This window comes from Phenylobacterium sp. (genome assembly GCF_030679875.1).
Classification (GTDB): Bacteria; Pseudomonadota; Alphaproteobacteria; order Caulobacterales; family Caulobacteraceae; genus Phenylobacterium.
Window position 1 is genome coordinate 1 of the sequence record NZ_JAUXSP010000021.1, and the last position, 55,405, is coordinate 55,405.

Consider the following 55,405-nt stretch of genomic DNA (forward strand, 5'->3'; position numbering starts at 1 on the left):
ACGACGACGGCGCTCGGGCCCCGTCATCAACGTCATATGGGCCATGCTGCACAGCTATGAGCGCTCATAAGGTCTCCTTACGAGCGCAGCATCACGTCCAGGCTACCCCTCAGCAAGGCGGCCGACGGCGGAGGGGTACGCATCTCCCGCCGTGCGCGGTGTTTTCAGTTGGGGCTGCGTTCGACTACGAGGCCGGCGTGCAAAAGGCAGCACCGCGCTGGATGGGCCGAGCTGGCTTCGAGTGGTTGTACCGGTTGGCGCATGATCCCGTCAGACTCTGGCGCAGGTACTGCGTCGAGCCATGGTTTATGGTTGCCCCCGCGTTGCGGGACATCATGCTGGCATACGCCTCAGGGAGACTCCTGAAGAAGCCGGTAGGCCGCCAATCAGGCCGCGGCGACCGCGCACATTCTGTCAGCGAGCCGGCCCCAATTCAGGGTCGACTGAATCTGGCTGAAAATGGCGCTCAACCAGCCCCGCCGGCGGAGTTCGAGAAAACTGTCGTCGCTGAGCCCCCGCAATCGTGCTTCATCGATCGTTAGGAAGCCGGACAAGGATACCTTCCCCCCGTCCGGCATGGCGATCGTGGCCGTTCGACCGTCCAGTAAACCCAGCGCCCTTAGCCCCTCAACAAAGGGGATGGTCGCCCGCTCAGCAGCCTGAGCGGAGCGACAAAACTGCATAGCCGACTGTAGCAATTCCGCGGGTTCTCCCTCGGCGAAGAGCGGCGCGCCGCCGCTAGGGAGCAGCACATCATCGGCTTCCTCAATACAGAGAGCGACCAGGTCGTCTTCCTGGCGGAGGATAAAGGGATAGCGGCGCACATAGATCGGGACATAGGCCCCTTCGCGCCAACCGCCTTCGTCATCGACGAACAGATTCTCACCTTCGCGCAGCCCAAGTATCGCTACAGGTCGGGCCGCCTCGCCCGCGGAAAAGGCGATGGGGTACCATTGGGCGGCAAGCGGGATTTCAGCCAGAGTCAGGGGCACGGCGTTTGTTGCCCTGGCGAAACCGAAATCCATCGGCGCACGAAGCTGAAGCGCGCCGTGGCGCTGCAGACTGATCGTGACCGGCTTGTCGTAGAACAGCGGCTTCATGACGGTGATGGCTCCCTCCCCCAAGGAAACTGCTCCGAACCTTGACCAAGGACGAGCCCCTCCGTCGCATCCTGACGCGAAGCCGTCTATGTGCGAAGCGTCTGCGCCGCACCCTAATCTGGAAGCTTAACCATGGCTGACCTGCCCCTGCCACTGCCCTTGGATGTCGATCAGATCAAAGGGTTCCTCGATCTAGAGGAAGGCGCAGCCCTGCAGCGTGCGGCGATCGAAGGGGCCAAGCGCGGCGCTTGCCTGGAAATCGGCGCCTATTGCGGCAAGTCGGCTATCTATATCGGCGTCGCCTGCCAGAGCGTCGGCGCCGTCCTGTTCTCCATCGATCATCACAGGGGATCGGAGGAGAACCAGCCCGGCTGGGAGTATCATGACTCCGACCTCTGGGACGTGGCTGAAGGCGCCATGGACACCTTGCCCCATTTGCGCCGAAACCTGCGGGCTGCCGGCCTGGAAGAGACGGTGATCCCAATCGTTGGGCGCTCAGCTGCCGTTGCTGCGCGCTGGGGCGGAAACCTGGGCTTCCTGTTCATCGACGGCGGGCACACCATGGAGGCGGCGCTCGCTGACTACCGCGGATGGACACCACACCTCGCGCCGGGCGGCTTGTTGGCCATCCATGACGTCTTCCCTGATCCGGCTGACGGCGGCAGGCCGCCATTCGAAATCTACCAGCGGGCCCTGGCTTCGGATCTCTTCGCCGAGGTCGAGGCGGTAAAGAGTCTGCGCGTCTTGCGTCGGATGTGATCCTACGCCAGCGATGCGCCGCCGCGACGGGGCGTGGAGGTCGGCGCCCCTGACCAGTTCTGAGCGACCATCTTGGGCGCGTCACTGGTCGAATTCTCGTCAGACGGGGGTAATAGGGCTCTGTTGGACGCCTTGGCGGAGAACCCAGGATTGTTGTTCACAAGCAGGGTGCTAAGGCGGCTCATGCTTCAGCTTGCGTCGCGCGCCGCACTCATCATGTTTTTGGCTTGGGCGATCTCGATTGTCTTCGAGCCAAACCACCACGCCGCGCGCCTTCAAATTGCAGGCGACACCCTCGAGCACGGGCTCATTGCGCTTGGTCTTGTCATGCTGGCCAGCGCGGCTCTGCCGAGAGTACAACTCTTGCTCATAGGCCTCATTGTCCTCGGCCTCGGGCTTGGCCTGGAGTTGCTTCAACTCGCTCAGCTCGTGCCGGGACGCTTCGAGGTCCGCGATATCTTGGCCAATCTTACGGGCGTGATCCTCGGCTTGCTCGCGGTGGGCATCGGGGAGGTGCGCGCAGATGAGGGCTACGAGCAGAGTAAACAGGCCCACGCGAAGACGAGCGCCCTGGAGGACTAGCCCGTCCGACGTCCTCAGCCGTGGCGCACGAGGACCTGGGAGGCCGGCGTCAGGTCATAGACCGCGTCGTGGGCGAGGATCGCGGCGGCTTGCGTCCAGGTTGGCCGCTCCTCGGGCCAGATGATCGCCTCCTGGAATTGCCAGCCCATCCAGTAGACACCGTCGGCGTCCCGGTGGGCGTCCTGCCAGGTCAGAAGCTCGACGGCCCGGACGGGCCGGTCCAGCGCAACCAGGGCCATCACCAGTTCGCAGGTTTCGGCCACCGTCACCCAGGGCTGGTCGGCGACGCAGCGGGAGCCGACGCCGGGCTCGACGAACCGGGTCCAGCCGGCGTCAAGTCGCTCCAGGGCGGCCGGACCGGCAAGCGCCCCGCCCAACATCGGATAGTACCAGTCCATGGCGAAGCCGGAGCGATCAGTCGTGCGGTCGAAGCGCTCTGGCCGGGTCCGCAGCGCATCGCCCAGGCGTGAGCGCCCCTCGACCCAGTGGGGTTGAGGCTCGCCCATGAGATCGGCGAGGCTCAAAGCGCACTCCAGGCTCTTGTAGATGGACCCACAACCGGCCCGCACGGCGTCATCGGCGCTGGTCATGTGCGCCTCGGCGGACCAGGAGACATCGCCCGGCGGATGCTGCAGCGACAGGACGAAATCAATCGCGCCTCGCACCATCGGCCAGTAGGGCCGCACCATGGCCGCGTCCCCGGTCAGGATATAGCGGTGCCAGACAACGACCGCGCAGTAGGCCGCGAAATTGGTGTCGCGAAAGGCGGGCGGACGGACCCTGGCCATATGCAGACGGTCAGCCATGGGCAACATGTTGCCATACTCGCCCAGCCATCCGCCGTCAGCGCCCTGGCGCGCAGCCAGACAGTCGAGGCCGTCGCGGGCGGCGTCCCATTCCCCGGCGACGGCCAGAGCCATCACACATTCCCCGTGGTTCCACGGGTCCCAAGGTCCGGCCTCGAACCATGGGATCGCCCCATCGCCCTGCTGGGCCTCCAGCATGCACAGCACAGCGCCGGTTAGGGGGTCGCGCCGCCGCATCGGGGCTTTGCGTGTGGCCCGCGGAGCGCTCATGAGGGGCCCGTCGCCTGAGGGGCGGCCTTGCGGAAGTAGAAGGCGACGCTCTTGCCCATCAGTGGGGCGGCGATCGCCTCAAGGCCACGGGTCAAGGGGGGCTTCTCCATCAAATCCCACACCAGGAAACGGTGATAGGCCTTGATCAGCGGATGGTCGTCCTGTCGGTTCCAGAAGGCGCACTTCAGCCACCAGTAGGGGCTGTGCAGGCCGTGCGCGTAGTGCTGACCGAGGAACCGGTAGCCCAGGCGCTCGATCTCTCGGCGCAGGCTGTCCTCCTGGAAGATACGGACATGTCCGCCCGGCTGGTCGGCGTAGCCACCCTCGCCTGGGGCAAGCTTCCAGCAAAGGGTTTCAGGCCAGGCTCGCGGGACCGTGGGCGCAAAAACGGCGCCCGGCTTCAGCACCCGACGGATTTCCGCCAGCGCCGCGGGATAATCGTCCAGATGCTCCAGCACCTCTGAGCAGATCACCGCATCGAAGGTTCCGTCCGCGAAAGGCAGCCGATAGGCGTCCCCCTTCAGAAAGGCGCAAGCTCCTGGGTTTTCCGGGGGCGGCAGCTGGAACACGCCAGCCATGGCCTTGCGCAGAGAGGCCTCGTCCATGTCGAGGCCGACGACGTTCACGCCATCCTCCAGATGGACCCCGTGGCAGTGGCGGCCCTCGCCGCATCCCAGATCAAGCACCCAGTCACCCGGACGCAGGCCCAGGCGGTTCATCTCAACAGTCAGCACGCCGCGATCACCGCATCTTCGAGCACTGCCTCATAGGCCGCACCTGCCCGGTCCCAGGAGAAGACCTCCCGGGCCCGTCGTCGGCTGGCTTCGCTTAGCGAGAGCCGCTTGGCCGGATTGTCCAGAAGCTGGGCGATCGCGGTCGCCAGGGCGCCGGAATCACCGCGGCGAACCACGATCCCCGCCTCGCCCACCACCTCGGGCAGGGCCCCGCCGTCAGTGACGATCACCGGCGCGGCGCAGCTCATCGCTTCGGCGGCGGGCAGGCCAAAGCCTTCATAGAGGGACGGGGTCACACAGATGGTCGCCCGGGCGTACTGCTCGGCCATCTCTTCTCCGCTCAGGTCGCTGATGAAGCTGATGCGATCAGCAATCCCGAGGCTGTTGATCAGCTTGCCCGTCGGACCGTCCGGCTTCAGCTTGCCGATCACCACGAGCTCCAGGTCCGAATAGGCGGCCAGCAGATCGGCATAGGCCTGGATCAGAATGCCCAGGCCCTTGAGCGGCACATCGGCGCTGGCGGTGGTCAGGATGCGCCGCTCCCGCCGGCGCAGATCCGGCTGCGGGCGAAACACCGTTTGGTCAACACCCAGGGGTATTGCGGTCATCCGTTCGGGGGAGACCTTCAGATAGGCGGCCACATCGGCGCCCGCGCTCTTCGACACCACGATGACCCGGTCGAGCCGCGGCGCCACATGCTCCTGCATAGACAAGAAGCTGTACCAGCGGCGAATCAGCCAGCGCACCTTGGCCTCGGGCTCGGCGTCCAGCGCCAGTTCCAGGTCGCGGCGGATGGGGTGATGGATGACGCCGACCACCGGCAGGCCCGCCCGCTTGATGTCCAGCAGACCATAGCCGAGGGACTGGTTGTCGATGACCACATCATAGTCGGCCGCATGGGCGCGCAGATAGCGGGCTGCGCGACGGCCGAAGGTGTAGGGCTCCATGAACTTGCCCGTCAGATGCCCGAAATACTCGGCCAGGTCCGTCCAGCTGATCAGATGCCGTAGGCGAAGCGAGAGATGTCCGTTGTGGGGCTGCGCATAGAGGTCAAGCGAAGGGATCTTCACCAGACCGATTCCCGTCGCCAGGTCGGGGTAGGGCGGCCCCGACAGCACATCGACCTTGTGACCGCGGGCGGCCAGGGCCCGGGCGGCCTGGGCCAGATAGACGCCTTGACCGCCGACCCGGGGATCGGAGCGATAGGAGAGAAAGGCGATCCGCAGGGGGCCGCCGACGCGCCGACGGTCGGCAAGGTGGGCGCGGTCGGTATCTTTAACCAGGGGTGTCTCGAGCATGGCCTCGGGGTCTACAACTTGAATGCGCGAGAACCTAGACGAACCTCGCCTTTCCCTTCGGTCAGGGGGCGACAGGCGTCAAAGTCGGGCGCCGTTCAGCCTCATGCAGGCTCTACGCGCCCTGTTTCAGGCATGTGTCCGAATGTGTCCACGGATCGACCGACACCATCAGAGATTGCAGCCCACGCTTGGGTGTTGAGCGCAGAACGTTCGCCTATTAGGCGAATTTCTTGTCGCCAGCCTCTTGCCTGACGGCGGCCTTGTTCCCAGTGCTCGGGACCCATTTCAGAATGGCGCATTCCGGACGACTTACGTGGGTTAATACTGTCTGCTCGACACCTTCGCCACGATCGCGCTGAAGTTCCGGGCCGAATGGACCCTGGGCTGGACCTCAACTCGCAGTCGGTGGCAGCCCGGGTCGGAGGCTCTAGCCGGCCTCTGATGCTCCACCTCGCCATTTCGCGCCAGACTGTGGTCATCACCAGCCGGGAGGCCGACGAATCCCGCCTGCCTGTCGGCGCCCTGGAAGAGGCCCGCCGGGTGATGGAGGGCCAGGAATTCTATGACGGCGGTCAGATCCGTCGCCATGCGTCAGGCGCCTGCGCCCGCAGCCTCTATGGACTGTCGGCCGAGGAGATCGCTGGCTGGCTGGCCCTCTTTGAACGTCACGGTCTGGACGGCCTGGAGACCACCCGGGCCCAGACCTACCGCCAAGGCCGGGCACGGCCGGCTCTCCCCCCGAACCAAGGCCGCGCCCAGCCCGTGGAGATCTCCGCCGGATAGAGGCCGGGGAGCAGGACGACCCATACGGCCTGCGCGCATGTCCGCCCTAGGCGGGGATCTCCACGACCTGCACCTGGGTGATGCCAGCCTCCGCCAGGACAGCGATCAGTTCGGTGAGGGTGGCCTCGACCTCATTGGGGTCACGCCCCCGGATGACCAGGTTTGAACCGAACCCGTCAGCCCCATAGAAGGGGTAGCTGCCGAGCGACAGGGCCGGATGGGCCTTGGCGAGGATCTCCAGCGGGGCGGCTATGGCGCCTTCGCCAGACCCGTCGACCCGCAAGGTGCGCGAGACAACCACCGCTCCGCCCTTCAGTTTCGGCCCCACATCCTGCAGCATCCCGCGCATGATCTGCGGCACCCCGGCCAGCACGAAAACATTGCCGATGGAGAAGCCCGGCGGGCCCTGGACGGGGTTGTTGACCAGTTCGCCGCCCACCGGCACCCGGGCCATACGCCGGCGCGCCGCATTGATCTCCACGCCCCAGCGAGCGGTCATCATGGCCAGGATGTCGGGGTGCTCATAGAGCTCGACGCCAAAGGCGGCGGCTACGGCGTCGGCGGTGATGTCGTCGTGGGTCGGGCCGATGCCGCCAGTGGTGATCACGTAGTCATATCGGGTGCGCAGCGCATTCAGCGCCGCAATGATCTCACCCTGCACATCAGAGACGGTGCGCGCCTCGGCCAGCTCAACCCCGAAGGCGCCAAGGTACTTGGCGATATCACCGAGGTTGGTGTCCCGGGTGCGCCCCGACAGGATCTCGTCGCCAATGATCAGCACAGCAGCCGTGACACGGCCGTGGGTGAAAGGGTCGGTCTGCGCGTCGAGTTCGGTTGTCATGTTCTGCTCACCATGGGCTGCCCGATGAGTACCTTAGCGCCATAGCCACGCAAGGGGCGCTCGCCAGCCGTCGCGTTGGCTCGGCGGCTAAACTGAACTTTTGCGGACATCGCAGGACAGGGCAGCTGCGGCGCGGCAACCCGTAGGATTACGGATCTGCGCGCCCGAGAAGCGCTGGCAGGCTGCAGATCATGGAGGCCCCCATGATCAGATCTGCACCAAAGCCCCGCCGTACCCATCGCCCCCTTGCCGCCGTCAAGCCCGCGCCGGGGTTGGGTCGTAGGGCGACCCGGCGCGTGGCGACCGTCGTGCTGCTGGCCAGCCTCATCGCAGCGGGGCCGGCCCTGGCGCAGAGCTCAGGGGTTGGGGGGCAGATCGGCGGGTTTATCCAGAACATCGTCGATCTCCTTAACAGCAGCGTCATTCGGGGTCTGGCGACCATCGCGGTGATCCTCACGGGGATTGTTTGGATGTTCGGGCACATCGACATGCGCCGAGCCGGCACGGTTGTGGTCGGAATCATTGTGATTTTCAGCGCCGCTGCGATCGTCGATCTCATCGTTGGAGCCGGCTGACGATGCCGCCGCATGGTCGCTTGCGGGATGAGCCGCTCTTTTTGGCCTGCACCCGGCCAGCCATGGTTGCGGGCGCGCCGATGGAAGCGATCGGCGCAAACCTCATCCTTACCTGCGCAGTCTTCCTCATAGCGAACTCGCCCGGCTGGCTGCTGATCGCCCCAGCAATTCATGCGGTCGCACGCGAGGTTTGCCGCCATGACCCCTTCGCCTTTCGCCTGCTCTGGCTATTCCTGCAAAGCCAAGCGCGGCTTTGTGAGCACGCAGGTTGGGGCGGCGCGAGCGTAGGGCCAGCCCCCGTCTTTAGCCGCCGCAGTCTCGAGCAGGCCCTCCGTGGCTAGCCGCCCCACCACACTACGTTCCGCCCAAAGGCGGGCGCCGAGTGCGCGCGCCAGGATAGGGGGCCTCGCCCAGGCCCTGCCCTATGTGCGGCACATCACCGATGAGGTCGTAGGCCTTGAGACCCAGGCCTTGATGGTCTGCCTTCAGCTGGAGGGCGCGAGCTTCGAGACCGCCGACCTCGAAACCCTGAACGATGAGATCGGCCAGCTTAACAATGTCTGGCGCAACATCGCCGATGACCGGCTGGCGCTTTGGCATCACATCGTGCGGCGTCCCTACGCCCCGCCGCCTCCACGCCCCGTCGTAACCGGGTTCTCCCGCGCGCTCGATGACGGTTACCGAGCCCGGCTGGGGGCGGAGAAGATGTTCCTCAATGAACTCTTCCTGACACTGGTTTGGAAGCCCCCTGCCGAGACCCGACTGAACACGCCGTCGCGGAGCCAGGGACAAGGGAAACAGGACGAAGCCCGCTCGCTGCTAGAGCGCGCAGCCCAAGATCTCTCAAAGCTCCTCGCTCGGTATAGCCCGCGCACCCTGAGCCTCTATGAGGCCGATGGCCTGACCTGGTCTGAGCCGCTCGAATTGATCAACCTGATCCTGACGGGGGAGCCTGCGCGCATTCCTCTGATCCGCGGGCGCGCCAGCGGTGCGCTCACCGGAGCCCGCCTCATCTTTGGTCGTGAGGCGCTGGAAGTCAGACAGGTCGCCGACGCGTCCTTCGCCGGCGTCTTCAGTATCAAGGAATACCCCGCGCGCACCCGGCCAGGCATGTGGGATGGCTTGCTGCGGGCGCCCTACCCGCTGGTGATCAGCCACAGCTTCACCTTCCTCTCCAAGGCCAGCGCCACGGCCTTGATGGAGCGTAAGCAAAGACAGTTTCGCTCCACCCGCGACCGCGCCGGCTCTCAGGTCGAAGCCTTGGGCGAAGCGCTTGACGATCTTGTCTCCAACCGTTTCGTCATGGGCGAGCACCACGCCTCTGTCTTGGTGCGAAGCCGCGGTCCTGCCGATCTGGCGCAGAACCTGGCTGACATGCGCGCCCGGCTGGCAGACACGGGCATGGTCGCTGTCCGCGAGGATCTGGGGCTGCAGCCGGCCTTCTGGGCTCAATTCCCTGGCCAGTTCAGCTGGCGTCCTCGACCCGCGCCCATCACATCCCGGAATTTCGCAGCCTTTGCGCCCTTCCACACCTACCCCACGGGCCAAGGCCGCAAGCTGCACTGGGGCGCTCCGGTCACGACCTTTCGGAGCTCGGCCGGCTCTCCGTTCGAGTTCAGTTTCCATGTGGCCGATGTGGGCCACACCTTCATCTGCGGGCCCACGGGCTCTGGCAAGACGGTCGTCCAGAACTTCCTGCTCGGCCAGCTGGAGCGCCTGGGTCCCCGCCAGATCCTGATCGACAAGGACCGTGGGGGCGAGCTGTTCATTCGCGCCCGCGGCGGCGCCTATCTCGACTTTGCTCCAGACCGTCCGAGCGGCCTGGCCCCCCTCAAGACTCTATCGCTCACCCCGAGCAACCGCGCCTTCCTGGGACGGCTGGTGGCAGAACTCGTGGGCGGCGCGCCGGTTCTCACGCCGCGCATGCAGCGAGAGATCGACAGCGCCATTGCTGGACTGGAGCCGCTGGCGCCTCAGGCGCGCTCTTTCGCCGCCCTGCGCAGCCTCATGGTTCAAGGCCAGGCCGACGGCATCAGCCAGAACCTCGCGCCCTGGTGCGCGGGCCAACGTTTGGGGTGGGTCTTGGATGGGGATGGCGAGAGCGACGTCCTGCAGGCCGATATCGTGGGCTTCGACATCACCAGGGTCCTGGATGAGCCGCAGGTGCGGACCCCGCTCCTGATGTGTCTGCTTCACCGGCTCCACAGCTCAATGGATGGACGCCGGCTGGTCATCGATATCGACGAGTTTTGGAAGGCGCTGGGAGACGAGGCCTTTCGTGGCCTCGCCCAGGACGGGCTGAAGACCTATCGCAAGCAGAACGCCTTCCTGATCTTGGCCACCCAGTCTCCAGCTGATGTGCTCAGGTCACCGATCGCCCACACCCTGCTGGAGCAATGCCCCACCAAGATCTATCTGCCCAACCCGCTCGCCAGTGAGTCCGACTACATCGAGGGGTTTGGTCTGACTGAGAAAGAGTTCCGTCTGGTGCGCGAGGAGATGGCGCCCGGGGGCGGGCAGTTTCTGATCAAGCAGGGTAGAGATTCCGTCGTTGTCAGCCTCGACCTCGCTGGGATGGACGATGAGATCGCCATCCTCTCCGGGCGCGCCGAGACCGTCGCCCTGGCCGAACGCCTTCGAGCTGAGCTTGGGGAGCCTCCGCAGGCCTGGCTGACAGAGTTCCATAAGCTGAGGAGGAGCCTCCCATGAGGAAGGTTCGACTAGGCGCGAGCATTCTCGCCCTCACAGGGCTGGCCGCCGCCACCGCCCCAGCCGCGATGATAGTCCATGACCCGACCAGCTACGTTCAGCTGGTGCAGCAAGCCAAAACGGCCCTTGATCAGTTGGAGAGCCTTCGGACGCAGGTCGAGCAGGGGCGCCGGTTGGTCGAGACCCTGGACGAGGCCTCGAGCATCGACGACATCGCAGCCCTCCTCGACCAGGGTCCCTGGCGCTCAGCCCTGCCGAACAGCGACGTATTTGGGGCGAGCCAAACGGCTCTCGAAGACCTTGGCGACCTCGCAGAACGAACCCGCCAGCTGCGGCAAGATCAACGGCTGCTCGAGCCCGATCCTGAGAATGAGCGCGATCAGCGCCTGGAGGCGTCTGGTCTAAGAGTCGCCAGGGACATGGCCTTGTCCGAGCGTCTCGCAGCGGCTCTGGCTGAACGCGACGGCGCCCTGGCCTCGATGGACCGCGCTCTGGCGTCTGCGCCCTCGGCGCGCGCCGTTCTTGACCTGCAGGCGCAAACTGCTCTGGAGCAGACCAGGCTCGCCAATGATCACCTTCGGCTTCAGACGTTGCAGCTCGCCCAGGCCGCCGAGGCTCGCGCTCTCGCCCAAGCCGAAGAGGAACGCACCGCCCTGGCCCGCCGCCGGCGCATGGCGGCCTATGCCGCGACCTTCCAGCCATGATGATGATCGCGCGTCGTCAGGGTCTTCCCCATGGATGAGCCCTTCGAGGTCTTCGGCCCGGTCTACCTCTTCGTCGAGGACCGGCTTGAACTCTTCCTCACTGAGCGCCTCAGCGTCATGACCGCTGAAGTCGCGCCGGCCTTGCGCTCGGCCTTGGTGCTCTATGTCACCCTCTATGGGATCGCCATCGTGCGCGGCGCGATCACTGAACCCGTGCTCGACTTCGCCATCCGCAGCATCAAGCTCGCCATTATCTCCCTGCTCTCCACCACGGTCGCCTACCAGGCCTATGTGACTGAGCCGCTCTTTCGTGGACTGCCCAATGCGTTGGCAGCCGCCGTGGGCGGCGGCGGTGTGGCTGACATTGGCGGGGCTTTCGACCAGTTCTACGCCCGGGCGGCCTTTCTCGCCGACAACGTCGCCCAGGAGGCCAGTTGGACGCACTTTGGACCTTGGATCTTGTCGGCGGTCATCTATGTGGCCGCTGCGCTGACCGCGGCATTGGGGTTTGGGGTGACCCTGCTGGCCAAACTTGCGCTGGCCCTACTGATCGCGCTTGGCCCCATCTTTATCGCCTGCGCGCTCTTTGACGCGACCCGGCGCTTCTTCTTCGGGTGGCTCGCCCAAGCGATCAACTACCTGATCCTTTTTGCCCTGATCCTAGCAGTGCTGCAGCTCGTGCCGGCGATGGTGGCTGGCCAATGGGACCGAATCGAGGGCGGCGACCCCGTGGCGGGCGGCCTGGTCTTCGTGGCGCTGTGCCTGCTGGCGATGATCTTTTTCCTACAGACGCCAGCGATCGCCTCAGGGATCGCCGGGGGCGCAAGCGCCGGCATCGCTGACTTCGCCAACGCCGCCGCCACCTCGCGAAACTACCTGCTCAACGCAAACCGAGGTCGTCGATGAAAGAGATACGGCACGTCCCGGCCCTCATCGCCCCAGGTCTGATCCTAATGCTGCTCGCCGGATGCGCCGCCTTGGCTGGCGAGCCGGGCTGCGGCGAGGGCGCGCGTCGGCCCGTCAACCTACACGGCTCAGTCCTAGGCCATGGTCGGCAGACCACCGTGCCGGCGACGGCGCCGCCCGCACCCAACATGCAGACGGCCACGGGGGACGTCGTCCCATGATCGGCGTTCCATCCTCAGATCTGGAGACCTATTTCGCTGAAGCGGCCAGTTGGAGCGCCGACCAGGTCCAGGCCGCGGAGCGATCTCGTAGGTTCGCCTGGGTGATGGCGGCCGTCGCCGCCGTCGTGGCGGGCCTCGCCGTGAGCGCTGTGGCCGCCCTGGCGCCCCTAAAGACCGTTGAGCCGTTTGTCGTGCGCGTCGACCGCGCCACCGGCGCGGTGGACGTCATGACAGCCCTGACGTCTGAACGACCGCTGACCTATGACGAGGCGGTCTCCAAACACTTCCTGGCCCAGTATGTCCGCGCGCGGGAGGGCTGGTTGGCGCCGGCAGCCACAGCCGATTTCAGCCAGGTGGCGATCATGTCCACCCCAGCAGAACAACAGCGCTGGGCGGCCCTGACCGAAGCGGCCAACCCCAGCAGCCCGCAAAATCGCTATGGCCCCGCCGCCGAAGCCGAGATCGAAATTCGCGCGATCAGCTTCGTCAGCGCCAATGTCGCTAGCGTCAGATTCAACCGGCTGGAACGATTTGGCGCCACGGCCACATCGTCGGACTGGATCGCCACGGTGGCGTTTCACTACACCGACGCGCCCATGGCCGAAGCCGACCGTTTTCGAAATCCCCTCGGTTTTCAAGTCTCCAGCTACCGGGCCGACCCGGAGGTCATCCCATGACCCGACTGGTACTCGGCATGCTCATTCCTTGTTGCATACTCGTCGCGCTCCCGGCCGCTACGGCGCCCTTAGACGCAACCGATCCCCGCATCGCGGTTGTCGATGTCAGCAAGGCTGATGTGATCCCCGTTAGGGCTCGGCCCGGTTACGCCACCCAGATTCTGCTGCCCAGTGAGGAGCAGGTTGTACACGTGGTGATGGGGGAAGCGCGAGGTTGGGAGGTGGCTGTCCATGGGAACAACCTCTTTCTCAAGCCGCTGAACGACGCCCAACCCACCAACCTCCTGGTCACCGCCGAAGCCGGCGGGGGCGCCCAGCACTACCGGTTCGATTTGACGCTCGCCACGACCAGTCAGTCGACCCCCTTCGAGCTGCGCCTGACCAAACCCCGTCAGGCGCAAGATGCGGACTTCACCGCAGCGCTAGCCGCCGCTGAGGCCCGCGACCGCGCCCTCGTTGAGCAGACCCTGCAGGCAGCCCCGTTCGAGGGCCCGCGCAATTTCGCCTACTCAGCCCAGGGGGCCTTGGAGCTGCAGCCCTTCGAGGTCTCTGACAATGGCCGCTTCACGCTGCTGCGGTTTCCCGCTCAGCAGCCTGTCCCGAGCATTTATGAGATCAGCGCCGAGGGGGTCGAGCGGCTGGTCCCGTTTCATATTCAAGACGAGTTCCTCGTTGTGCACCTCGTGGCCAAGCGGCTGCGGTTGCGTAGGGGCGAGCGGCGTCTGTGCCTCTTCAACGAGGCCTTCAGTCCCTACGGCGGCGCTGAACGGACCGGAACGGCCTCGCAGTCCCTCACGCGAGATCTGAAATCCGCAGAGGTCAGACCATGAGTCACATTCCAGACCCCCCAGGTGAGCCTGAAGCCCCGCCCCTGAACCGCACCATTTCACCGATAGCGAAGCAGCTAACCTATCACCCCTCCCGTAGCCTCATCTTTGTCGGCTTGGGGGTGCTCGGCGGAGGCGCAGTCCTACTGGCCAACCTCCCCGACGGCGCACCGCCCTCACCACTAAAGTCGGCGGGACCCGCCAAGCAGGTGGTTCGATTTGAGGCTGGCCCCAGCCGACCTACCCTTGCCGAACCTGGGCCAGACGCGCCCCATCTCTCAGAAGTGGAGGTCAGCGCACCGGACCCCGATTTCTCAGATCACGCCGAGCAACCCACCTCGAGTGCGCCCCAGCCTCACGCTGAGACGCCTGAGTCCCCGCCCTCGGGCCCGCTCGTGGTCTACAGCCGCGCCCCAACGCTCAAGACTGAGGCGCGTGGTTCGCCAGCGGCATCCTCCGCCGACGCGCCCGCCGTGGCGCGAGCGAGGGTGCAGAGTGGGGCAGACACGATCACCACGGTTCGGGCAGATCAGGTTGGGGATCGCAATTTCAGACTGCTTGCCGGCGCGATCATCCCTTGCCTGCTGCAGACGGCGTTGGATTCCAGCCGGCCAGGTCATGCGACCTGCCTGCTTCCCAGCGACGTCTATTCCGACAATGGCGCAACGGTCCTTCTGGAGAAAGGCACACGGGTCCTGGGCCGCTATGACGCCGGCCTCGCCCGCGGCGACCAACGACTGCTCGTGCAGTGGCTTCGCGCGGTCACACCAGCGGGCGTCAGCATCGTCCTCGACGCCCCAGCGGCCGACGCCCTGGGGCGATCTGGCCTAGCCGGCAAGCTCGATACGCGCTTCTGGTCAAGGTTCGGCGGGGCGGTGCTGCTGTCGCTCGTTGATCAGGCGCACGCGACCAGCCGACCCCAGGAAGGGCAGGTGTGGGTTACGCCTTCACAGGCCCCTACGCTGGCCTTGGAAACCTCGATCGATCTGCCTCCCCGACTGGTGGTGCCGCAAGGTCTGGAGGTCTCCATCTTCGTCACCCAGGACCTCGACTTTTCCGGGGTCTATGACCTGCGGCGGCGGTGATCATGGTGGCTCAAGACATTGTGCTGCGCCGCTACATGGAGCCCCTCCAAGATTGGCTCAACCGACCGGGCGTCACAGACCTAGTGGTCAATCGGCCAGGAGAACTGGCCATTGAGGAAGGCGGCCGCTGGCGTTGGCGCCTGGAGCCGCAGTTGTCGGCGACTTGGTTGTCGACCCTGGCGCACCTGGCTGCGGCGAACTCCGGTCAGAATGTGGATGAGGCCAATCCCATTTGTTCGACCACACTGCCAGGCGGCGTCCGATGCCAAGTGGTTCTGCCCCCTGCGGCAAGCCAGGTCTCCCTGACGCTGCGCAGGCCCTCTCGCCGGCGGATGACGCTGAAGTCCCTGGAGCGTCGCGGGTTGTTCGAGCTGGTCGACGCCCCCCGACTTACGCGGCCTGATATCGGCCACCGCCTATCGTCGCTGAGGGACGCTCGCGACTGGCCCGCGTTTCTGGCGATGGCGGTCCAAACTCGCAGAAACGTCCTGATCTCAGGCGCCACCGGCTCTGGAAAGACTACCCTGGCCAAGGCATTGATTGAGCAGGTTCCCCCGCACGAGCGGCTCGTCACCATCGAAGATACGCGCGAGCTCACGCCGCCGCATCGCAACGTCGTCCATCTTCTCTATGCGAAGGATGGGCAAAGCTTGGCCCAGATCGGACCCAAGGACCTCCTGGAGAGCGCCTTGCGGATGCGGCCCGACCGCATCCTGATGCAGGAGCTGCGTGACGAGGCGGCGTTCCTCTACCTGCGCAACGTCAATACCGGCCATCCAGGCTCGATCACCACCATTCACGCCGACAGCGCCGAACTGGCGTTCGAACAGCTTGGCCTGCTTGTGCGCGAATCTGCCGCCGGTCGTCATATGACCAGTGGCGATGTGAGCCGGCTGCTACGGCGGCTGATTGATGTGGTGGTGCAGCTGCGTCGGGTTGATGGGACGTTTCGGATGACTGAGGTCTGGTATGAGCCCGATCACACACCTCCCCTTCCCGGCTAAGGCCGCACTGATCGTCCTTAGTCTCATCACAGCCGCGCTGCTGATGATTGGGTGCGCGCTCATTATCGCCTTGGCGGGTTTAAGGCGGCTGACCCCCTCCCTCGACCCCTCCGATGTCGTGGTCTGGGCGTGGCACTTCAGGGCCGACCCGCAGCTGCGCCAATGGTTTGGCATCGGCCTGCTGGCCGCCTTCGCCGTGTTCAGCCTCTTCACCTTCGCGATGCTGCGGAAGTCCACGCCGCTGCATGGCGCCGCGAGATGGGCCAGCGAAGCTGAAGTCGCCGCCGCAGGCCTGCGCCACCCAACAGGGATCATCCTTGGGCGTCGCGCAGGTCGGCTGTTGGTGTTTGGCGGCGAAGAACACGTCCTTCTGGCCGCGCCGACCCGATCGGGAAAGGGCGTCGGCGTGGTGATCCCCAATCTGCTCAATTGGCCAGACTCGACTGTGGTGCTGGACGTCAAGCGAGAGAACTGGCGCGCGAGCGCGGGTTTTCGCGCCGCAGCCGCTCAACAGGTCATCCTGTTTGATCCGTTTGACCCCGAAGGTCGCACCGCCAGGTTCAACCCCTTGGGACATGTGCCGCGCCACGATCCCTTCCGGGTGATCGATGAACTGCAAAAGATCGCAGGCATGCTCTTTCCGACCCCCGACAATGCCGACCCCTTCTGGGCCGAGGCCGCGCGAACGGGGTTCATCGGCGTAGGCGCCCTTGTGGCGCAACTGCAGGAGCAGACTTTCAGCCTTGGCAGCATCTATGCGGAGTTGACCCGGGGCGATCCTCGCCGGCGATTGCCCGCGACCGTGCAAGCCCGCGCCGACAGCGGAAACCCGGTTTGGCCGAGCTGCGCCCAAGCCCTGGCGGACTTCTGCTCGGCCTCAGACAATACCTTCGCCTCAATCAAGCAAACCATCACCGCCAAGATGGGACTCTGGATCCACCCGCAGGTTTGCGCTGCGACGGAGGTCAGCGATTTTCAGCTGGAGGACCTGCGGCGCCGCCGAATGTCCATCTATCTGGGGGCCTCGCCAGACAACCTTTCGCGCCTCGCCCCGCTCTACAATCTGTTCTTTCAACAGCTCGTAGACCTGAACACCCGCCAGCCGCCGCAGGGTGATGAGCCCTATCAGGTCCTTGTCATTCTCGATGAATTCGCAAGGCTAGGGCCCGCCAAGGTTCTGGCGCACGCCTTTTCCTATGCCGCGGGGTACGGCCTGCGGCTCATGCCCGTTCTGCAGAGCACCGCCCAGCTTCGCGGCCTCTATGGTTCCGACCTAGCCGAGGAGATCATCGCCAACTGCGGCGCGGAGGTCATCTTCACGCCCAAGGACATCCAGGTGGCGCGGAACTTAAGTGAGCGTCTCGGCCAATACGGCCTCACCACCAGAACCCGGAGCCGCCCGGCAGGCCTATCAAGCGGCCGTCGGAGCCTGAGCGAGTCCTCACAGCGCCGTCCGTTGATGCTGCCGCAGGAACTGCTTCTCATGTCTCAGGCCGACATGCTGGTGCTGCGGGGCGGGGTCGCGCCCATTCGGGCCAAGAAGGTGGTTTACTGGCGCGAGCAGGCTTTTCTCAGCCGCGTGCTACCCCCGCCCATCGTTCCGCCAATTGCAAAGGGCCAGGCCTCAGCTGCAATTGAGGAGCCTGATGAAACCCTCGGAGACTCAGGACGCGATGAGATTGAAGACATTTGCGATGCGCTGAGCGAAGGCGGCTACGATCCGCCGCCGCCGAGCCACGCCGATGAGGAGACGTGGCGTCGTTGGAGCCTCAAATATCTCGATCAAGCCTATGGCCGTACCCCGCGCCGGGCCCATGGCCGCGACTAAGGCGCCTAATATTGTGGTCGCGATCAGCCGCGCCCTCGAGGCGGTTCGCGCCGATGTGCCGCCCGACCTGTTGAGCCGGTACTATGTTGATGGCCGAGGTGGACCTGGCGTCGGGTTTTATCCGAACCGCACAACCTATCACCCAGTCATCCGAGATTATGGCCGCGTCTTGCGAACAGACCGAGGAGATCAGCAGACCAGCGCCGACATCGTTGCGATCGCCCATAGGCGGCGCTGGACGACAATTGAGGTCCATGGAGATCTAACCTTCCGACGGGAAGTCTGGATGGCGGCGAGCGCCTTGGGTCTTCAGGTCCGCGGTTACACCCCGAGCATCAGAGACCAGAAGCTGCTCGAAGAGCACCTGGCTAAGCGGACTAGGCTGGCGACTCATCCCCAAGAGGTCGCGCCAGCTCGCCCTGCGCCTGGTCGCCCGGTCCATGAGGAGGGGCAGCGAGCCTGGGCGCCCTTGCGGGTCATCGAGACCCTCGCCGCGGCGCGAGTGGCCAGCCCTGAAATCCGGGACCGGCTCTTGAGCCAGGCGCAGGCTCGGCTCGAGCAATTGCGCACTCCAGGACGCCAAGTCGATCCGCTTCACGCCCCGCTATCTATCGAACGGCTTCGAAAGCCGCAGGACCGGCAGAGATGAGCCTGGTCGTCACCTCGCCGCGCATGTCCGCTAGCGACGCCGCTCGTGGGCGGGAGAAGTCGGCGCAACCGCTCTATCGCTGCGCTCAGCGCCCCTATGCGTAGTCCGCATCTGACGGCTGAGCTGCATCCGCTCGGTTTCGGGCGGTGGCAGGGCGCGCACATGGTCCACGATCGCGAGCCCCAGCTGGCGATCGGCATCCTCAGGCGATTTAGCCAACCGTGAGGCGAGGTCTAGAAAGCTCCGCCGAAGCCGGCCCTGACTGGCCAGGACTTTGAGCTCCCGATCATCGGCCGGCAGATCAGCTCTGAATGCGAACTGCGCGGCATACAGATACTGGGCTTCCATCCACCGTGGCGCATTGCCGCCGTGCTCAACAAAGTGGGCCCTTGATCGCCAGTGGCCAGCAGTTGGTCCCCTGCCCGGTCGACCGCGCATCCATCGGGGGGAGGCGTCCGCGTCGACGCCCACGTCACGCAAGGCCCTCGCATAGCTCTCGCGATAGATCGCCAAGTCTTGGTGATAGAGGGTCAGTCTGCGGCGATCCCGGCCCAGGACGCGGACAACTGCATGAACATGTGGGTGGTTGGTGTCCGTGTGTGTCACCCGAACAAAGGGGTGGCCAGGCCCGTGTAGGCGGCCAAGGTGAAGAGCGGCCGCAGCCTCGACAGACTGCGGCGACGCTCCCGGTGGGCCACCGAGTACAAATTGGCGCGCAATCGGCGAGTTGATCCGTCGACGGCTGTCGAGGCGGTCGGCGCAGCGCCAATCTTCAATCATCTCATCGATCTGTTTGGCGCCCTTGAGGGGCAGGTCCGACTCATCGCGGAGAGTGAGGGCCCCAGCACGGGTGATGTAGTTCAGATGGTCACGCAGGTGCGGGGGCGTTTTCAAGGCTGGCGGAACAACAACGACAGCCTGTGGAGCGTTGGCGAGCAATCGCCACAAGGCGGCGCGCTGGTCGGGTCGCAGCGGGGCCCGAGCGCTCAAGATTTCGGCGGGCGTACGCCGGTTTTCAAGCCGTTCGACTAGGCCGTCCTGAAAGCCCTTCGGAGGATGGAATTCAAGAGTCGTCATGGCGAAGCTCTTCGAGATTGCCGTTGAGAACGCGGCGCAGACTTCGAACTGCGGCGCGGACTTCGATCGCGAACACCTCGATCCGCCCGTACATGTCCCCCTCGGCCGGTTGCGGATGCTGCGCTATGTGTGTGAGTGCGATGGCGATGCGACGCAGTTCGGTCAGAGCATCGGCAAGAACGATGTCGTTTGGGGCGCCAAGAGTTGGCCTAGCCCATACTTTAGCTCTCACAACAGCCCCGACCCACATGCTGATCGAAAGGCCCGCCCGACGGGCCATGGGCTGTATCTTCTGGTATTCACTCCGCGAGAACGCCACCGTGACTTTTGCGCGGGTCTTTGATGCTGACACTTGTTGCCCTCACAGAAGGGTGACGGTGCAAAACGCCACGTCGTCGGTATGGGTCGTTCGTCGCAGGCCGCCTAAAGGCGCTCCCACAGCCCCACCTTTCTCGCCAGTCCTCATCACGGGTATCGGTAAGGTTACGGCTTGCACGGAATGGCGTTCGTCGTGGAGCTGGTCCCTCGCCAGGTGACGCGGACATTGATTATTCCCAACCTCGGGGACAGCTAAACCACCATGGACTTCGTCTCCCCACTTCAGCGCGGAAACCTGGTGGCGCGGTACAAGCGCTTCTTGGCCGATATCGAGCTGGATGACGGCCGCACCATCACAGCTCACTGCCCCAACCCCGGCGCCATGCTCGGGCTGAACACCCCTGGTTTGCCGGTCTGGGTCTCAGTCTCACCAGACCCAAAGCGCAAGTTGGCCCACACGCTGGAACTTGTAGAGATCGACGGCGGTCTGGTGGGTGTGAACACCATGCACCCCAACAGGATCGTCGCCGAGGCCTTGGCCTCCGGCGCCATCACAGAGCTGAAGGACTACGGCCTTTGTCGTCGCGAAGTGAAGTACGGCGCAGCAAGCCGGATCGACTTCTTGCTGGAAGGCCGCGCGCCTTCCAGCCTGGATGATGGGCCCGCCGAGATCCAGCCAGCAGCTCCTCAGCGGACCTGGTTGGAGGTGAAGAACTGTCACCTGATGAGGCGACCGGGATTGGCGGAATTCCCCGACTGTGTGGCAGCGCGTTCAACCAAACACTTGCAAGAACTCGAAACCATGGTGACGGCTGGTGACCGTGCGGTCGTTCTCTTCGTTGTGCAGCGGACCGACTGCACGGCGTTCAGCGCCTGCCATGATCTGGATCCCAAGTTCGCCCAGGGTCTGGAGCGGGCGGCCGACTTTGGCGTGGAGGTGATGGTCTTCACATGCCAGATGGATGTGACGGGCGTGACGCTCGCCGCGCGCATTCCCTGGGTGCGGTGATGGAAACCGCTCTCCCGAATACGCGCAGTGAGGCGCCGCGGCGGCCTATGGGGCAGCGCCGGAAGATACTGCCATGACATCCACCCGGTTTGGCGGCTTGGCGATCTTCATCCTGGTCATCGTCGCTGTCTTCCTGGAGGTGGTGGCCGCCAAGCCTTCTGGCTTGGCCGACCCTGAAGGGCTCGGGCCCGGTCAGGCCCCCTATGTCATCGACGGCGACACCCTGCGAACGCCGTCTGGCGATCGTGTCAGGCTAGTGGGAATTGACGCCCCTGAAATGCCCCCGCGGGCAGGATGCGACCGGGAGATTGAATTGGCGTTCGCCGCCAAGGCCCGGCTCACTGAGCTCATCAAAGGCGCTGAGCGCATCGAGTATTTGGCCCGTCCTGGAGAGCGCGATCGCGACCGCTACGACCGCCTGCTCCGAGATGTCAGAATAGATGGTGTCGATGCAGGCCACCTCCTGGTGTCAGAGGGGTTGGCGAAGGTCTGGAGGGGGCAGAAGAGCCAGTCGTGCTGAGCAGGCTCAGATGCCTCGGCGCCGGGGCCCATCTCGCCGGCCAGCCCCAGAGTTGCGCACGGCCGCGGCTGTGCGCGAACGCGGCGCCAAGCGGGTAGACGAAGCGCCTATCAGGTGTAAGCTTGACCATGAGAGGTCTTGCCATACGGCCGCTTGCAACAGGGAGATGGGTGTGAAGATCGCCGCGCTTTTGCTTCCCGCCACCATGGTCGCCGCGGCGATATCAGGCTCAGCCAATGCGCAGTCTAGCTACCTTTGGGAGGAGCTGGGATCTGGCGACGGCCTGACGGCCTGCTTCAACCCGCTCTCGGTGAAACACGAGAACGGTATGGTCACCTTCTTGGAGAAGATCAGCTACGCCATGCCGACAGCGATCTCAGGCGGCAGGTCGATGAGCTATTACACAGTGAAAATGACGATCGACTGCGCGGCCAGCACTTACCAGCATGCCGATTTTATCGCCTACAGCGCCGATGGCGCCGCACTGACCGGGGTGCAGGACCCCACCCCCTCCGGGATGCACCCCATCTCCCCGGGCGGAGTTCCAGCCGCCTTCCAGGGAAAATTCTGCAAGTAGCCCAGAGGGTTTTGCGGGCGCGATCCATCGCAGTCTGGCGGCGCCCGTCCGTCCATGTGCTCCCCGCGCGCCGTAGCGCTGAGTGGGCCCATCCGTCTGGTCGCCTAGCGCTCCTCAAGCCTCGCCATGCAAAGGGCGATGGCCCGCGACATGCGCCATTCGACGGTTTTCACAGAGATGCCAAGCCGCTGGGCGATCTCGCCATAGGTTAGCCCGGCGAAACGGCTGAGGATGAAAACCTCGCGCAGGATTAGGGGGAGCCCCAGCACCACCTCCTTGAGGATCAGGAGCTCATCCTGGCCAGCCCCCTCCTGGGGGTCGGTAGACGCCATGGCGAGACCACCGCTCGACCGCCGCTGGGAATAGCGCAGTTGATCAACGCCGGTGTTCACAGCGATCCGGTAAAGCAGGGCCTTGGGGTGCTCGATGCGCTCGGCCTGACGAGACTGCGCGAGCTTCAGATAGGTGTCCTGCACCAGGTCATCGGCGGCTTCTGATCCGAAACGGCGCCTCAACGCCCGGCGCAGCCAGCTTGCATAGCGGCGGTAAAGCGCCTCGAGCGCCTTGCCCTCCCCTTGCCGAACCTCATCACGATCGTCGCCCATGGCGCACCTCCCTGTGGAAGGGCGTCAATCACCGCGGCCATGCATGGGAGGCGCCGCCGCGGCACAGGCAAGCCTGCGCCGGCGTCGTACTGTCCTTGCACAGGGGTTTCCACGCCCCTGCCGACGCTATCGCGCCAGCAGGGAATCTTCGATCATCGTGAGTCGCGGCGCAAGCAGAACGTGCGCGCAAATGGGGGCCGGGCGTTGGAAACCTCTGTGCCAGAGGCCCGCTATCTGGTGGCGATCCGTCGCCGACAGGACGCGTGCGTCCTGTCCCCCGGCTCAAGGACCGCTTCCTGCGTCACGGCGCCCGACATCTCAGGTTGTAGGGTTCGCGATCCGCGCGCTCAAGCGAACAATGGCGGACCTCGGCCCTAGCCAGTGACTTCCGCCACCCGTGCGCGCATCGCCGTCAGACGGGTCTCGCAAACCTGTTTTACAAGGCTCTCAAGCACCCCGATCCGCTCAGAGAGCCAAGCCAGTTCCTCGGGGCTGATCTTGTAATGCGGGGAGTAGCGAGCATCCACATAGGCGCGGCGCAACAGCTCAAAGCACCGCTGCTGAACCTTTGTGTCCCTCGGCCAAGCCTCAATCAGCTCCGGCGCCAGACGTTCGGCCTGCGAGCGCAGGAAGTTCAACTTGTGAGACTTGGGGCTATAGAGGGTCTGGACCAGCAGGACGCAGTGGTAGAGGCGTTCCGTCGTCTGATGCAGATCGAACGCTGCCTTGTTGTTCCAGCCTTGCTCGATCGCGTACCTCGCGGTCCCGAAGAACTCGCTCACGCTGCCAACCCAGTGCGCGAAATGTTCGTCTGCTTCCTTCAACGCCTCGGCGGGCGATAGGGCCTGCGGATGCTCAAACGGCTGGTCTGGCGCCTCATAGAGGGCGATCCCATCGCGGACGATGTCGACGAAGAAGGGGCGGCCCTTCTTCAGGCGCTTGTTCACGTCGCAGAGGGAATGGACGATGAAATTGGCCGGCGCGGTCAACTGATGGGTGAGGTTGTAGTCCCGCACCAGGTGGTCCTCGGCCCTGGCCCAGTACTCCAGGGTCTCGGTGAGCTCCTCATGGTTCACCACCACCAGGAGATCGTAGTCCGACGTGTAGCCGCCGACCGGATCGTCCACCCAGTCGCCCCGGGCATAGGAGCCAAACAGGATCACCTTTAGGATCCGGCCCTGCTTGCGGTGCGGGGCGTTCTTGCCCTTCAGGGCGTCCTCGAACTCGGCGAAAAGGATCTCCACGACACGAGAAAGCTCGCGCCGCTTGGCGTCCGGCAGATGATCGAGGCCTGTTTTCACCCGCTGAATGTCCCGTGTTCCCGGACGCCTTGCAAGGCCGGTGAATGTCACTCCGTAAGGTTACGGAGACCAGTCAACGACGCCGACCGGGACGCGATTCAGCGCAACGCCTATGCATTGAGCCGGCCCCAGACCTGACATCAGACACCGATCAGGATCACAGCCAACAGCAGGAGGATGACAGGGATCGCCAGGACCCCGAGCCCCGTCGCATGGGCCCTAAACCAGCCGCCGACTTCTACCTGAAGGGAGTCGCGCCCCGGGCGGCGCTCTGAGGGCTCTCGCGTTTCCATAAAACCCATATGACACGTAAAATACAGAGCTATCAATTGTTGATGTATTTTTTATACACTTTCTTCGGGCCGTGGGTGGGCGCGGCCCTCGCCTCGCGACCCGCTGCGGGCTATAAGTGGCGCCCGTGCTGCGGGTGATCGCACAGGTTGGGCCTGATGCGTCGGCCACAGGGCGTAAAGGTGAACCGTCCCAAAGCGCCCGTTGGCGCAGGGCCAGTGAGTGACCCATGTCTGACACAGCCCAGGATGAGAAGCGCATCCGTGACGAGGCGGCGGGCTGGTATGCGCGTCTGAACAACACCACCATCACCACCGACACCCTGCGCGCCTTTCGAGAATGGCGCCGCGACGAGCGTCATGCGGGCGCCTATGCCGATATTGAGGCGTTCTGGGTCCGAGCCGGTAAGCTCAAGCACGACGAGGACATCGCCCAGGCCGCAAAGGACGCGCTCGACCGCAAGTCCCGCGCGCCATCAGGGCCACTACCCAAGCCGGGCGGTCGGAGCCTAGCGGCTGTCGCCCTTGTGATCGCCCTCTCTGCTGGACTGGCTGCGGCGTGGCCCTTCCTCGTGGGCCGGGTCTACGACACAGGGATTGGCGAGCAGCGGGTCGTCCGCCTAGCCGACGGTTCACGGGTCAACATCGACACCCAAAGCCGCATCCGGGTGCGGTACCGCAACAGCGTCCGGCAGGTGAGGCTTGAAGAGGGCCGCGCCTACTTCGACGTCGCCCGAGACCCCAGCCGCCCATTCCGCGTACAGGCCGGCTCAACCGAGATCCAAGCCCTGGGGACGGCGTTCGACATCCGCCGAACCCACGATCTGTCCATCGTGACCTTGGCTGAAGGTCGTGTGCGCGTCAGCAAGGCCGACCAGAGCTGGGACCTAAATCCAGGCCAGCAAATTCAAGTGAGTGACCAGGGCGCGGTCTCCAGAGTTCAGGAGGCTGATCTCAACGTGGTCACCTCGTGGACCATTGGACGCCTTGTGTTTCGCAGTCAGCCCCTCGAGGCGGCGCTGGCCGAGGTCAATCGGTACAATCCAGCGCAGATCCAGCTGGCCGATCCCGCCCTGGGGCAAGCCCCGGTGAGCGGCGTCTTCGATACCGGCGACTCCGAGGCCTTCGTCGCCGCCATATCCGATCTTTTTGACTTGGAGGTCGCCGCACGGGACGACAAACACATCCTCCTGCGCGCCGGCCGCTGAGTGAGCGCGCACCCTGTTCCAACTTTTTTTCTATAGCCCGTTAGGGCGCCCAGGCCTCCACGCCGTCTCTCCCCATAGGCCCAAAGCCGACGACAGCCGCCTTGATGGCCGGCGCCGAGCTTTGGGGTTCTGGAGGGGTAACTAAGTGTCGAACCTAAAGTCCCGTTTCTTCGCCGTAGCCGCACTTTGTGCGCTTTCAGCTGGCCTGACGCCGAGCGTGGCGGCCGCCTTCCAAGTCCCCTCTGGGGCGCTGGCGTCGGCCCTCGAGGCCTATGCTGAGCAATCCGGACAACAAATCCTCTACGAGCCCGCCGCTGTGGCCGGCCAGACCAGCCCGGGCCTGAACCGCCCTCTGGAGCCCCGCGCAGCGCTGCAGCATCTCTTAGCCGGCTCAGGCCTGACGGCCCGGGAGAGCGCGCCTGGAGTCTATGTGATTAAGCGCCCGGACCGCGCCCGGACCGAACCGGCGGCAATGGTCGTCGCGACCTCGCCAGCCATCGCGCGCGTCGCGACGACTCCGGGGCCTGAACGGGCGGCCCCGCCGATGATCGAGGAATTGATCATCACCGGCAGCCTCATCCGCGGGGGCGAGCCGCCGACCTCGCCGCTCCTTCAGTTCGACCGCGGCGACATCGACAAGGCTGGTCACGGGACGCTTGGCGACGCCCTGGCCGCCTTGCCGCAGAACTTCAGCGGCTCCGGGTCGCCAACGAGCGCCCTCATCGGCTCTGATGGACGCAGCACCAACGACCTTGCCGCAACCGGCATCAATCTGCGGGGCCTGGGCGCTTCGGCGACCCTCGTATTGGTCAATGGACGCCGCATGGGCGGTGTTGGCACCAAGGGTGACTTCGCCGACGTTTCGGCCCTGCCGACCGCCGTAGTCGACAGAGTCGATGTGCTCCTAGACGGCGCCTCGGCCCTCTACGGCTCCGACGCTATTGGCGGCGTCGTCAACGTCCATCTGAAACGCCGCCTGGACGCCCCGGAAAGCCGGATGCGTCTTGGCCTCGCCACCGAGGGCGGCGGCGAAGAGCTGCAGGCCAGCCACGCCCACGGCCTCTCCTGGGACAGCGGTGATCTGGTGGCGGCCTATGAGTATGGCCGACGCTGGGGCCTACGGGCTGAGGAGCGCGATGTCACCGCCACGAGTGATCTCCGCAGCCTCGGCGGCACGGATCGGCGGACCTTCTACAGCCACCCGGCCAACCTCCTGGTGTTTGACGCTTCAGCTGGCGCCTACCGGGTGGGATGGTCTGTTCCGCCCGGTCAAAGCGGGGCGGCCCTGCGGCCTCAGGACTTCATCGTCGGCGCGCCCAACCTGCAAAATCAGCGCCAGGGCGGCGACACCCTGCCCGAAGAAACCCGCCACAATCTCTATGTCTCTCTGACCCAGGAGCTGGACTCGAGCATCCGGGTCCTGGCCGAAGCGCGTTACAATCGGCGCGACAATCTTATCGCCCGACCCGCGCCGGTTTCAGTCTTCACCGTCAACCAGCGAAACCCCTTCTTCGTCTCCCCCAATGGGTCGAGCTCCCACACGGTGGGCTATGCCTTCTCCGACGAATTCGGCCCATCCCTGAGCGATGGCCGCGCCGAGAGCATTGGTCTGTCGGCGGGTCTGGAGATCGACCTTCCCGAAGGCTGGCGGGCTGACATCTATGGCGCTAGCGCTCTGGAGATTGGTCGCCGAAACACCGAGCGGCTGATCAACAGCCACTTCGTCAACGAAGCCGTCGGCGCCATTGTCGATGACCCACGGACCGCCTATTCGCCAACGGTTGACGGATATTTCAACCCGTTTGGCGACGGCGGGGCCAATGGCCCTGCTGTGCTTGGCTACATCGGCTCAGGCTACACCCGCGGCAAGACCATGAGCGCGGTGATGACCTTCGACGCCAAGGCCGACGGTCCCCTCTGGGAGCTGCCTGCCGGGCCCTTGAAGGCCGCCATCGGCGTTCAGGCGCGCAAGGAGCGTTTCAAGCCGCAGACGACCAGCCTGGTGTCTGGCCCGATCCCAGTGCGCAGCGGCGGGACCACCTTCAGCCGCGCCATCGAGGCGGCCTTCCTTGAATTGCGCGCGCCGCTCCTGAGCGCCGATCAGCAAGTTCCGCTGGTGGATCGCCTCGAACTCTCATTGGCGGCCCGGGCGGAACGCTACGGCGATTTCGGACAGACCACCAATCCCAAGGTCGGCCTGCTTTGGGCGCCCATCCCGGGACTTCAGTTGCGCGGCAGCTACGGGACCTCATTCCGGGCGCCGAACATGCCTGAACTCTACCAACTGCAGAACGCTTCGCCCGTATTGGTGGGGTCGGGCGCCAGCCAGACCCTCGCGCTCGTGCAGACCGGCGGCAATCTGGACCTTGAGCCTGAGAGCGCGGTGACCTGGAGCTTCGGCTTCGATTACCGGCCGCAGACCCTGTCGGGGCTCACCCTCTCGGCCACCTGGTTCGATGTCGCCTTCCAAGACCAGATCGGCCAGCCTGTCTTGGCCGACATTCCCAACGCGCTGACCAACAACGCCTACGCCCCGTTCGTCGACCGAATTGATCCCTCGCGATCAGAAGACGTCGAGCGGGTTAAGGCGGTGATGGCGATCTCCACATCATCCAACATCGGCCTGTTTCCCCCAGAGGCCTACCGCGCCCTGATTGATGCCCGGTTCGTCAATACAGGCGAGGTCGTGGTCCGGGGCCTTGATGTGCAAGCCACCTACAGCTGGGCGGTCCAGGCGCATCAATTCACCCTCGACGCCTCGCTCAGCTACCTCGCCGACTATGTCCGTCGCTTCACCCCGACCGCCCAGCCTGTGCAGCTGGTCGATACCGCCAACCAGCCGGTTGACCTGCGTGGCCGGCTCACCGGCGCCTGGACGAAGGGCCCCTTAGCGCTCAGCGCCACCGTCAACTATGTGGACAGCTATCGCAGTGAGACGGGCGCCGAGATCGCGGCCTGGACCCCTGTCGACGCCCAGGCGCGGTGGACGCCGGTCGCATCTGGCGCGCTTGACGGGGTCGAATTGGCCCTTTCGGTGCAGAACCTCTTCAACGAGGACCCGCCCTTCTACGACTCCCCCTTGGGCGTCGGGTATGACCCTGCCAACGCCAGTCCGCTCGGGCGCACCATCGCCCTGCAGATCACCCGTCGCTGGTGACGGGCCAGTCTCATGCGTCTGGCCCGCCTGGGCTTGGCCCTTGTCTGCGCGGCGATCGCTGCGCAGGCCTGGGGCCGGCCATTCACCATTGATGATCTTTTGTCCGCCGAAGAGTTTGGCCAGATGGGGTTCAGCCCCAATGGCCGCCACTTCGTATTCGAGCGCCTCGGTCCGCAGGCGCAGTCAGGCCCCTTCGATCAGGACGTCTATTCCGGCTATCGACGCAGCCAGATCTTCAGCCTCGACCGGCTAAATCCTGGCCCGGCTGAACGGTTGGGGGCGCCCGCGCCAGGCGATGGCCTCGTGGCGGGCCCCTTCTCCCCCAGCGGTGATCAACTGGCCGTCCTGCGCCTGCGTGGCCCCTCCTGGGAGGTCGGGGTCGCTCACCTCGCGGATGGCGCGGTGACCTGGCTCGGGCTGAGCCCAGAACTGGGTCTACTGGGTCAGACCCTGGTGTGGCGCTCTGAGACGCAGCTTCTGGTGGCGGCCCGCAGTGAAGACGCCGCGCCGCTGCGTCTACGGATCGGCGGGGAGATGCGCCGAACGCTCACCACCCTTTGGACCCGGGCCGAGGCTGGCTGGACCCCGTCCACCAATATCATTGGTAGCGGTCGCTATCTCTCCACGCGCCTTAAGCCGCCGGTCGGGCGGCTGGTGCAAGTCGACCTCGCGACAGGAGAGCAGGCCGACCTTCTGGCGGCGGACATCTATGATCTAGAGCTCTCCCCTGACGGCCAGTCCCTGGCTGTGATGATCTGGGCTGAGGATCTGCAGGCGCCCCCAGACCAGCCCCTCTGGGTCGCCAGCGCTGCGCGCCGACGCAACCTGATCCTGATCGATCTCAAGACCCGCGACGCCGCCACCCCCTGCTCTGACTGCCATCTGGAGACCCACCTCATCGCCTGGGCGCCGCAGGGGCGCGAGGTGCTCGTCTACGGTCAACGTCGCAGGAACGAGACCGCGACCCCAGCCTATCTGCGCTTATCCTGGGAGGGCGTGCGTCCTGTTCCGCTGCCGGGCCTGCGTCCGATCATTGATCGCACGAGTGAGGGCTACGCCATCCCGCGGGGGGCATGGCTTGGGGGTACGCCCATGATCCTCGCCGAACCGCCCGCGGGCGGACGGGCCGACTGGTGGATGGTGGCCAGGTCCGGCCCCCAGAATTTGACCGCAGACCTGCCCAAGGCGCCCGACCCTGTGGTGTGGCCCAGTGCGGGGGGCAGGATTTCCGTAAGGGCAGGTAGCGCGCTCTACCAGGTCTCGCCTGCGGCTCAGCCCCGTCGCCTGTTCAAGGCGGACGGCCTCGTGACCTCCTCAGGCCTTGGTCTCTCCCATCGGCACAAGGTCAACCAGCCTCGCCAGGAACCCTGGTTTCGTGTCCATGACCTAGAAGAAGCCCAGTGGCGGAGCCTGGGAGGCCAAGCCCTCGCCCTCAGCGGCACGCCGCTTGATGTCTTGGCCCGGTCGGTGAGCGCTGTGGGTCTGGCGGAGCTTCGACGCACGCCGAGCCAGGCCCTGACCCTGCAAGTCCAGTGGTCTGACGGCACGGAGACCAATCTGGTAAGCCTCAACGAGGACTTTGCGCACATCGCGTTCGCTGAGGCCAAACCGCTCCAAGGCCGAGACCCGGCTGGGGAGGCCATCACCCATTGGCTGCTCCTTCCCCCACAGCTGAACGATCGCCGCTCCGCCTGCGGCGAGGAGGCGCCCCCGATGGTGGTGATCCCCTATCCCGGAGCGAGCTACCCTACCGCTCCAGATCCGATCGGCCGCGGCGTTGGCCGCTACAGCGTTAACCCGGAGCTGTTGGCTGCGGGAGGCTTTGCTGTGCTCATCCCCAGCCTCCCGCGAGCGCCAGGCCAAGAGCCCGCAGAGGGTTTGGCCGCTCAGATCCTTGCGGCCGTTGACCTGGCGCAGGCGACTGGCGAGGTAGACGCCTCGCGACTGGGGATCATGGGTCAGAGTTTCGGGGGTTACAGCGCCTTGATGGCGGCCACCCAAAGCTCACGATTTCGCGCCGTAGTCGCGTCGGCCGCCCCCTCCAATCTCACCTCGATGCGCGGCGCCTTTGACCCGCATCATGAGGTCCTGCCACGTGATGGCCTTGAGCTGAATCCCAACTATGGCTGGTCAGAGCTCGGACAAGGGCAGCTGGGCGTCTCCCCCTGGGATGACCCCGCCAAATATGTCCGCAACAGCCCGGTCTTCTTTGCCGACCAGATCACCGCGCCTGTGCTTCTGATCCATGGGGACGGTGACTTTGTACGCCTGTCCCAGGCCCAGGAGATGTTCTCAGCCCTGTATCGGCTAGGAAAGGACGCCCAGCTTCTGACGGCCTACGGCGAGGGACACATCATCTCCAGTCCCGCCAATCGGCGGGCTGTGAGCGCACACACCCTGCCATGGCTGCAAGCCGTCCTCTGCCAAGGGGCTGAGGCCCGTCCGGTGGCTGGGGTGGCGCCGTCACCAGGAAGATCACCTAGGGAGCTGCAATCGCCGCTCCCAAGCCGTGACCCAGAGCTCCGTCATGATGAGGTTGACCAAGACGCCATACCCCCCGCGCCAGATGAGATGATCGACACTCAGCCACTCCTCAAGACGATCAGCCTGTACAAGACCTTCAGCGACCAGGCGGCCTTCAAGCAGCATGGGCCGCAGGACCGGCAGGCTCTGAGCGATGATCTGACCGTAGTGCGCCGACAGCCGTCCCTTGGTTCGTCTCTGGGCGACCTCTTTGGGGATACGGTGGGCAAAGGTACGCCGCGCTAGCCCCCGATCAATGCCACCGGCCGTCAGGTCTAAGGCCGGGATCGCCAGGCAAAGCTCCAGAAGCGGTTGGGCCAGCAGCGGGTGCTGCAGCCGCGCCGCCGCACCGCGCCGGCTTGAACCATGAACGATCAGGGCGTTGGCCAGGCTTTCGATCTGTAGCCGCTTTGCCGGTCCCACTTGATCGAGGTCGCAGAGCCATGGGTGGGGCGCGGCCTGGGCGGCGAGTCCACGGGCTTTCTCCGTCAGGACGTCAGGCCGCGACTTCGGCGCAGGGCGGTCCCACCTCGCCCGCCAGGCTGCCGCGTACAGGCTCCAGATGGATTGACCCTGCCAGCGGGCTAGATCCGCCAGCTCGGAAACCGAGGCGCGCGCAAGGTGATCTGCCGCGATCCAAGGGGTTGGCGTTTGGAAGAAGACATTGTCGCCCCCCTGCCCGGTTAGGATGACCTCCACATCAAGGGCTCGGCAAAGGGCGGCCACATGGTCATCGTGGATGTGGTCGAAGCTATTGAGCGCTGGCCTAAAGTCCCCCGAGCAAACGGCCAGGGCGGCCATATCCAGAGGCTGAGGCGCCTTCGGCGCCTCTGTTAGGCTGACACCCAGCCGCTGGGCGACCGCACGGGCATAAGGGCGCTCGTCTCCTTGAGGATCACCGCCGTAGTAGTTGAGGCCACAGGTGATTTCACCGCCGCAGGCTGCTAGGGCCGACCCCACAATCGCTGAATCCAAGCCGCCCGATATCTCCAGCAGGATCCGAGCATGGCTCCAAGGCTTCACCACTTGGTCAACTGTGGCCAGAAGATCGGGCGCCCAATCGACCCTATTTCGGCGGCGCTCCACGAACGCCGCCGGTGTCCACACCTGATGAAGCGCCCCCTCGACCCACAACCCACCTGGAGAAATGGTCTGCAGGTCTGTCAGGCAGACCTCGCCCGTGTGCTGGGTGGGGTTGCCAAGAACGCCAGCGACTTGGCGCCAGTCCACCGCCATGGCCTTCGGCAGGGCCGCCTCAAACCAGTCTGGAAAGGTGGAGGCGACCAGACGCACCCCGTCATGCAACCAGGTCACAGCCTCCAGGCCCCCTGAAGGTGCTCGGAAAATGGACAGTGGGCGGCCGTCTTTGGGAAGCCGCACATGCACATAGTCGCCCCAGGCCCGCCTGGTCATCACGAGGGCCTGTTCCTTAGGTCCGTCCCAAGCGGGATGGAGCAGGCCCTGCGGCTGATGACGTCCATCGACCTGCACGTCACCCAACAATAGGTCTGGGCCCCCGGCCAGCACGGCGCACCGCGTCGGCCCGGGTTGCGTGAAAACATCGACGTCGTCGCCGAGCGCCTGGCGAGCCCATCCGGCTCCGGGCTCGAGGCGAAGCCTGGAGAGCCAAGGGGGCGCCTGGTCCGGACGGCCAATAGTCAGCACAAATCCGCTCATCTAGAGCGCCAGGATCGGGGTGAAGGCGCTCACATGGTCGCAGGTGTCATCGAGCACCATGTCTTCGATCTGCACCCAGCAGTGCGCCTCAAAAGGCCAAGTCTGCACACCGAAGACCCATGTAGCGGCAAGTCCCTCCCGAGCGAGAAGCGCCTGCAACACATAGGATCGGTAGAGGCAGTCGCCCTGAGAGGGGACCCAAGGCAGGGCCGTGGCGAACCGGCAACCCAGGTCGGCCGCCCGGACAAGGTCAGTGCGCCCCTGACCCGACCGCGCGTTTGCTGCGCTCACCAGTTGAGCAAAGGATTGACCATGAAACCCCTTGGCCGCCACCAGGGCGGCGGCGGCGGCCAGCTGGACGGTCACCAAAGGACCCATAGGACGAGGCCCTCGGCCGGCCTCCTGCCGCACGGGGCCTGGCATCACGGCCCGCGGCTCAGGCGGTCCTGAGGTCGCCACGAAACCACAGCCTACCAGCACGTCGGCGAGGTCGTGATCGCCGATCTCGACCGCACTGCTCCCTGCGATGAGGCGCAATCCAGCGCCTGCGGCGGGCACACAGAAGTACTGGTCTGACGCAAGGCTCAGCAGCAAGAGATCCTCGCCCCTGATCGCGGCGTAGACGTCGTCTGAGAGGCGGTGTGAATCCATGGCCGACGGGACGGCGCCGCAAGACAGCGCCGCCCCTTGCCCCTTAGGGCTGCGGCCGAGCATCAAGCTCGACATTCTCACCGATCGAGCCGCGGGTGAGGACGCGGGCGTCTCCGAGGCTGATCACCCGGAATTTGGTCGGGGTCATGGGTTTTCTCCCTTCAGTTTCCGCCGCAGAGGTGCGGCGCAACCAGGGAAGCGCTGGGGGAAAGTTCATTCAAACCATAACCCTGGGGCTTGCCAACTATAGATGCCCCGCCTTGGCGCGGCTTCGCATGGCCGACACGATCTCAGGCGCCCGATGACGGCGTGATTGGTGATATTGTTCGACCCAAATGAGGAGATCGGCGCAGGCGCAGCCCCTAAGCAGGGCGCCCAGCTCGCCCCACTCCTCACCGAGCGCGGCGAGCGCCAGAACCTCAGCCTCCGCACGCCGCGGCGGCGCCAGTCGATCAGCCAGCAATAGATGAGCCCGCTGAAGGGCGAGGTTGCGGCCCTCCTGAACCAGGCGCTGGAAGACTTGCTCGGTGGCCGCCAGCGGCTCAGACCTCGCCAGGGACTCCACAAGGTCAGCTGCAGCCCCCCATCGCCCGGGTCCCTGCGGAAACTGGGGCGCCAAGGCCGCGCGCAAGTAGGTCGCTTGCAGGTCGTAGAGTTCCACCAGGTCGACCGCGTCAAGCCGCCAGGCAAAGAAGCCCGCGCCCCGTCGCTCATCGATTAGCCCTTCTCCGGCAAGCCTCGCAAACGCCTCTCTCACGGGGGTCTGGCTGAGATTCAGGCTCCGAGAAACCTCTGCGGCCGTGAGTTGTTCGCCCAGGACGAAAGCGCCAGACCGCATTTGCGTGCGGATAGCGCTCACCGCCTCGCCGTAGGGATCTCTCAGTCTCATCACCTGTCCATCAACCTTTGACACCACGCCGCCTAGGGTTGCGACTCTTCGGCGATCTGGACAGCAAAGCCTCTGAGTTAGGACGTTCAGGAGCAACCCGGCGCGAGGTTCGCCGACTCACAATCCGCCAATATTTGGCGTATTGGATCGGAATTCCGGCACATCCATGTGAGCTTTGTACCCGGCTCTATACAAACAAACCCATTGGCGAAATAGTGACGCCCTGGGGAACGGTCCCCCGAAATCCTATTTTAAGTTGTGCCCCTGGATGCCCATGGCGGAGCCTGACGCCCCCCGCGCGACCACCCCCTTCTCTCTACCTGACGTGCTGCGAGCCCTTCGACAGAGACGCGGCCTTGGGGTCGCAACCGTCGCTCGCGCCATGGGACTGCCTGTGAGGACCTACCAGAACTTCGAGGCTGACCTCAGCGGCGCCTCCCCAGCGCGGCTCCAGGCCTTTGCGGAAGCCACCGACTGCGACGGGATGGCGCTTATCCTTTGTGCTGGAGGCGCCAATCCGGGCCTGGCCCTGGCCTGCGCCGACAATAAGGCTGTTTCGATCGCCGTCAGCGCTGTTGAAGACCTCTACGCAGACATCGGCGCCGAGATGGGCGCGCTGACCGCAGCCGAAATCATCAACGCCTTTGATCAGGCTCGAGGGTTGTTGCAGGACGACGTTTTTGCGCAGTCTCGCGGCCGAGCCGATCGTACGCCTAGCTCAGAGAGTCTTCTGACCCACCGACAGCTAGAATGTCTGCGATGGGCCCAGGCCGGGAAGAGCTCCAACGACATCGGCGTGATCCTGGGCATCTCACACCGAACGGTTGATTGTCACATCGCCGAAGCTTGCGCGAGGTTGGAGGTCAGGACCCGCGTTCAGGCGGTTTCGCAAGCCATCGAGCTGGGACTCCTAGCGCCGCGGCCTCGGTAAACTTACGGGGTCACGCCCTCACCTTCGCCTATCAAGGCCGGGCCTATGCCGGCTGGCGGCGAGGGCTGCACTTTGTGAACGCCGCCGCATCGGTAAGCCAAGACCGCCAGCATCCGCACTCTGCCGGCTGGTCCGCAGACGCTTTTCGCCAAACCGAAGGGGAGGCCGTGAGCCTTGATCAAAGCCAGCACGGGCGCCGGTATGCGCATCAACCTCACCTATCGCTATGGCGCGTCAGATCAGGCTAGAAATTCATGCCCTTACGGGCGCCGACGCCTTCGCTGGCTAGCCACCCCAAAGAGACGCTCGCCGCAAACCTCACGGCGGCCAGCGTCAAAGCCGTAGCCTGGCTTGCGAAATTCTGAACATGGGGCCCTCGCGATCCTGCCGGGCCTTGGCCCTGGACGGGGTGGCCGGCTGACAATCTAGCGCCCGCGGGTCAGGGCCCGGTACTCGACCAGCCGCTCCTTGTCGCGCCGCACCTGGTCGCCAATGGTGTTGTCGACGTCCAGCGAAGCGAAGCGCACCCAGCCGTCCAGACCCAGCTTGTCCTTCACCGCCGCGGTCGGCGTTTGCCACCGGACGTAGGATATCCAGGACACGACCACGCCCATGATCAGCGCCACCAGTTGCAAGCCGCGGAAGCCGGCCTCATTCCCCTCCGGGGCGGGCCAAAAGGCGAAAATGGCCAGCCAGATGATCAGGACAAGCGGTGTGGTGATCCGGCCGACCCAACGCATCCAGTAGCGCTCGCGCCGCACGCGCCAGAGCTCCATCTGGGCGTACTTCTCCAGATACTCCATCCGCGCGCCGATCCACATGACCAGCCGGGTCAAGAACAGAGCGCGCTGGCCCCAGCCCTTGCCGTCCATCTGAAACTGGGTTTCGGCCTGATCGGCCATGGCGCGAGCGTTGGTGAACAGGTTCTGCAGCTCCCGCGTGCGCTGCACGATCTCCCGCGAAAGCTCGTAGGAATCGTTTTCCAGACGGAACCGGTACTGGATGAACAGGATGGCTGAGACGCCGTAGAACACGCCGGCCGTCATCAACATGCCCAGGACAGCCAGGGCCAGCCCCTGGACCTGATCGCCCATCCACCGCGCAAAGAGCGTTGGCCCCAGCACCGCCATGGCCGCGAACCCGATCAGCGCCAGCCCCTGCGTCAGTCGCTTGATCCCCACATGTACCAGCAGCGCGCCGAACACCCGGCGGCCATAGCCGTGAATGCGCCCGCGAATGTCGGCGTCCACCGGAAAGCGTTCCTCGATCTGGCGGGTGAACAGGACATGGAAGCGGTCGGGCTTGTTCTCAGTTTCCCAGAACGGAAAGATGTCCAGCGCCTGATTGAAATACTGGTCGATGTTGGCGGAGATGACCGAGATCGCCTCGGGATCCAGGGTGAAATAGTCACTCTCCTGGATCGGGCGCAGGATGCCGTCGCGGGCGCCGATCGGCTCGGGCCGCGTGGCAGGCGTGGCTGGCGGTGTGATGCGATTGGGGATGTCAGCCGCGCCAGGGGGCGGGGCCGCCTGGGCGGCGAAGGCCGTCGGGTTCGGATTGGGCGCGGTGGCCGTCTGGTCGTCATGGGACATGGCGGACGCTGTGAACCCCCTGAAGCTGAACGGCGAAGCTTAGGATGCAGACGAAGTTCAGCCGACGACGTTCGCCCCCAAGGCGAAGCTGCTGGGTTGATATCGCCGTTATCCTTGTCTCGCCGCAAGTGACGTTTCGGTCAGGTAAGCTCGGCCATGCTGGTCACGGGCGCCGCACCGTCGCCTGCGGTCCCTTGGCGAGGCTCGGCGGCCGTTGAAGTTTTGTGCTAAGATTGCGACATAGCCTTCATTCAGACGTTTCGACGCCGCCGCCGCCCGCCGGGCAGGCCGGGCGCCGTCGGACCGGGAGTTTCGCACCGCCATGAGCACCACCGACGTTCTTGAAGCCGAGTTCCGCGACGGCCAGATCCGCACCCATGGGCCCGAAGGTTTTGAAGGCATGCGCAAGGCTGGCCGGCTGGCCGCCGAGTGCCTCGACATGCTGACCCCCCATGTGGTTCCTGGCGTCGTCACCGATGATCTCGACCGCATGGCGCGGGAGTTCATCCTCGATCACGGCGCCCTGCCCGCCTGTCTCTTCTATCGGGGCTACGCCAAGACCGTCTGCATCTCGGTCAATCACGTGGTCTGTCACGGCATCCCTGGCGAGCGGACGCTCCGTGAGGGCGACATCGCCAATATTGATGTCACCGCCATCCTGGATGGCTGGCACGGCGACCACAGCCGTATGTACGGGGTTGGTCCCGTCTCGGCCCGGTCCAAGCGGCTGGTGGAGGTGACCTATGAATCCATCGCCCGCGGCATCGCGGCGGTGAAGCCCGGCGCCACCACCGGCGATATCGGCCACGCCATCCAGTCCTATGTGGAGTCCATGCGCTGCTCCGTCGTCCGCGACTTCTGCGGCCATGGCCTGGGCAAGGTGTTCCACGACGCGCCCAACATCCTTCATTTCGGGCAACCGGGCCAAGGCGAGGTGCTGCAGGCGGGCATGTTCTTCACCATCGAGCCCATGGTGAACCTGGGCAAACCGGCGGTGAAGGTGCTGGCCGACGGCTGGACGGCGGTGACCCGCGATAAGTCCCTCTCAGCCCAATGCGAGCACTCCATCGGTGTGACCGAGGACGGGGCCGAGATCTTCACCGCCTCCCCCGCCGGCCTCTTCCAGCCACCGATCGAGACCGCCTGAGCCGCTCAGCGCGCCTGACGAAGGTGGTGGAGGGCTTCGCGATAGCGGCGTGACAGCGGCGCCGAAAGGTCGCCCAGCGCGATCGACAATCGCCTGAGCCTTCGGGCGCCAGTCCGGTCACGGCGGCGCCGTTGACCAGCCAAGATCGGTGCGTCCGTAGCGGAACTCGGCCACCGCCTCGGCCAGATCATCCAGGATCGCGAAGGCCGCGGCCCGTAACAGGATGAATAAGCCTACATGCCCAAAGGCGAACAATCCCGCGCCCAAGACATGCGCAGCCATGGCGGCGACCAGAGCCCGCGGCTGGCCCCAGCGCAGTATGAAAAAGGGCGCCCAGGCCAGCAGCGCGATGGCCAGCCAGCTTGACCCCTCATAGATGAGATGAAGTCCGACGGACTCACGCCCACCGCGGGAGAAGCCGAGCACGTTCAGCAGATAGATAGCGCCCGCCACCACCATGATGACCGCCCAACCGAGGGCGAGCTGACGCCGCGCGTCACCCCCTGGCCGATCGCTGGCCATCATCGACCTCCGCCGCTGGGCCCTGAGACCGCGCCGTTCATCTCCGCCGGCTTTCAAGTCTGATATAGGTTCTCAGAAGTAACGGAAAAGCCTCGTAATTTTTCGTCTCACAGGCATGGGAGCTAATGGTTGCGCTAATTAGCGCGGAAGTTCTCCCACCAACTGCCTAGTCGAACCTTATGCCGAAACGCGCATAGAACCATTTTATGCGGGTTTACGCATATCTTGTTTATATGCTCGAAATCACATATTGCTATCTTATGCGATTTCTCGCATAACCAGTGGGAAGGAGACTCCCATGAACCGGATAGCTCGCTCCCCGGGCCAAGTCGGCAACCTCATACAGCGATTTAGAAAGCTGAAGGGGATGAGTCAGACAGAACTCGCCGAACGATCAGGCATGCGCCAAGAGCTGATTTCCAAGATCGAAAGCGGCCACAACGGCGCAAAAATCTCATCGATCTGCGATCTGCTCGCGGCGCTTGATCTGGAAATGACAATTGGTCCTCGATCGAAAAGCTCATCCACCGATATCGAGGACATCTTCTGATGGGGCGTCGCAAGACCCATGCGCCGCTCAATGTGCTCATCAACAATCGTCTGGTCGGGCGATTGGAGAAAGAGCCAGGTGGCGCAATCGCGTTTCAGTATGACCAGAGTTGGCTCGACTGGCCGCCACACTTCCCGATCTCATTGTCGCTACCGCCAAGAAAGGCCACCTTCCGGGGCGAGCAGGTTGTGGCGGTTTTCGACAACTTGCTGCCGGACAATCCGACGGTTCGCCGCCTCATAGCTGAGAAGACTGGCGCGCAAGGCGCCGATTCCTACAGCCTGTTGGAGCAGATCGGCCGCGACTGTGTGGGGGCCATGCAGTTCCTGCCCGACGGCATGGTGATCGACGCATTCCAACCGATTGAAGGCGAGCCGGTCAGCGACGAAGAGATCGAGGCTATCCTCGCTAACCTCGCGCGCGCACCGCTCGGCATCGATACCGAACAGGAGTTTCGGATTTCGGTGGCGGGCGCTCAGGAAAAAACGGCGTTGCTGTTTCATGAGGGCCGTTGGAAACGCCCGATCGGCACGACGCCGACGACCCACATCCTCAAACCCCAGCTAGGAGAAATCCCGACGCCTTGGGGCCTGATCGATCTGTCAAACAGCGTCGAGAACGAACACTACTGCTTGAAACTTCTGGAAGGGTTCGGCTTCCAGGTCGCCCAGACAGAGATTGCGACGTTCGGCGCGCGCCGTGTTCTCGTCGTCGAGCGCTTTGATCGGCGCTGGCGGGGCGATAGCCAACTCCTACGTCTTCCGCAGGAGGATTGCTGTCAGGCGCTGTCGATACCTTCGAGCCGGAAGTATCAAAACCAACAAGGCCCGAGCGCGGTCGACATCATCACGCTGCTCCAGGGCAGCGACGAGCCGCTCAAGGATCAGGCTGCCTTCTTCAAGAGTCAGATCATCTTCTGGCTGATCGGCGCCACCGACGGGCATGGCAAGAACTTCAGCGTCTTTATCCGGCCCGGCGGCCGCTTCGAGCTGACGCCATTCTATGACGTTCTAAGTGCGCAGCCCGCATTCGATGCGAGGCAAATCCCGCACCACAAATACAAGCTGGCAATGTCGGTTGGAGCGAACCGTCATTACAAAATCCTCGATGTGCATGGTCGTCATTTTGTGGAGACGGCAAAGGAAGCAGGTCTCGGCCAGGCGATCATCAGACAGGTTCTGGATGAGGTCCGCCGTGATGCACTCCCGGCGGCGGAACTTGCCCTCAGCCGCATGCCGGCAGACTTCCATGCTGACATTCACTCATCGGTCGTGAACGCGATGACCGGACGCCTGCGGCAACTGGAAACGGCTTTCGAAGCGATTTGAAGCGGACCTTCGCTTGCACCATGATGTTTCAGACGCATCGGATGGCGGGCGAGCGCGGCGCTTTTCGAAAGCGCCTGCGGGACGCCGTCAACGTGGATATGGCCCGTCAGGCCATCGCGGCGGGCCGGACCCTGCGCATCACCGTCTACGGTCACCGGGCGTCGGTCGCGACGGGGTCGCAAGCTTCGTGGCGCTTGGGATGATCCAGAGCGCGATCCCTATGAGCTCACCCGGCTTTACGGGGGAAACGCGCTCAAATTCTTGAAGCTGGAGCGAGTAAAGCGCGTGGGCGGTTTGGGCGCGGAACGAGCCGCGCCCAGGCCTGGACGACGTCGACAGATCTGTCTACTGGCGCGCCTTGCGGGCGGCGTAGCGACGGTCGCGAGCTTCTTTTTGTTCGGCCTTGGTCAGCGCCTTGCGCGCCTTGCGTTCGCCGCGCTTGGCGTCGAGGGCTTCGGCGGCCACGGCTTCTTCAGCCAGGCGGGCGGCTTCTTCAGCCTCGGCGGCGGCCAGCTTCTTGGCGTCCTTGGTGGCCTGGCGCTCCTGGCGCACGCGCTCCAGCTCTGCCTCGCGCAGGGCGGCGCGTTCGGCGAACTGCGGGTCGGACACGGCCGCCTTGGGCTTCATCTTGGCCAGCAGGGCCTTCTTGGCCTCCGCGGCGGTCTTCAGGCGTTCAGAGAAACCCGTGCGTTCGTCTTGGTTCATGTGGAGCTTTCATCATGTTGCGCCGCCTCAGCGGCTTCGGGGGGCGTGTCGGTCGGTTCAGGCGGATGGAAGGTGGCCGCACAGATGGCCTGAAGGTGTCGGCGGACCGAATAGGTGGCGAGCAGCGCATCAACCGCCCGGCAACCCTCGATCTTCAGGCGGGTCTTCAGCTGGGCGAGGTCGGCGACCTCACCGGAGCGGGCGAGGAAATAGGCGCGTTCAAGGGTCGACATAGTCATCCTCTCAAGTTCGGCAGGACCAGAGGTCCTGGGCGAATTTCAGGGCCGGGCTGGTCATGCATAGGCGACAGCGCCCCCGGCCAGGCGGCGCGCGAAAATTCAAAATTGCGGTCGAGGATCGAAATAGGCTCGGGCTCGATCCGAAGAACAAGCGTGGAGAGCAACCGAACCCATGCAATATGTCGTCACTCTATCATCAAACCCTCGCAAAGGCCAGGGCGCGGCGGCGGCCATCCTACTTCTCCGGCGCCCTGACGTGGGTCGCAGGCGGCGGGGCGATCTCGACCTTGCAGACGACCCCGGCGCCGGGCGCTACGGCGGCGTCTGAGGTCAGTCGGCTGAGCGTCCCCTCGGCCTCCCCCTTGATCCACCACTGCCACCCGTCTCCGGCATAGCGCGCGCCGCTGGCTGAGCGCGCCAGCGGCAGAAACCGGGTCTCCCCGCGATAGGTGATCATCGCCGCATCCTGGGTCCGATAGGAGACCTTGAGCCGTTCGCCGTTGGCGCAGCGGTAGGTCGCAGACATGGCGCTCAAATCCGCCCGCTGCCCCAAGGGTTTGGCGGCCGGCGCCGCCGCCAGGGCCTTGACCGGCGTTGCGGTGGCGGCGGGCGGGTTTGCGGGAGCCTCACAGGCTCCCAGCCAGAGCGCTGACAGGGCGATAAGCGCGACGGGACGAAATGGGGTGGTCAGGGCCTTGTGCGACATTGGAAACTCCGGCCCCTAGTCTAAACCTGACGAGCCTCCTCTCCTACCCCCTGGCGGCCTCCTCCCAGACCCGGAAGTCCTCGTCCTCCAGCAATCGGGCGGCATAGGCGCTCCCGGCCCCGTGATCGCCATAGTCGGACAGGTTCAGGCCGTAGGTGCGCAGGCGGGTGGCCACGGGGGTGAAAAAGGCGTCGGCGATCGACCAACTGCCCGCCAGGAACGGCCCCCCGTGCCGCCCCAGCATCTCATCCCAAAGTCGCGCCAGCCTTGCGAGGTCGGCCTGACAGGCTGGCGACACTGCTCTGGCTTCCGGGACCTGGTCGAGGGCCATCGGGCACTCGCTCCGCAGCGCCATGAATCCCGAGTGCATCTGAGCCGCAGCCGACCGAGCCTGGGCCCGGGCGGACGGGTCGACGGGCCAGAGATGAGCGGCCGGATACTTCTCGGCCAGGTACTCGCAGATGGCGAGAGAGTCCCAGATCGTCAGGTCTCCATCCTTCAGGACCGGCGCAAGGCCGGACGGCGCATAGACCGCCAGGTCGGCCTGGGTCGCCTCGCCCCGCCGCAGCTCGACCTCGGTTTCGGTAAAGGCGGCGCCGGTCTTGCGCAGGGCCAGCCAGGGCCGCAGCGACCAGGTCGACCACCGTCGCGTACCGATAATCAGCTCCATCGCCGCCTCCTCGAAATCTGGGTATCGCACTTGCCCAACCCTGGCAGAGACTGTCTAGAGTGGACCTAACGATAAGAAGCCTTCCGCCCAGGAGACATCTTCCATGACAGACACCACCGCCCCCGGGGCGACCAATCCGGCCGCTGGCACGGCGGAGCCGGAGGGCATTACGCCCCTGGCCAAACCGGTCCGGACCTACGCTCTGAGCCTGCTGCTCGGCATCTATACGATCAACTTCCTGGATCGCCAGGTGGTCAACATCCTGGCTGAGCCGATCAAGCAGGACCTTGGTCTCGCCGATTGGCAGCTCGGCCTGATGAGCGGCTTGGCGTTCGCCCTGTTCTACACGGTGCTCGGCATTCCGATCGCGCGCCTGGCCGAACGCGGCAACCGCCCCCTGATCATCGGCACCGCCGTGGCGGTCTGGAGCGGCTTCACCGCCCTGTGCGGCGTGGCGCAGAACTTCTTCCAGCTGATCCTGTTCCGGATCGGCGTTGGTGTGGGCGAGGCGGGCTGCACCCCGCCGGCCCACTCCTTGATCAGCGACTACGTGCCCAAGGAGAACCGCTCCACAGCTCTGGCCTTCTACTCGATGGGTACGCCCATCGGCGGCCTGATGGGCCTGATCCTCGGGGGCCTCATCGCCGACGCCTACGGCTGGCGGGTGGCCTTCTTTGTCGCGGGCGTCCCAGGGATTCTGTTCGCGCTCTTGGCCATCTTCACCCTGCCTGAGCCCCGCAAGGAGCTTGCGCGCCGGGCCACCAAGATCCAGGCCAACTCGGCGACCTTCCCCGAGACCATGAAGTTCCTCAAAGGTCGCAAGACCTTCTGGTACATTTCGTTCGCCGCGGCGATCAAAGCCTTCATCGGCTATGGCCACGCGCCGTTCACCGCCTCGTTCTTCCTGCGCAACTACCCCGATCAGGTCCAGTCCCTGGCCTCTACGGTCGGGGCCACGGTCGGCTATAACCTGCAGTCCATCGGATTCCTCGGCCTGGCGCTTGGCCTGATGTCAGGCACCGCCGGCGCGCTCGGCTCCTGGCTGGGCGGCTTCATCGCCGACAAGTTCGCCGCCCGCGATCTGCGCGCGCAGATGGTCGCCCCGGCGCTCGCCTCGCTGATCACCATCCCGGTCTTCATCACCGCGATGACGGTGGGCAACGTGCCGCTCGCCCTGGTGCTTTTGACTGTGAATGGCCTCATGGGCACCATCTGGTATGGCCCAGTCTATGGCACCGCCCAGTCCATCGTGCCGCCCCATATGCGGGCGACCACCTCAGCCATCCTGCTGTTCATCATCAACCTGATCGGCCTGGGTCTTGGCCCTCTGGCTGTCGGCCTGCTCAGCGACTATTTCGCCGTTGGCATGGGCATGGGGTCTGGCGAGGGGGTCCGTTGGGCCCTGATCGTCTCGGCCAGCTTCGGCCTTTTGGCCTTCTACTGCTTCTGGCGCGCCACCAACACGATCCGCGTCGACCACGTCGGCTGACCCTGTCCCGCCCGGCGCCTGAAAGGGTGTCGGGCGGGCTCCGTCAAGGCCCCTGGCGCCTTCGCAGAGCCTGTGTCCACATGCCTCTCCATAAGAACGTGGAATCGTTCGGGGGAGGATATCGTGACTGCGATCGACACCGGCGCGGCTGCGCCGCCAAAGCCCCAGTTCTCTGAGGGCTACAAGAGCACGGTCCTGGGCCTGCTGGTCCTGGCCTACACGTTCAACTTCATTGATCGCACGATCATCTCGACCATTGGTCAGGCGATCAAGGTCGACCTCGGCCTCACCGACACCCAGCTGGGACTGCTGGGCGGCCTGGCTTTCGCCCTGCTCTACACCACGCTGGGCATCCCCATCGCCCGCCTGGCTGAGCGCGGCAACCGGGTCAATATCATCTCGATCTCCATCGTCATCTGGTCGGCCTTCACCGCGCTTTGCGGCATGGCCAACAGCTTCCTGATGCTGATTCTGTTCCGCCTGGGGGTCGGGGTCGGCGAGGCGGGCCTGTCCCCGCCGGCCCACTCCTTGATCTCCGACTACTACGAGCCGAAACGACGAGCGACAGCCCTGTCGATCTATTCGTTCGGCATTCCGCTGGGCACCATGTTCGGCGCCGTGGCCGGGGGCTGGCTGGCCCAGAACATCTCCTGGCGCGCGGCTTTCGTAGTGGTCGGCCTGCCGGGCATCCTGGTGGCCATCGCCCTCAAGATTTTCGTCAAGGAGCCGCCCCGCGGATATTCTGAGCAGGTTCCGGTCATCGACACCCCGATCCTGGAGGGCGAGGAGAGCGTTCCGCCCGTCGCGATCAAACCGCCTTCCATCCTGGCCGTCGCCAAGCGCATTTTCGGCCGCTGGGGCTTCTTCCATATGGTGGCGGGCATCACCGTGGCCTCCTTCGCCAGCTATGGAACCGGCCAGTATCAGGCCGCCTACTTCATCCGCATGTTCGGCCTGGACCTGGCGACGGTCGGCCTGATCTTCGGCCTGGTGGGCGGGATCGCGGCTGGCGTCGGCACCCTGCTGGGCGGCTTTCTCACCGACTGGGCCGGCAAGCGCTCGGGGCGCTGGTACGCCCTGGTCCCAGCCTTTGGCCTGCTGATCGCCTGCCCGCTCTACATCCTGGTCTATCTGCAGAACGACTGGCGTTGGGCGGCCGGCTTGCTGCTGCTGCCCGGCATTTTCCACTTCACCTATCTGGGCCCCACCTTCGGGGTCATCCAGAACGCGGTGTCCCTGCGGATGCGGGCCACGGCCACAGCGCTGCTGTTCTTCGTCCTCAACCTGATCGCCCTGGGGTTCGGCCCGCCCTTCTGCGGCTGGTGCATCGACATGCTCAGCCAGGGTCTGTTCGCGGCCAACAACATGGGCGACTTCTTCACCCTCTGCCCTGGCGGCATCGGGGCGCCCGGCGCAGGTCCCATTGTCGACGCCGCCTGCCGGGCCGCCATCGCCGAGGGCTCACGCCAGGGCATTATTCTCAATCTGCTGATCTACGCCTGGGCGGGCATCCACTACCTGCTGGCGGCGATCACCTTGCCGAAGGACATGGCCTGGGCCACGGCCGCATCCAACCAGGACTAACCCTTCGTCTTGACAGGCGGGCGCCTTGACCTCCATCAGCCCTTGTTCAAGGAGCCCGCCATGATCCCCCGCTACGCCCGCGCCGACGCCGCCGACATCTGGTCCCCGCAGACCCGGTTTTCGATCATGTTCGAGATCGAGGCGCACGCGGCCGACGCCATGGCCGAGTTGGGCGTGATCCCCAAGGAGGCTGCAGAGACCATCTGGGCCAAGGGCCGTGACGTGGTCTGGGACGCCGAGCGCATCGACGCTATCGAGCGCGAGGTCAAACACGACGTGATCGCCTTCCTGACCCATGTCACCGAGGTGGTAGGGCCGGAAGCGCGCTTCCTGCACCAGGGCATGACGTCCTCCGACGTCAACGACACCGCCCTGGCCGTCCAGCTCAGCCGGGCCACCGATCTGCTGATCGAAGACGTGGATCTGGTCCTGGCGGCCCTGAAGAAGCGGGCGTTCGAGCACAGGATGACGCCTTGCGTCGGCCGCAGCCACGCCATCCACGCTGAGCCCACCACCTTTGGCCTCAAGCTCGCCGGCCACTATGCGGAATTCCAGCGCGCCAAGGAGCGCCTGGCCATGGCGAAATTCGAGATCGCCACCTGCGCCATCTCTGGCGCCGTCGGCACCTTCGCCAATGTCTCCCCGCAGGTCGAAGCCCATGTAGCCGAAAAGATGGGCCTGGCGGTGGAGCCGGTTTCAACCCAGGTGATTCCCCGCGACCGCCACGCGGCCTACTTCTGCGCCCTGGCCGTGGTCGCCTCTTCCATTGAGCGGCTGGCGGTCGAGATCCGCCACCTGCAGCGCACCGAGGTGCTGGAGGCTGAGGAAGCCTTTGATGTGGGCCAGAAGGGCTCCAGCGCCATGCCCCACAAGCGCAACCCCATTCTGACCGAGAACCTGACCGGCCTGGCCCGTCTGATCCGCTCCGCCGCCGTTCCGGCGCTGGAAAATGTCGCCCTCTGGCATGAGCGCGACATCAGCCATTCGTCTGTCGAGCGTGGCATCGCGCCGGACGCCACCATCCATATGGACTTCGCCCTGCGCCGCCTGGCCGGGGTGATGGAGCGGCTCGTGGTCTATCCGGAAAACATGGCCAAGAACCTCGACCGCCTCGGCGGTCTGGTCCACTCCCAGCGGGTGCTGCTGGCCCTGACTCAGAAGGGCTCCTCGCGGGAAGGCGGTTATGCCGCGGTCCAGCGCAACGCCATGAAGGTCTGGCGCGGCGAGGGCAATTTCCTAGACTTCCTCAAGGCCGACCCGGAGATCGTCCTGGCCGACGAGGAGCTCGAGGCTCTGTTCGACCTCGGTTACCACTTCAAGCATGTGGACACGGTCTTCGCCCGGGTGTTCGGCGAGCAGGCCTAGGCCTAGGATCACGGCGGGGCGGGGACCCGCCTCCCCGCCGGGTCGTCGGCGGGTGGCTCCTGATCCTTGGACCGCCCCAGCCGGTCGGCCAGGCGGAAGACGAACGGATTGGCCAGGATCGAGATCAGGGCCCCGGCCAACACCAGGTCGTGGGTGTCGCGCGCCATGATCCCGACGCTCACCCCGACCCCGGCCAGGATGAACGAGAACTCGCCGATCTGGGCGAGGCTGGCGGCGATGGTGAAACTGGATCGCCTGTCCAGCTTGAACAGGCTGGTGATGGCCAGGGCGGCGGCCGACTTGCCGACCACCACGATCAGCACCACAGCGATGACCGCCAGGGGGCGCTCGACCAGCACGGACGGGTCGAACAACATACCCACCGATACGAAGAACAGCACGGCGAAGGCGTCGCGCAGCGGCAGCGAGCGCTCAGCGGCGTTGTGGCCCAGGGGCGAACTGCTCAGCACCACCCCGGCCACGAAGGCGCCCAGGGCGAAGGAGGCCCCGAACACCGCATAGGCCAGGTAGGCGATGCCCAGGGCGATGGCCAGGACGCCCAGGGTGAAGAGTTCACGAGACTTGGTGTGGGCGATCCTGATCAGCAGCCAGGGCAGAACCCGTGACCCAACGATCATCATGAAGGCGATGAAGATGGCGATCTGAAGAAGGGTCGAGCCAATGCTCAGCGCCACGTCGCTGGCCGAAGCGCCCGCCTGACTGACCGCCAAGAGGGGGACCAGCACCAGGGCCACGACCATCACCAGATCCTCGACGATCAGCCACCCCACGGCCGTCTGGCCCGCCTCGGTCTTGAGCGCCCTGCGCTCTTCGATGGCCCGCAACAGCACCACAGTCGAGGCGACCGACAGGGTTAGGCCAAAGAGCGCCGCCTCCCCGTTGGAAAATCCCAGCAGTCGTCCAGCGCCCCAGCCCAGGGCGGTAGCGACGGCGATCTGGACCACAGCCCCCGGCGCCGCCACTCGGCGCACCTTCATGAGGTCCGCAGGAGAGAAGTGCAGCCCCACCCCGAACATCAGCAGGATCACCCCGATCTCGGCCAGTTGGGCGGCCAGGGAGGCGTCAGCGACCCAGCCTGGGGTAAAGGGTCCCACCGCCACGCCCGCCAGCAGATAGCCCACCAGCGGCGACAGCTTCAGCCGGTTGGCCAGCATCCCCAGGACGAAGGCCAGGACAAAGCCGGCCACCAGGGTCAGGATCAGGGAGTCGTCGTGGGGCATCGCATCTCCGAATGCGGCGCACGGTCGACGTGCAGACTGGCGGGCGCGCAGTCCATCGCCGTCCGCGATGTCGGCGGGTCGCTCAAGGGGTAACCGATTAGGCGTCCTGGCGCCATCAGCGCCGGCTCGGCGCAGGCCTCATCATCGCCATCGCGCATGAGGCGTGCAGACACGCCCGTCAGGCGCGCCTCAGGACTGCCATACAATCCTCTGGTAGATGAGGTGGGGCGGCCGTGGCCGGCCAGCCTGGCCTATTCGCCCGAGCGGAACTGTTCGCGGGCCTGGGCCATGAACTCGTCCATCTTCATACGGACTTCGCCTTCGGACACCTGAACGCCCGAGCCCTTGAGGTCTTCGAAAACCTTGCGGAGCACGTCTTCGTCGCCGGGCTGCTCAAGATCGGAACGGACCACGGCTTGGGCGTAGGTCGCCACGCTGTCCTCACCCAGGCCCATCAGGCCAGCGGCCCATTCACCCAGCATGCGGTTGCGCCGCGCGCTGGCCTTGAATTCTTGTTCCTGATCGAGCGCGAACTTCTTCTCGAAGCCCCTCTCACGATCGTCAAACGTGGTCATGCGTTCCCCGATAAGCGGCACATCGCAGGCTGCATACCTCCCGGCGCGTCGCCCCGCAATCGAAACAGGCGTCTTGCCTGACGTTCGCAAGCACGGGCGCAAGCACGGGCCGAGCCGCGGCGTCACGACGCGCAAAGGATCGCGAGCGCAAGGTTTGCGCCGACGGCGGCCATCCGCTAATTTCCGCTCGCCTCATGTCGAACGAGAGGCCGAGTCGGAACCGCGCGTGGACACCGCTGCGCGCGTTTTTTCATTTCCGATGGCGGCAAGCCCTCGTTCTGGGAGAAGGCGTTGCAGATGACCCGCCGCAAGAAGATTTACGAGGGCAAGGCCAAGATCCTCTACGAGGGTCCTGAGCCCGGCACCTTGATCCAGTACTTCAAGGACGACACCACCGCCTTTGACGCGACCAAGAAGGCCGTGCTGGAGGGCAAGGGCGTCATCAACAACCGCATCAGCGAGTTCGTGATGACCCGCCTCAACTCCATCGGGGTGCAGAACCACTTCATCAGGCGGCTGAACCTGCGCGAGCAATTGATCCGCGAGGTGGAGATCATTCCGCTGGAGGTGGTTTGCCGCAACATCGCGGCGGGCTCGCTGTCCACGCGACTGGGTCTGCCCGAGGGCCAGCCCCTGCCCCGCTCGATCATCGAGTTCTTCCTGAAGGACGACAAGCTCCACGACCCGATGGTCACCGAGGAGCATATCACCGCCTTCAACTGGGCCTCGACCCAGGAGATCGACGACATCATGGCGCTGACCCTCCGGGTCAACGACTACCTCACCGGCATGTTCGGGGCGGTCGGCATCACCCTGGTGGATTTCAAGATCGAGTTTGGCCGTATCTGGGAGAACGACTTTGGTCGGGTCATCCTGGCCGATGAGATCAGCCCCGACTCCTGCCGCCTGTGGGACTCGACCACCAATGAGAAGCTCGACAAGGACCGGTTCCGCCGCGACCTGGGCGATGTGATCGAGAGCTATACCGAGGTGGCCCGCCGCCTGGGGATCATGAAAGAGATGCCAACCGTCATCCAAGGAGGACTGCACTCGTGAAGGCCAAGGTCCACGTCTTCCTCAAGCCCGGCGTCCTGGACGTTCAGGGTAAGGCCGTCGAGCAGGCTCTGCACGGCCTGGGCTGGTCCGGCGTCGAGGGCGTTCGCGTCGGCAAGACCATCGAGTTCGACCTGGCCGCCGCCGACCGCGCCGCCGCCGAGGCCGAGGTCAAGGCCATGTGCGACAAGCTCCTCGCCAACACGGTGATCGAAAGCTACCGGGTCGAGCTGGCGTGAGGCCCTGGGGCGCCCTAGCGCCTGGCCTGCTGGCCCTGGGCCTGGCGGCCTGCGCGCCGTCGGCCCCGGAGCCTGTCGCCGCGTTCAAGCTGGATTGCGCCCAGAGTTTCGAGGTCATCCGCGCCGAGATCCTCGCCCGGCCTGGACTGAAGCCGGCGCCCGATGCGCCGGGGGAGCCCTACGAGATCTTCAGTGAAGAGACCGGCCGAGCCTCCTACATATTCACCAAGCCCGAGGCTCCAGCCCACCCGGCGGTGTTCATCCAGACCGCGACGCGACGGGATGGACAGCGGTTGATGGAACATGAGGGTTGCGCCTTCGGCGACCCGGCCGAATACGACCAGCTTCTCGCCTACTGGGAGTCCATCGCCGCTGCGCGATGACGACCAGCCTCCCGGCTCCGGCCGGCTCAACTTTGGAACGACCAGGTTCGAACGCGACATGAAAGCCGCCGTCATCGTCTTCCCAGGCTCCAACTGCGACCGCGACTGCAAGGTCGCCGTGGAGCGCTCCACCGGCGCCCAGGTCGAGATGGTCTGGCACGGCGACACCGCACTGCCTGCGGGCCTGGACCTGATCGTCCTGCCCGGCGGCTTCTCCTATGGCGACTATCTGCGCTGCGGGGCCATGGCGGCCCTGTCGCCGGTGATGACCGAGGTCAAGGCCGCCGCCGAGCGCGGTGTGGCTACGGTCGGCATCTGCAACGGCTTCCAGGTGCTCTGCGAGGCCGGCCTGTTGCCCGGCGCCCTGCTGCAGAACGAGCGGCTGAAATATGTCTGCAAACCCGTCGCCCTGGAGGTGACTAACGCCCAGACCCGTTTCACCTCGGGCTATGGGGGCCGCCGCGAAGTGACGATGACGGTGGGCAATGGCGAGGGCAATTACTTCGCCGACGAGGCCACCCTGGAGCGGCTGGAAGGCGAAGGCCAGGTGGTGTTCCGCTACCGCGACAATCCCAATGGCTCTGCCCGCGACATCGCCGGCATCGTCAACGCCGGCGGCAATGTGCTCGGCATGATGCCCCACCCCGACCGGGCCTTCGAGGCGGAGCTCGGCTCGGCCGACGGCGCCATCCTGTTCCAGAGCGCGCTCGCCAGCGCCTGACCTCGCGCTCGCCGCGCCTCCGCGGCTACGGCGAACGGCGCAATAGATTGGTCTGAGCGGCCAAGGCGGGCTATGCGCAGGGTCATGTCATCTGCCGAGTCCGCCCTCCCGCCTCCCAGTCCTCTAGCTGTCCCCGTGCTGATGGGGGTGGTGTTCCTGAGCCTGATCGGCTTTGGAGTGGTGATCCCGCTGCTGCCCTTCTACGCCGTGGTCTTTTCCGCCACGGCCTGGCAGGTCACCTTGATGTTTGCGGTGTTCGCCGCCGGCCAGTTCTTTGGTGAGCTGATCTGGGGCCGGCTGTCGGACCGCATCGGCCGCAAGCCCGTGATCCTCGGCACCATCCTGATGGCCGCCCTGGGCTATGTGGCCCTGGCCTATGCCCCCAACATCTGGTTCGCCGTCGCCGCCCGCGCGGTGGCCGGGGTTTTCAGCGGCAATATATCCACCATCCAGGGCTATATCGTTGATGTCACGCCCCCGGAGAAGCTGGCCGGACGGCTCGGCCTGATCGGCTCGGCCTTCGGGGTCGGCTTTGTGGTCGGTCCGCTGCTGGGCGGCCTGCTCGCGCGTCCCGAACTGGGCGCCGCAGGCTTCCAGCCGCCACTGCTGACCGCCGCCTTTCTCTGCGTCGCTGGCGCAGTCGGGGCCGCGATCTTCGTCCGCGAGAGCCGGACTCGGGCGGCGGCCGGCGCGCAACGGCCAGGCCCCCTTCAGGCCCTGGCCCACACCCTGCGCGATCCGACCCTGCGCCGGCTGATGGGCGGGACCTTCCTCTCCTTCGCCGGCTTCTCGGCCATGTGGTCCATCTTCGGCCTGTGGGGCGCGGCCGAGTACGGCTGGGACCCGAGAATGATCGGCTTCGTCATGGCCCTGACCGGGGTCGCCGCAGCCGCCAGCCAAGGCCTGCTGGCCGGATGGGCGGTGCAGAAGATCGGCGAGCGACCGACCGTCCTGATCGGCCTCACGGTGACGGCCATCTTCCTGTTCCTGGAGGCTCTGGGGCCACCGGTGACTGTGGCTATTGTCCTGATGATCGTCCTGGTGATCGGCCACACCACCAGCCAGCCGGCCACCTCGTCCCTGATCTCCCGCGCAGCGCCGGCCGGACGCCAGGGCGAAACGCTCGGGGCCAACAATGCGTCCAGCGCCGCGGCGCGGGTGCTTGGCCCCGTGATGGCGGGCTTCCTATTCTCCGGGGTGGGAACCTGGGCGCCCTTCGTCCTGGCCGGCGTGCTGATCCTACCGGCTGCGGTCCTGATCGGCCTGGGCGGCCGGCGCTGATCGCAGGGGCGGCAGCTCACCGCGGGCCACGGCCATGCCCATCTGCAGGCTGCGGGCGATCATCTCAGCCCGGGCGATGAACAGGGCCGCGGCCGGCGGGGGACAGGTTTCAACCGCCGTCGCGCGCCAGATCTCCAGCCAGTGGGCGAAGTGCGCCCCGCCCACCCCCACCAGCCGCGCATGGGCCGGCATAGGCGCGCCTTTGAAGCGGCCGGTCATCAGGGTCACCGACGACCAGAAGTCGCAGAGCTTGGCCAGATGGTCGTCCCAGTCGGTGATCTTGGCCTCGAAGATCGGCCCGAGCATCGGGTCGGCTCGCACCCGCCCGTAGAAGGCGTGCACCTGGACCCTGATCAGGTCTTCGGTGACGCCGACAGCGACCCCCGGCGCCTCCAGCCGCCGACGGGCGGCGGCGGCGGCGCGGTGGGCGATCAGATCCTCATCTTGCATGACGCCATTGTGCCGCGAGATCAGCTCGCTCGCCACTCAGGGCGATTACCGAGGGCCCGCGACCACGGGGAGGCCGGACTCAGGCCTCAGCCATAGGCCCGATGAAGGCGATCGACCATCTGGCGGGGCGAGGAGGCGCCGCCCTGCGCCGCCTGGCGCCCCGGTGCGCCCGCCTCAATACGGAATTCGCCCACCAACCGGCTCAGTTCGGTCGCTTCAGAGCGCAGGGCGTGACTCGCGGCGGTGGCTTCTTCCACCATGGCCGCGTTCTGCTGGGTGACCTGATCCATCCGGTTGACCGCGTCATTGACCTCATTGAGGCCCACCGCCTGTTCCTGGGCGCTGGCGGCGATATCGGCGACCAGAGCGTCGATCTGCTCAACCTGAACCACGATCTGGCGAAGCGCCGCACCCGTGCGACCGACCAGATCGACACCGGCTCCCACCTGCTGGGTCGAGGCGCTGATCAGGCCCTTGATCTCCTTGGCGGCGCTGGCGGAGCGCTGGGCGAGCGCACGCACTTCCGAGGCGACGACCGCGAAGCCGCGGCCCGCGTCGCCGGCCCGGGCGGCCTCAACCCCGGCGTTCAGGGCCAGCAGGTTGGTCTGGAAGGCGATTTCGTCGATGACGCCGATGATCTGGGTGATCTCAGCCGAGGACTTTTCAATCCCGCCCATGGCGGCGATCGCCTGCTCCACGACCTGACCGCCTTCGCCGGCGCCGGCGCGGGCGGTGAGGACGGCGGAGCGGGCGTGGCTGGCGCCTTCGGCGGACTTGCGCACCGTGGCTGTGATCTCATCCAGAGCCGCAGCGGTCTCTTCCAGACTGGCGGCCTGCTGTTCGGTCCGCCGGGCCAGGTCATCAGACGCCCCGGCGATCTCTTCGGCGCCTGAGCTGATCTGCGTCACATTGGCGGCGATCACCCGCATGGCGTCCTGCAATTTGGTCACGGCGGCGTTGAAGTCCGCGCGCAGCTGTTCGTACTCGCTGGTGAAGGGGTCGTTCAGCTGTTGGCTGAGGTCGCCGTCAGACAGCCGCGAGAGCCCCATCGCCAGGGCCGCAACGACAGCGGCCTGGGCGGCCTGGGCCTGCGCCCGGTCCTGCTCCACCTGGTCGCGCATGGCCGCTTCGCGCTGGCTGCTGGCTTGCTGGGCTTCATTCAGGGTGGCGAGCCTGCGCTGATTTTCCTGGAAGACCCGCAGGCCTCGGACAATGGCCCCCAACTCGTCGCTCCGCTCCAGGCGGTCCAGATTTTGCGCGTCATCGCCAGACGCCAGCGCCTCGGCGGCGCCGGCGATCCCGTCAATGGCCCGGCGAACCCCAAGGATGACCACCACCGACAACCCAGCCACCGCCAGAAGGGTGATCAGCGAGCCAATCATGAAGATGTTTCCGGCCAGTCGCCCCTGGGCGGCGCTCCTGGCGGCCCTCTGTTCGGCGCCGGCCTGGACCGCGGCTGTGGCCTGCTGCAGGCTCTCGGTCATGCGGGCATAGTGTTCTTCGAAGGGTTGGACAAAGGCCACCGCCGTGCCGAAGTCCACGGCCATCATCGAGCCGACCACCTCAACGCCGCCCCGATAGTCCGTGAGATCCTGGGCGAGTTCGGTGAAACGCGCCTGCTCCTGAGCAGGCAGGCGGGGTTTGAGAGCCTCCAGCTCTGCCTTGATGGCGTCCACCTCGCCCACCAGGGCGGTGAGCTCGGCGGTGGAGTCGGGGGCGGCGAAGGGGTCGGCCGCGCCGGCCTGCCGAGTCAGCAGATGATAGATGGTCAGGTGCGCCACTGCGACCCGACGGGACACCGCCGCCAGTTCGAGGCCAGCCTGCATGTCCTCCTCGACGATCCGGTCGAGGGCGCGGGCCTGCTGCTGCTGGCTGACGAAGGCGCCGCCGGTCACCAGGGCCAGCATCACCACGGCGAAGAATGGCGCCAGGGCCATTTTCACGACCAGGGACAGATCGGCGAAGCGAAGCGATTTCATGTCTGGTCTCCGGTGGCCCGCCGTCGCCTTGAAGGCGGCATGCGTAGATGTTCGATCAGAAGAAGGCTCATTCAGAAGAAGGCGTGGTCAAAGACGACCTGGCCCAAAGAAGACAGGGGACCGCACCCTGCTCGGTGCGGTCCCCTGGGGCGGCCCCACCCTCGGGGAAGGGGGGAGAGTGGAGCCGATAGCGATCACCAATCCTTGCTGAGGGTCATGAAGACCCGGCGTTCGGCGGCCAGGCCGCTGGTCTGGCGCTGGGCGTCGTCAAGCAGGTTCTGCCCGCTCACAGCCAGGGTCATGCCGTTGGGAAGCTCCCGGGCGACACGGCCGGCAAAGGTCATGTGGCCGTCCACGGGCTGAAGGGCGCCGTTGTAGTAGAGCGCCTTGTCGCCTTCGTAGCGGGAGAAGGTGTCCACCGACCACAGATCGTTGGACCAGCCGATGTTCAGGTTGGCCCGATGCTCCGGCGTGGTCGAGGCGAAGGCCGCATAG

54 protein-coding genes and 2 pseudogenes (1 of these 56 cut by a window edge) are annotated in these 55,405 nt (G+C 65.4%); 33 read left to right on the forward strand and 23 right to left on the reverse strand.

Translation table 11 applies throughout. From position 1 onward, the window contains the following. Nucleotides 1–143: 143 nt before the first annotated feature. A pseudogene (locus Q8K84_RS13470) lies at nt 144–335 on the forward strand (WecB/TagA/CpsF family glycosyltransferase); the annotation flags it as partial. A 51-nt stretch (nt 336–386) separates the two neighbouring features. On the opposite strand, the gene Q8K84_RS13475 reads toward Q8K84_RS13470, so the two are convergent. Beyond that, nucleotides 387–1,100 carry a SapC family protein gene (locus tag Q8K84_RS13475; RefSeq protein ID WP_305283209.1) on the reverse strand — a complete coding sequence of 238 codons (714 nt, stop codon included), beginning with the start codon at nt 1,098–1,100 and terminating at the stop codon, nt 387–389. Between the two features lie 132 nt (nt 1,101–1,232). Here Q8K84_RS13475 and Q8K84_RS13480 point away from each other — a divergent pair, with 132 nt between their 5' ends. Together Q8K84_RS13480 and Q8K84_RS13485 are read left to right on the forward strand one after the other, a co-directional pair. Then, nucleotides 1,233–1,859, forward strand: a complete 627-nt coding sequence (locus tag Q8K84_RS13480) for a class I SAM-dependent methyltransferase (protein ID WP_305283210.1) — start codon at nt 1,233–1,235, stop codon at nt 1,857–1,859. 183 nt (nt 1,860–2,042) lie between these two features. Next, a complete protein-coding gene (locus Q8K84_RS13485) occupies nt 2,043–2,441 on the forward strand; it encodes a hypothetical protein (RefSeq protein WP_305283211.1) in 399 nt (132 codons plus the stop codon). Nucleotides 2,442–2,455: 14 nt separating this feature from the next. Here Q8K84_RS13485 and Q8K84_RS13490 read toward each other — a convergent pair whose 3' ends face one another. From Q8K84_RS13490 to Q8K84_RS13500, 3 genes are read right to left on the reverse strand one after another with little or no spacing between them, the layout of a single operon-like run. Further along, the gene (locus Q8K84_RS13490; protein ID WP_305283212.1) at nt 2,456–3,517 is read right to left on the reverse strand and encodes a hypothetical protein; all 1,062 of its coding nucleotides are present in this window, start codon (nt 3,515–3,517) and stop codon (nt 2,456–2,458) included. Further along, complete coding sequence (locus Q8K84_RS13495) at nt 3,514–4,251, reverse strand: class I SAM-dependent methyltransferase (protein WP_305283213.1); 738 nt, start codon at nt 4,249–4,251, stop codon at nt 3,514–3,516. Before Q8K84_RS13495 ends, Q8K84_RS13490 begins: the two co-directional genes overlap by 4 nt. After that, on the reverse strand, nt 4,245–5,549 hold the full coding sequence (locus tag Q8K84_RS13500) for a glycosyltransferase family 4 protein (protein ID WP_305283214.1): 1,305 nt from the start codon (nt 5,547–5,549) through the stop codon (nt 4,245–4,247). The genes Q8K84_RS13495 and Q8K84_RS13500 overlap by 7 nt, the downstream gene beginning before the upstream one ends. Before the next feature lie 441 nt (nt 5,550–5,990). On the opposite strand from Q8K84_RS13500, the gene Q8K84_RS13505 reads away from it, so the two are divergent. After that, nucleotides 5,991–6,332: a DUF1153 domain-containing protein gene (locus tag Q8K84_RS13505; RefSeq protein ID WP_305283215.1), complete on the forward strand. Its 342-nt coding sequence runs from the start codon at nt 5,991–5,993 to the stop codon at nt 6,330–6,332. 46 nt (nt 6,333–6,378) lie between these two features. Here Q8K84_RS13505 and Q8K84_RS13510 read toward each other — a convergent pair whose 3' ends face one another. Continuing rightward, complete coding sequence (locus Q8K84_RS13510) at nt 6,379–7,173, reverse strand: molybdopterin-binding protein (protein ID WP_305283216.1); 795 nt, start codon at nt 7,171–7,173, stop codon at nt 6,379–6,381. A 296-nt stretch (nt 7,174–7,469) separates the two neighbouring features. Between Q8K84_RS13510 and Q8K84_RS13515 the strand changes: the two genes are divergently transcribed. From Q8K84_RS13515 to Q8K84_RS17430, 11 genes are all read left to right on the forward strand, one after another. Beyond that, nucleotides 7,470–7,748, forward strand: coding sequence for a TrbC/VirB2 family protein (locus Q8K84_RS13515; protein ID WP_305283217.1), 279 nt, complete (start codon nt 7,470–7,472; stop codon nt 7,746–7,748). Between the two features lie 2 nt (nt 7,749–7,750). After that, nucleotides 7,751–8,089, forward strand: a complete 339-nt coding sequence (locus tag Q8K84_RS13520) for a type IV secretion system protein VirB3 (protein WP_305283218.1) — start codon at nt 7,751–7,753, stop codon at nt 8,087–8,089. Further along, complete coding sequence (locus Q8K84_RS13525; protein WP_305283219.1) at nt 8,082–10,457, forward strand: VirB4 family type IV secretion/conjugal transfer ATPase; 2,376 nt, start codon at nt 8,082–8,084, stop codon at nt 10,455–10,457. Before Q8K84_RS13520 ends, Q8K84_RS13525 begins: the two co-directional genes overlap by 8 nt. Continuing rightward, nucleotides 10,454–11,161 carry a type IV secretion system protein gene (locus Q8K84_RS13530; RefSeq protein WP_305283220.1) on the forward strand — a complete coding sequence of 236 codons (708 nt, stop codon included), beginning with the start codon at nt 10,454–10,456 and terminating at the stop codon, nt 11,159–11,161. Before Q8K84_RS13525 ends, Q8K84_RS13530 begins: the two co-directional genes overlap by 4 nt. A 30-nt stretch (nt 11,162–11,191) precedes the next feature. Beyond that, on the forward strand, nt 11,192–12,067 hold the full coding sequence (locus tag Q8K84_RS13535; RefSeq protein WP_305283221.1) for a type IV secretion system protein: 876 nt from the start codon (nt 11,192–11,194) through the stop codon (nt 12,065–12,067). Nucleotides 12,068–12,284: 217 nt separating this feature from the next. After that, a complete protein-coding gene (locus Q8K84_RS13540) occupies nt 12,285–12,965 on the forward strand; it encodes a virB8 family protein (protein WP_305283222.1) in 681 nt (226 codons plus the stop codon). Beyond that, complete coding sequence (locus Q8K84_RS13545; protein ID WP_305283223.1) at nt 12,962–13,795, forward strand: TrbG/VirB9 family P-type conjugative transfer protein; 834 nt, start codon at nt 12,962–12,964, stop codon at nt 13,793–13,795. Before Q8K84_RS13540 ends, Q8K84_RS13545 begins: the two co-directional genes overlap by 4 nt. Before the next feature lie 485 nt (nt 13,796–14,280). Then, nucleotides 14,281–14,877: a TrbI/VirB10 family protein gene (locus Q8K84_RS13550; protein WP_305283224.1), complete on the forward strand. Its 597-nt coding sequence runs from the start codon at nt 14,281–14,283 to the stop codon at nt 14,875–14,877. Between the two features lie 35 nt (nt 14,878–14,912). Then, complete coding sequence (virB11, locus tag Q8K84_RS13555) at nt 14,913–15,881, forward strand: P-type DNA transfer ATPase VirB11 (RefSeq protein ID WP_305283559.1); 969 nt, start codon at nt 14,913–14,915, stop codon at nt 15,879–15,881. Beyond that, entirely contained in the window at nt 15,847–17,709 is a 1,863-nt protein-coding gene (locus Q8K84_RS13560) for a type IV secretory system conjugative DNA transfer family protein (protein WP_305283225.1), read from the forward strand. Before virB11 ends, Q8K84_RS13560 begins: the two co-directional genes overlap by 35 nt. After that, nucleotides 17,696–18,358, forward strand: a complete 663-nt coding sequence (locus tag Q8K84_RS17430; RefSeq protein ID WP_370867875.1) for an LPD7 domain-containing protein — start codon at nt 17,696–17,698, stop codon at nt 18,356–18,358. The genes Q8K84_RS13560 and Q8K84_RS17430 overlap by 14 nt, the downstream gene beginning before the upstream one ends. Before the next feature lie 30 nt (nt 18,359–18,388). Here the strand turns inward: Q8K84_RS17430 and Q8K84_RS13565 are convergent, their stop codons facing one another. After that, nucleotides 18,389–19,435, reverse strand: coding sequence for a hypothetical protein (locus tag Q8K84_RS13565; protein ID WP_305283226.1), 1,047 nt, complete (start codon nt 19,433–19,435; stop codon nt 18,389–18,391). Further along, complete coding sequence (locus tag Q8K84_RS17435) at nt 19,422–19,715, reverse strand: hypothetical protein (protein ID WP_370867868.1); 294 nt, start codon at nt 19,713–19,715, stop codon at nt 19,422–19,424. The genes Q8K84_RS13565 and Q8K84_RS17435 overlap by 14 nt, the downstream gene beginning before the upstream one ends. Before the next feature lie 300 nt (nt 19,716–20,015). Here Q8K84_RS17435 and sfsA point away from each other — a divergent pair, with 300 nt between their 5' ends. The 3 genes from sfsA (at nt 20,016) to Q8K84_RS13585 (ending at nt 21,859) form a co-directional block, all read left to right on the forward strand. Next, nucleotides 20,016–20,762 carry a DNA/RNA nuclease SfsA gene (sfsA, locus tag Q8K84_RS13575; protein ID WP_305283228.1) on the forward strand — a complete coding sequence of 249 codons (747 nt, stop codon included), beginning with the start codon at nt 20,016–20,018 and terminating at the stop codon, nt 20,760–20,762. 73 nt (nt 20,763–20,835) lie between these two features. Further along, entirely contained in the window at nt 20,836–21,282 is a 447-nt protein-coding gene (locus tag Q8K84_RS13580) for a thermonuclease family protein (RefSeq protein WP_305283229.1), read from the forward strand. Nucleotides 21,283–21,454: 172 nt separating this feature from the next. Next, a complete protein-coding gene (locus tag Q8K84_RS13585; protein WP_305283230.1) occupies nt 21,455–21,859 on the forward strand; it encodes a surface-adhesin E family protein in 405 nt (134 codons plus the stop codon). Between the two features lie 104 nt (nt 21,860–21,963). Here the strand turns inward: Q8K84_RS13585 and Q8K84_RS13590 are convergent, their stop codons facing one another. Beyond that, nucleotides 21,964–22,464 carry an RNA polymerase sigma factor gene (locus tag Q8K84_RS13590; RefSeq protein WP_305283231.1) on the reverse strand — a complete coding sequence of 167 codons (501 nt, stop codon included), beginning with the start codon at nt 22,462–22,464 and terminating at the stop codon, nt 21,964–21,966. 374 nt (nt 22,465–22,838) lie between these two features. Then, nucleotides 22,839–23,765, reverse strand: a complete 927-nt coding sequence (locus tag Q8K84_RS13595; protein WP_305283232.1) for a HEPN domain-containing protein — start codon at nt 23,763–23,765, stop codon at nt 22,839–22,841. 520 nt (nt 23,766–24,285) lie between these two features. On the opposite strand from Q8K84_RS13595, the gene Q8K84_RS13600 reads away from it, so the two are divergent. The 3 genes and pseudogenes from Q8K84_RS13600 to Q8K84_RS17440 all read left to right on the forward strand — a co-directional run. Beyond that, entirely contained in the window at nt 24,286–25,263 is a 978-nt protein-coding gene (locus Q8K84_RS13600) for a FecR family protein (RefSeq protein ID WP_305283233.1), read from the forward strand. 145 nt (nt 25,264–25,408) lie between these two features. Then, a complete protein-coding gene (locus tag Q8K84_RS13605) occupies nt 25,409–28,420 on the forward strand; it encodes a TonB-dependent receptor (protein WP_305283234.1) in 3,012 nt (1,003 codons plus the stop codon). A 1,713-nt stretch (nt 28,421–30,133) separates the two neighbouring features. Next, nucleotides 30,134–30,829, forward strand: a pseudogene (locus Q8K84_RS17440) (alpha/beta hydrolase family protein); the annotation flags it as partial. Between the two features lie 66 nt (nt 30,830–30,895). On the opposite strand, the gene Q8K84_RS17445 reads toward Q8K84_RS17440, so the two are convergent. The 3 genes from Q8K84_RS17445 to Q8K84_RS13620 all read right to left on the reverse strand — a co-directional run bounded on the left by Q8K84_RS17445 (nt 30,896) and on the right by Q8K84_RS13620 (nt 34,160). Next, the gene (locus Q8K84_RS17445) at nt 30,896–32,620 is read right to left on the reverse strand and encodes an asparagine synthase-related protein (protein ID WP_370867869.1); all 1,725 of its coding nucleotides are present in this window, start codon (nt 32,618–32,620) and stop codon (nt 30,896–30,898) included. Continuing rightward, complete coding sequence (locus Q8K84_RS13615; protein ID WP_305283236.1) at nt 32,621–33,271, reverse strand: lasso peptide biosynthesis B2 protein; 651 nt, start codon at nt 33,269–33,271, stop codon at nt 32,621–32,623. A 244-nt stretch (nt 33,272–33,515) separates the two neighbouring features. Beyond that, on the reverse strand, nt 33,516–34,160 hold the full coding sequence (locus Q8K84_RS13620; protein ID WP_305283237.1) for a GntR family transcriptional regulator: 645 nt from the start codon (nt 34,158–34,160) through the stop codon (nt 33,516–33,518). 274 nt (nt 34,161–34,434) lie between these two features. Here Q8K84_RS13620 and Q8K84_RS17450 point away from each other — a divergent pair, with 274 nt between their 5' ends. Beyond that, nucleotides 34,435–35,091, forward strand: coding sequence for a LuxR C-terminal-related transcriptional regulator (locus tag Q8K84_RS17450; protein ID WP_370867870.1), 657 nt, complete (start codon nt 34,435–34,437; stop codon nt 35,089–35,091). A gap of 425 nt (nt 35,092–35,516) precedes the next feature. Here the strand turns inward: Q8K84_RS17450 and Q8K84_RS13630 are convergent, their stop codons facing one another. Continuing rightward, nucleotides 35,517–36,683, reverse strand: coding sequence for a hypothetical protein (locus Q8K84_RS13630; RefSeq protein WP_305283238.1), 1,167 nt, complete (start codon nt 36,681–36,683; stop codon nt 35,517–35,519). A gap of 322 nt (nt 36,684–37,005) precedes the next feature. On the opposite strand from Q8K84_RS13630, the gene map reads away from it, so the two are divergent. Then, nucleotides 37,006–37,830, forward strand: coding sequence for a type I methionyl aminopeptidase (map, locus tag Q8K84_RS13635; RefSeq protein ID WP_305283239.1), 825 nt, complete (start codon nt 37,006–37,008; stop codon nt 37,828–37,830). Nucleotides 37,831–37,947: 117 nt separating this feature from the next. Here map and Q8K84_RS13640 read toward each other — a convergent pair whose 3' ends face one another. After that, nucleotides 37,948–38,352, reverse strand: a complete 405-nt coding sequence (locus Q8K84_RS13640; protein ID WP_305283240.1) for a hypothetical protein — start codon at nt 38,350–38,352, stop codon at nt 37,948–37,950. A 298-nt stretch (nt 38,353–38,650) separates the two neighbouring features. Here Q8K84_RS13640 and Q8K84_RS13645 point away from each other — a divergent pair, with 298 nt between their 5' ends. Together Q8K84_RS13645 and Q8K84_RS13650 are read left to right on the forward strand one after the other, a co-directional pair. Beyond that, a complete protein-coding gene (locus Q8K84_RS13645) occupies nt 38,651–38,902 on the forward strand; it encodes a helix-turn-helix domain-containing protein (RefSeq protein ID WP_291838469.1) in 252 nt (83 codons plus the stop codon). After that, nucleotides 38,902–40,230, forward strand: coding sequence for a type II toxin-antitoxin system HipA family toxin (locus Q8K84_RS13650; RefSeq protein WP_305283241.1), 1,329 nt, complete (start codon nt 38,902–38,904; stop codon nt 40,228–40,230). The genes Q8K84_RS13645 and Q8K84_RS13650 overlap by 1 nt, the downstream gene beginning before the upstream one ends. Nucleotides 40,231–40,575: 345 nt before the next feature. On the opposite strand, the gene Q8K84_RS13655 is transcribed toward Q8K84_RS13650, so the two are convergent. The 4 genes from Q8K84_RS13655 to Q8K84_RS13670 all read right to left on the reverse strand — a co-directional run bounded on the left by Q8K84_RS13655 (nt 40,576) and on the right by Q8K84_RS13670 (nt 42,550). Continuing rightward, nucleotides 40,576–40,935 (reverse strand): DUF6481 family protein, encoded by a 360-nt coding sequence (locus tag Q8K84_RS13655; protein WP_305283242.1) that lies wholly within the window; start codon nt 40,933–40,935, stop codon nt 40,576–40,578. Then, nucleotides 40,932–41,168, reverse strand: a complete 237-nt coding sequence (locus Q8K84_RS13660) for a hypothetical protein (RefSeq protein WP_305283243.1) — start codon at nt 41,166–41,168, stop codon at nt 40,932–40,934. Before Q8K84_RS13660 ends, Q8K84_RS13655 begins: the two co-directional genes overlap by 4 nt. A gap of 241 nt (nt 41,169–41,409) precedes the next feature. Continuing rightward, the gene (locus tag Q8K84_RS13665) at nt 41,410–41,880 is read right to left on the reverse strand and encodes an MliC family protein (protein WP_305283244.1); all 471 of its coding nucleotides are present in this window, start codon (nt 41,878–41,880) and stop codon (nt 41,410–41,412) included. A 43-nt stretch (nt 41,881–41,923) separates the two neighbouring features. Then, nucleotides 41,924–42,550, reverse strand: coding sequence for a glutathione S-transferase family protein (locus tag Q8K84_RS13670; protein ID WP_305283245.1), 627 nt, complete (start codon nt 42,548–42,550; stop codon nt 41,924–41,926). Nucleotides 42,551–42,653: 103 nt separating this feature from the next. Here Q8K84_RS13670 and Q8K84_RS13675 point away from each other — a divergent pair, with 103 nt between their 5' ends. From Q8K84_RS13675 to purB, 3 genes are all read left to right on the forward strand, one after another. Next, the gene (locus tag Q8K84_RS13675; RefSeq protein WP_305283246.1) at nt 42,654–44,039 is read left to right on the forward strand and encodes an MFS transporter; all 1,386 of its coding nucleotides are present in this window, start codon (nt 42,654–42,656) and stop codon (nt 44,037–44,039) included. Between the two features lie 123 nt (nt 44,040–44,162). Continuing rightward, nucleotides 44,163–45,623 (forward strand): MFS transporter, encoded by a 1,461-nt coding sequence (locus Q8K84_RS13680; RefSeq protein ID WP_305283247.1) that lies wholly within the window; start codon nt 44,163–44,165, stop codon nt 45,621–45,623. A 60-nt stretch (nt 45,624–45,683) separates the two neighbouring features. Then, on the forward strand, nt 45,684–46,988 hold the full coding sequence (purB, locus tag Q8K84_RS13685; protein ID WP_305283248.1) for an adenylosuccinate lyase: 1,305 nt from the start codon (nt 45,684–45,686) through the stop codon (nt 46,986–46,988). Between the two features lie 8 nt (nt 46,989–46,996). Here purB and Q8K84_RS13690 read toward each other — a convergent pair whose 3' ends face one another. Both Q8K84_RS13690 and Q8K84_RS13695 read right to left on the reverse strand, forming a co-directional pair. Further along, on the reverse strand, nt 46,997–48,229 hold the full coding sequence (locus Q8K84_RS13690) for a cation:proton antiporter (RefSeq protein ID WP_305283249.1): 1,233 nt from the start codon (nt 48,227–48,229) through the stop codon (nt 46,997–46,999). A gap of 251 nt (nt 48,230–48,480) precedes the next feature. After that, on the reverse strand, nt 48,481–48,804 hold the full coding sequence (locus Q8K84_RS13695) for a DUF1476 domain-containing protein (RefSeq protein ID WP_305283250.1): 324 nt from the start codon (nt 48,802–48,804) through the stop codon (nt 48,481–48,483). A gap of 297 nt (nt 48,805–49,101) precedes the next feature. Between Q8K84_RS13695 and purC the strand changes: the two genes are divergently transcribed. From purC to Q8K84_RS13720, 5 genes are all read left to right on the forward strand, one after another. Beyond that, the gene (gene purC / locus Q8K84_RS13700; protein WP_305283251.1) at nt 49,102–49,860 is read left to right on the forward strand and encodes a phosphoribosylaminoimidazolesuccinocarboxamide synthase; all 759 of its coding nucleotides are present in this window, start codon (nt 49,102–49,104) and stop codon (nt 49,858–49,860) included. Next, a complete protein-coding gene (purS, locus tag Q8K84_RS13705) occupies nt 49,857–50,096 on the forward strand; it encodes a phosphoribosylformylglycinamidine synthase subunit PurS (protein ID WP_293318229.1) in 240 nt (79 codons plus the stop codon). The genes purC and purS overlap by 4 nt, the downstream gene beginning before the upstream one ends. Next, nucleotides 50,093–50,479: a hypothetical protein gene (locus Q8K84_RS13710; protein ID WP_305283252.1), complete on the forward strand. Its 387-nt coding sequence runs from the start codon at nt 50,093–50,095 to the stop codon at nt 50,477–50,479. Before purS ends, Q8K84_RS13710 begins: the two co-directional genes overlap by 4 nt. A gap of 58 nt (nt 50,480–50,537) precedes the next feature. Beyond that, nucleotides 50,538–51,200, forward strand: a complete 663-nt coding sequence (gene purQ / locus Q8K84_RS13715; RefSeq protein ID WP_305283253.1) for a phosphoribosylformylglycinamidine synthase subunit PurQ — start codon at nt 50,538–50,540, stop codon at nt 51,198–51,200. Between the two features lie 84 nt (nt 51,201–51,284). Further along, entirely contained in the window at nt 51,285–52,481 is a 1,197-nt protein-coding gene (locus Q8K84_RS13720; RefSeq protein ID WP_370867871.1) for an MFS transporter, read from the forward strand. On the opposite strand, the gene Q8K84_RS13725 is transcribed toward Q8K84_RS13720, so the two are convergent. The 3 genes from Q8K84_RS13725 to Q8K84_RS13735 all read right to left on the reverse strand — a co-directional run. Continuing rightward, nucleotides 52,440–52,931, reverse strand: a complete 492-nt coding sequence (locus Q8K84_RS13725) for a group III truncated hemoglobin (protein WP_305283255.1) — start codon at nt 52,929–52,931, stop codon at nt 52,440–52,442. The genes Q8K84_RS13720 and Q8K84_RS13725 overlap by 42 nt on opposite strands. An 86-nt stretch (nt 52,932–53,017) precedes the next feature. Beyond that, complete coding sequence (locus Q8K84_RS13730) at nt 53,018–54,910, reverse strand: methyl-accepting chemotaxis protein (protein ID WP_305283256.1); 1,893 nt, start codon at nt 54,908–54,910, stop codon at nt 53,018–53,020. A gap of 194 nt (nt 54,911–55,104) precedes the next feature. Then, a protein-coding gene (locus Q8K84_RS13735; protein WP_305283257.1) for a TonB-dependent siderophore receptor crosses the window boundary here: on the reverse strand, nt 55,105–55,405 show its 3' portion. 1,538 nt of this gene lie beyond the right edge of the window; the window shows 301 of its 1,839 coding nt (coding positions 1,539–1,839); its start codon lies beyond the right edge, outside the window; its stop codon occupies nt 55,105–55,107.

Excerpts from the sequence above, each read along its gene's own strand:
- Q8K84_RS13475 (WP_305283209.1), bottom strand. The coding sequence starts at position 1,100 with ATGAAGCCGCTGTTCTACGACAAGCCGGTCACGATCAGTCTGCAGCGC.
- Q8K84_RS13480 (WP_305283210.1), top strand. The coding sequence starts at position 1,233 with ATGGCTGACCTGCCCCTGCCACTGCCCTTGGATGTCGATCAGATCAAA.
- Q8K84_RS13485 (WP_305283211.1), top strand. The coding sequence starts at position 2,043 with ATGCTTCAGCTTGCGTCGCGCGCCGCACTCATCATGTTTTTGGCTTGG.
- Q8K84_RS13490 (WP_305283212.1), bottom strand. The coding sequence starts at position 3,517 with ATGAGCGCTCCGCGGGCCACACGCAAAGCCCCGATGCGGCGGCGCGAC.
- Q8K84_RS13500 (WP_305283214.1), bottom strand. The coding sequence starts at position 5,549 with ATGCTCGAGACACCCCTGGTTAAAGATACCGACCGCGCCCACCTTGCC.
- Q8K84_RS13505 (WP_305283215.1), top strand. The coding sequence starts at position 5,991 with ATGCTCCACCTCGCCATTTCGCGCCAGACTGTGGTCATCACCAGCCGG.
- Q8K84_RS13510 (WP_305283216.1), bottom strand. The coding sequence starts at position 7,173 with ATGACAACCGAACTCGACGCGCAGACCGACCCTTTCACCCACGGCCGT.
- Q8K84_RS13520 (WP_305283218.1), top strand. The coding sequence starts at position 7,751 with ATGCCGCCGCATGGTCGCTTGCGGGATGAGCCGCTCTTTTTGGCCTGC.
- Q8K84_RS13530 (WP_305283220.1), top strand. The coding sequence starts at position 10,454 with ATGAGGAAGGTTCGACTAGGCGCGAGCATTCTCGCCCTCACAGGGCTG.
- Q8K84_RS13535 (WP_305283221.1), top strand. The coding sequence starts at position 11,192 with ATGGATGAGCCCTTCGAGGTCTTCGGCCCGGTCTACCTCTTCGTCGAG.
- Q8K84_RS13540 (WP_305283222.1), top strand. The coding sequence starts at position 12,285 with ATGATCGGCGTTCCATCCTCAGATCTGGAGACCTATTTCGCTGAAGCG.
- Q8K84_RS13545 (WP_305283223.1), top strand. The coding sequence starts at position 12,962 with ATGACCCGACTGGTACTCGGCATGCTCATTCCTTGTTGCATACTCGTC.
- virB11 (WP_305283559.1), top strand. The coding sequence starts at position 14,913 with ATGGAGCCCCTCCAAGATTGGCTCAACCGACCGGGCGTCACAGACCTA.
- Q8K84_RS13560 (WP_305283225.1), top strand. The coding sequence starts at position 15,847 with ATGAGCCCGATCACACACCTCCCCTTCCCGGCTAAGGCCGCACTGATC.
- Q8K84_RS17430 (WP_370867875.1), top strand. The coding sequence starts at position 17,696 with ATGGCCGCGACTAAGGCGCCTAATATTGTGGTCGCGATCAGCCGCGCC.
- Q8K84_RS13565 (WP_305283226.1), bottom strand. The coding sequence starts at position 19,435 with ATGACGACTCTTGAATTCCATCCTCCGAAGGGCTTTCAGGACGGCCTA.
- Q8K84_RS17435 (WP_370867868.1), bottom strand. The coding sequence starts at position 19,715 with ATGGCCCGTCGGGCGGGCCTTTCGATCAGCATGTGGGTCGGGGCTGTT.
- sfsA (WP_305283228.1), top strand. The coding sequence starts at position 20,016 with ATGGACTTCGTCTCCCCACTTCAGCGCGGAAACCTGGTGGCGCGGTAC.
- Q8K84_RS13580 (WP_305283229.1), top strand. The coding sequence starts at position 20,836 with ATGACATCCACCCGGTTTGGCGGCTTGGCGATCTTCATCCTGGTCATC.
- Q8K84_RS13590 (WP_305283231.1), bottom strand. The coding sequence starts at position 22,464 with ATGGGCGACGATCGTGATGAGGTTCGGCAAGGGGAGGGCAAGGCGCTC.
- Q8K84_RS13600 (WP_305283233.1), top strand. The coding sequence starts at position 24,286 with ATGTCTGACACAGCCCAGGATGAGAAGCGCATCCGTGACGAGGCGGCG.
- Q8K84_RS17445 (WP_370867869.1), bottom strand. The coding sequence starts at position 32,620 with ATGAGCGGATTTGTGCTGACTATTGGCCGTCCGGACCAGGCGCCCCCT.
- Q8K84_RS13615 (WP_305283236.1), bottom strand. The coding sequence starts at position 33,271 with ATGGATTCACACCGCCTCTCAGACGACGTCTACGCCGCGATCAGGGGC.
- Q8K84_RS13620 (WP_305283237.1), bottom strand. The coding sequence starts at position 34,160 with ATGAGACTGAGAGATCCCTACGGCGAGGCGGTGAGCGCTATCCGCACG.
- Q8K84_RS17450 (WP_370867870.1), top strand. The coding sequence starts at position 34,435 with ATGGCGGAGCCTGACGCCCCCCGCGCGACCACCCCCTTCTCTCTACCT.
- Q8K84_RS13630 (WP_305283238.1), bottom strand. The coding sequence starts at position 36,683 with ATGTCCCATGACGACCAGACGGCCACCGCGCCCAATCCGAACCCGACG.
- map (WP_305283239.1), top strand. The coding sequence starts at position 37,006 with ATGAGCACCACCGACGTTCTTGAAGCCGAGTTCCGCGACGGCCAGATC.
- Q8K84_RS13640 (WP_305283240.1), bottom strand. The coding sequence starts at position 38,352 with ATGGCCAGCGATCGGCCAGGGGGTGACGCGCGGCGTCAGCTCGCCCTC.
- Q8K84_RS13645 (WP_291838469.1), top strand. The coding sequence starts at position 38,651 with ATGAACCGGATAGCTCGCTCCCCGGGCCAAGTCGGCAACCTCATACAG.
- Q8K84_RS13650 (WP_305283241.1), top strand. The coding sequence starts at position 38,902 with ATGGGGCGTCGCAAGACCCATGCGCCGCTCAATGTGCTCATCAACAAT.
- Q8K84_RS13655 (WP_305283242.1), bottom strand. The coding sequence starts at position 40,935 with ATGAACCAAGACGAACGCACGGGTTTCTCTGAACGCCTGAAGACCGCC.
- Q8K84_RS13660 (WP_305283243.1), bottom strand. The coding sequence starts at position 41,168 with ATGTCGACCCTTGAACGCGCCTATTTCCTCGCCCGCTCCGGTGAGGTC.
- Q8K84_RS13665 (WP_305283244.1), bottom strand. The coding sequence starts at position 41,880 with ATGTCGCACAAGGCCCTGACCACCCCATTTCGTCCCGTCGCGCTTATC.
- Q8K84_RS13670 (WP_305283245.1), bottom strand. The coding sequence starts at position 42,550 with ATGGAGCTGATTATCGGTACGCGACGGTGGTCGACCTGGTCGCTGCGG.
- Q8K84_RS13675 (WP_305283246.1), top strand. The coding sequence starts at position 42,654 with ATGACAGACACCACCGCCCCCGGGGCGACCAATCCGGCCGCTGGCACG.
- purB (WP_305283248.1), top strand. The coding sequence starts at position 45,684 with ATGATCCCCCGCTACGCCCGCGCCGACGCCGCCGACATCTGGTCCCCG.
- Q8K84_RS13690 (WP_305283249.1), bottom strand. The coding sequence starts at position 48,229 with ATGCCCCACGACGACTCCCTGATCCTGACCCTGGTGGCCGGCTTTGTC.
- Q8K84_RS13695 (WP_305283250.1), bottom strand. The coding sequence starts at position 48,804 with ATGACCACGTTTGACGATCGTGAGAGGGGCTTCGAGAAGAAGTTCGCG.
- purC (WP_305283251.1), top strand. The coding sequence starts at position 49,102 with ATGACCCGCCGCAAGAAGATTTACGAGGGCAAGGCCAAGATCCTCTAC.
- purQ (WP_305283253.1), top strand. The coding sequence starts at position 50,538 with ATGAAAGCCGCCGTCATCGTCTTCCCAGGCTCCAACTGCGACCGCGAC.
- Q8K84_RS13720 (WP_370867871.1), top strand. The coding sequence starts at position 51,285 with ATGTCATCTGCCGAGTCCGCCCTCCCGCCTCCCAGTCCTCTAGCTGTC.
- Q8K84_RS13725 (WP_305283255.1), bottom strand. The coding sequence starts at position 52,931 with ATGCAAGATGAGGATCTGATCGCCCACCGCGCCGCCGCCGCCGCCCGT.
- Q8K84_RS13730 (WP_305283256.1), bottom strand. The coding sequence starts at position 54,910 with ATGAAATCGCTTCGCTTCGCCGATCTGTCCCTGGTCGTGAAAATGGCC.